A 57,671-nucleotide genomic window follows, 5' to 3' on the forward strand; every position below is an offset into this window, starting at 1 on the left:
GAGAATCCGACGCATGGTTGGTCTGCCCTATTGCCCGCCGTTCCAGCGGCTATCGGTGAGCCGGTTGAGCGCGTTGAGAATGCCGCGATTCAACTCGACCAGCTGGTCTAGGTCACGGACGATGTCGAACGAATTGCCGTCGAGATGGCCGAGCTGCTTGTAGGCCTCCCAGCGCCAGCGCTTCTCCTGGTCGCTCATCTCGATGGGCACAGTGCGCGCGCCCTCGCCTTCGTCGCGCGTGCGCTGGTTGTCCTGCAGGTCCTTGCGGATTGCCCAGAAGCGCTGGCAGCCACCACCAGGCCGATGACGATGCCCTGCACCAATGGCCAGGGCCCCAGTGCCTTAAGAAGCTCTTCCACCACCCGATAAGCCGCGTCGAGCTCGCCCACCACCAACATCGTCCAGAACGGCACCCCGGGCGACATGAAGCCCTGCTCGATCGACATCTTGACCCCCGCCAGCTCGAACTGCACCCACATCACCGCGCAGGCCGCGGCCGTCACGGCGCGGATCATCGGGCCGACGCGGCGGCCGCGAACTTGGCGGCCGTTCAGCAGCAGCCCGGCCAGGCGCGCCCAGCCGATCGCGAACAGGCAGCACGCCGTGAACCAGGTCGTCATCACCAGCGTGATCCACTCGAACGCCCGAGGCGCGCAGGATCTGCGGCGAGACGAACATCGCCACCGCCAGCCACAGCATGGCGATGGTGATGAGCCATTCGAAACGGCGGCCCTCGAGGTAGTAGTTGAGCAGACGCATGGTCGCGCCCTCACGGCCGATAGATGCGGAAGTCGACGTCCCATAGCGGCGACGACACGCCGAAATTACCATGTCCGCCGCGATGGTGGCCCTGGTGCAGGCGCCGCATCATCGCGCCATAACGATCGAAGCGGCGGGCGGCGAAGTGGTGCATGCTAGATGGATCGTGCAGTAGACGAGATAGCCGAGCATCAGCCCGGCCGTCGTCGCACAGGCGATCGCGATGCCGGCCGTCGCGGCGCATGCGAGCCACGCGGCAGCGAACCGCCCGGCCGTGCCCCAGCTCGCCACTCCGATGAACGGCCTCGGCCGGCGATGATGCTCGTCATGCAGCGCGGTGGCGGACCGTGAAACAGGCCGCGGGTGAGTCCAGTATTCGGCGAAGGTCCAGGCGCCGGCGCCGGCCAGCAGCGTGCCCCGATCGCCACCCCGTCGAGCTCGAGCTGCAGCGCCAGCCAGATCTGTTTCGGGTAGCTTGATCCGCACATGGGTCATTCACGGCGGGCTCCGCCGGGCTAAGGACGTTAGCGGCCTCAGCGTCAACTGGCGTGTCCAGCAGATCAGCGCTTCGCCGCGTTACCAGCCAATTCCATCGCTAGGTCCAGAGCTGCAACTCCAATTTGATCTGAAGAATTAGATTTGCAGCGCCGGTCCATCCAAGCAACGATCGCGGAGAAATCGCCGCCCCCGACAATGTCCCTCTCGGCACTCACGTTTAGTCCGCTGACGAAGCCCACGACCGAGGATTGAAAGGCTGCCTTCACGACCAAGTTCTTCTTCCTATTCAGCCAAGCGGTACAAGATTGCGGGCCAGCACCCACGATCGTTGATCCGGCGTTCAGCGGCGTGGGCAAGAGTAGCATCATCACAATGGCAAGCGCTCGTTTCATCTCTCCCTCGATCAAACTTCCATGGAGGCTTTATCTGTTCAGTTTCTTAGGCCAGCTTATCCGTTCCGTTTGCGCACTTTCCAGGACGAGAACTCACCGCAACGTCGCGAGAAACGCCGGAGTGGTCGCTCAGTTGCACCCTTTTGGTTTCCGGGGCTGCGAGAGTGCGGCACAGTCATGCGCCCTAAGCCGCAATTGCTCTCCGGCTGGTCAACTGCAGCTGATAGCGACACGCCCCGCTTCCCAGCCACGCCAGCGCCGCGGAGCAAACGGCTGAAAGCAACGCGCTCCAGAACAAGGACCGTCCACGGGCGGCGCTGATCGAACGCAGATGCAAGAAAGCTCCGAGAAGCTTCCCGTAGTTCCTTCGGAATTCTCCATTAAGCTTGGCTATTTCCGGCAGATCGGACAAAGCATTGCATTCTTCGGACATTTGGCTGCACTCCATTTGCGATTGGACCAGCACCCCAAAAACCACTGTTTTGCCCGACGACGCAAGCTCTGATTCGGTTTTTCGATGTACCTGCGTATGGCGATGGGCACTTCTACGCCGATCGACTATCTCAGGCTTGAATCCGGCCAGTGAGGAACCTCATCGGCTGGACGAGATCGACGCAAGCTCTGCCGCACCATTGCGTAGATTACAAACAGACAGATAGTGACCGCGACAGCCAGCAGCGGGAAAATGTAGTTCATGCAGCCTCCAACACTTTGAAATACTAGCAGCCCGTCCAATCGGCGCGACGTTCTCCGGCCTGAGACCCCCGCCGTTGCCGCGAGAGGGCAGCCTTCTCATACCGTTCCAAGCTCGACAAATATCTCATTTGCTTTGGTTCCGCGCCCTCAATCACCGCCAAGATCAGAACTAACCTAAGAGCTCGCAGGCGATCCTGGCAACTCCTAGCTTGAGCCAGATCTTGAATTCGATTTCCATGCCCGTACCTTTGAAGTCTTCCGCAAGGACTGCATCGAAGCCAGAACCGGCGGGTTCGTCCCAACGAGATAAGCCATGCCTATAGGCGTTGCGGCTCGATGCTGCTTTGCCAGCGCTTGTTTGCGGCCCGGTGCTCCTCGCTGCGTTTGCGCGATTGGCTTCGATTTGTCGCTTTGACGCCAACTTGCCTCCTTGATTTCTCTACTTAGCAATCGAGCAATGCGTTTGTCGCGAAGACCACGGCCTCAATCCTCGGTTCCGGCTCCTCCGCGATGCGACGGATCCGGAGGATACGAGCGATCCGTCAACAACGGGGCAATGAACGTATGGAGGTTTGATCCATCAAACAGATAGGCTGCTATTCCGGCCGCTTGAGCCGCAGCAAGATCGCTCTGCTTGTCGCCGATCATGAAGCTAGCATCGATATCCGCCGAGTACCGCTCAAGGAGGGCTCTGATCATCCCCGGCTGCGGCTTACGACAGTAGCAGAGGACACGAAAACGCTCAACCAGACCATCGGGGTGCTGTGGGCAATTCGAACGCATCGATACGGGCACCAGCGATGGCAAGTTCACGCGACATCCATTCGTGCAGATTGCGCACATGCCGCTCCTCATAAAGCCCGCTCGCAATTCCTGATTGGTTGGTCGCTACAAATGCAAAACATCCTTGCGTCATTCACTGCTTTGACGGCCTCTTGGGCTCCTTCTACCACCGGATCTCCCGGGATCGAAAGCATAGCCGTCGTCCTCGTTGAGGACGCCATCACGATCGAGAGGCGAGACGCCTCTGCTCTTCAACATCGAAACGCCGCGACCAAGGCTGGAGGCCGTTAAGGTCGTCGATATGTCATCGTCGAATGCTTGGGGCGAGTTCGCTGCAACCTATCTCCGCACCAAGGATGCCCACGGGAAGCACGAGCTCTCTAAGGCTAAGTTGAAGAAGCTCGTGCCCGAGGATGCCAAGGAGGCAAGCGGGCACGGGATCAACGCCAAGGCTGGCTTTGGCCCAGGCCACAAGGTCGTCGCTATCCCCTAGGGTCGCCAGTTGGGCCAGGAGCCGCTCCGCGGAGATCGACGTCAGCGCTGTCACCGAATTGCACTGGGCGTCTGCGCAATCCATAAGCCCGGTACGGCTGAGACCCACCATAGTACCGCGGCCCACCGTATTGAGCCGGATAGTATCGCTGCCCGCCTCCTGGTCCTGGGGAGGCAGGTAGCCGTTCGGATAGCAAAAACCGTCTCGAGCACTCAGGTCCCAACCGTTTGCGCAAGGCGGCGGATGCCTCGGCACGCGGTACTGTACTTCGAGAGCGCGGCGGAGCCCACGGCTGGCGACGTCTGGCCTCCATAAAGAGCAAGTACTGCCGCAATCGTAGTAACCAACATCGTATTTTCTCCTGCGCAGCCAAACGACAGCTGGGGGCGCTGAATGCAACATGAAAGTGGAAGACGTCGGCGGGCGGACTCCGTCAAATTCGTCGGAATTGGCGCCACCGGAACCTTGCATCGCCCGATCGGCTCCCGTATTAGCAGACGATCAGCGAACCGGGCATGCGCCTTTGTGGCCGAGAAAATTCGGCCCTCCCTGGACCCAAACGTGCTTGAACGATCCCTCGTCACCATCGCCGAGACCGAAACCATTGAGGAAGCCTTCCGGCGCCTCAATGCGAACATGCTCGGGATCCTGTTCGCGCAGGACGCGGGCGGACGGATCGTCGGCGCGGTGACTGACGGCGACATCCGCAGGCGCATGCTGACCGGCACTACGATTCAGGACAGGGTGGCTACCTGCATCAATCGCAACTTCGTCTGGGCGCGCAGCGGCGGGCCGCGCGAGCAAATCCTCAAGCTGCTCGACCAGCGCGTGCACGTGGTGCCCATCCTCGATAGCGAAGGACGGCTGGTCGACGTGTTCAGCCGCGAGCTGTTCAACTTGTCGGAAGAGAGCGAAGTCTTCGCGCGCGCGCGCTCGCCCGTGCGGATCAGCTTCTCCGGCGGCGGCACCGACCTGACGCATTATTTCGTGGCAAATGACGGCGGCGCGGTTATCAATGCCACGATCAAGATGTACGCTCACGCGACGCTGCGGCGGCGAAACGATCCCAGCATCCGGATCTATTCGCACGATTTCCGCCGCACGATCGAGGCCGACGATCTTGCAGACCTTGGCTCGGGCGGCGATCTCGCCCTGATTAAATCGGTCGTGCGCCTGATCAAGCCGACTTACGGTTTCGAGCTCGAAGTCTCCGCCGACTTCCCGGTCGGCTCCGGCCTCGGCGGCTCGGCAGTTGTCTCGTCTGCCATCATCGGCTGCTTCAACGAATTTCGCAGCGACCAGTGGGACCGCCACGAGATCGCGGAGATGGCGTTCCAGGCCGAGCGGCTGATGTTGAACATCCCCGGCGGCTGGCAGGATCAATACGCCACCGTGTTCGGCGGCTTCAATCACATGGAGTTCTTTTCCGACCAGAACACCATCGTGCCGCTTCGTCTGGATCCTAACATCATCGCCGAGCTCGAGGAGAGCTTGGTGCTCTGCTACACCGGCTCGGGCCGCGATTCCGGCGCCATCCACCGCGATCAGAAAGCCCAGCACGAGACCAGCGACGCCGTCGCTGCGGCCGCCAAGCAGAAGGAAGTGACGCGCGACATCCGGCGACATCTGCTGCGCGGCCAATTGCTGGAGTGCGGCCGGCTGATCGACGAAGCCTGGCACGCCAAGCGGAAGCTGAGCTCGAAGATCTCGTCGGACTCGATCGATGCGATCTACGATTTCGCGAAGCAGCACGGTGCGGTCGGCGGCAAGCTGCTGGGCGCCGGTGGCGGCGGCTATTTCATGTTCTTTGTGCGTCCGTTCGAACGCTACCAGCTCATTGCTGCACTGGAACAGCAGGGGCACAGCTGTTCGCGCATCATGTTCGAAGAAAACGGGCTGCGGACGTGGAAGTCGCGCTTTCCCGCGCGATTCGCCTGACGATATGAGATGAGAATGTTGATGACATCGCCCCAACAGCCCGCCCCGGTCCGCATCGGCGACCGTCTTCTGGGAGACGGCCAACCCTGCTACGTCATCGCCGAGATCGGCAACAACCACAATGGCGACTTCGATCGCGCCATCGCGCTGGTCGATGCCGCGGTCGCGGCCGGTGCCGATTGCGCCAAATTCCAGATGCGCAAGCTCGACGAGGTCTATCGCGCTTCGAGCCTGTCCGGGAAGGACGACGACCTCGCCGTCGAATATACGCTCGATCTACTGCGCCGCTTCGAACTCCCGACCGAGCAGCAGAAGAAGATCGCCGAGTACTGCGCGGCAAAGGGTATCCAGTATCTCTGCACGCCCTGGGACGTGAAGAGCGTCGCCGTGCTCGAAGGGTTCGGCGTCAAGGCCTACAAAGTCGCTTCCGCCGATCTCACCAATCTGCCGCTGCTCGCGTGCCTTGCCGCCACCGGCAAGACGCTGATCGTCTCGACCGGCATGAGCACGACGGACGAAATCAAGACCGCGGCGAAATTCCTCGACGACCGCGATGCGAGCTACGTGCTACTGCACTGCCAGAGCACGTATCCGGCCGCGCTCCACAACATCCATCTGCGTTTCATGGAAACGCTGCGCGAGATCCATCCGATCGTCGGCTATTCGGGCCACGAGCGCGGCGTTGCCGTTTCTACGGCCGCGGTGGCGCTTGGCGCCGTCGTGATCGAACGCCACATCACGCTCGACCGCGGGATGGAAGGCCCGGACCACGCCGCGAGCCTCGAGCCGGAGGAATTCAAGACGCTGGTCTCGGGCATCCGCGAGGTGGAGGCGGCGCGCGGCGAGAAGCTGGCTGAGCGCGCGCTGAGCCAGGGTGAGCTGATCAACCGTGAAAATCTTGCCAAGAGCCTGGTGGCCGCGCGCGACCTTCCGGCAGGCACCGTGATCTCCGACAGCGACATCGCCGTGAAGAGTCCGGGTCAAGGGCTGTCGCCGCTGAAGATGCCGGCCCTGCTCGGCCGCAAGCTGACGCGGACGATGGCGGCCGATGACTATTTCTTCCAGAGCGACCTCGATGAAGGCATCGCAAAAGCGCGGCGTTACCGCTTCGACCGGCCCTGGGGCGTGCCGGTGCGCTATCATGACACCGAGCGCTTCCTGGAGATCTGCGAGCCCGATATCATCGAGTTCCATCTCAGCTACAGCGACATGGAACGCGATCCCGCGACGTATCTCTCCGGCACCTATGATCTCGGCTTCGTCGTGCATGCGCCGGAGCTGTTTGCCGGCTCCAAGCTGATGGACCTCGCAACTCCCGACGAGTCGCTGCGGCGATATTCGCTGGAGCAGACCCAGGCCGTGATCGACATCACCCGCGGCCTGAAGAAATTCTTTCCCAAGACGAAGCGCCCGCCCATCGTCGCCAATATCGGCGGTTTCACCATGGACGAGCCATTGCCGCCGGAGGCGAAGGCCGAGCGCTACCGCATCTTCGCCAAGAGCCTCAAGGAGCTCGACATGGACGGCGTCGAGCTGACGCCGCAGACCATGGCGCCGTTCCCATGGCATTTCGGCGGCCAGCGCCACCAGAACATCTTTATCTTCCCAGAGGAATCCGCCGCGTTTTGCGCCAAGCATGATCTGCGGATGTGCGTCGACATCTCCCACACCAAGCTCGCCGCCAATCATTTCGGCTTCGACTTCGCACAAGGCTTGGCGCAGCTCGGGCCGCACACCGCGCATCTGCATTTCGGGGACGCCAAGGGGCTCGACGGCGAAGGGCTCCAGGTCGGCGAAGGCGAGATCGATTTCGACGAGATCGGACGGGTGCTGCGCAAGCATGCGCCGACCGCGTCCTTCATTCCCGAAATCTGGCAGGGCCACAAGAACATGGGTGAAGGCTTCTGGGTCGCGCTCGAGCGTCTCGAGGGGCATATCTGATGGCGCGCAAGACGCTGGCCGTGATCGCCGCGCGCGGCGGCTCCAAGGGCATTCCGCACAAGAACCTGCTCGATCTCTGCGGCAAGCCGTTGATCGCGTGGACGGTCGAGCAGGCACGCGCGGCGCGCGGCGTCGACGTCGTGGCAGTCTCTTCCGACAGCGACAATATCCTTGCCGCGGCCGAAGCCGCCGGCGCCATCGGCGTGCGGCGCCCCGCAGACATTTCGGGTGACCTCGCCTCCTCCGAATCCGCCTGGCTACACGCACTCAATGCGATCGACGAGCGAATGGGACGGTGCGAGCGGATCGTCGCCCTCCAGGCGACGTCACCGATCCGCGAGTCCAGCGACATCGAGGACGCGCTTGCGACCTTCGATCGCGACCATCTCGACAGCCTGCTCTCGGTTTGCGAGGTCGAGGATTATTTCAACTGGCGTATCGGCGCGAGCGGGCCGGAGCCGATCAACTACGACTATCACAATCGGCGCATGCGGCAGCAGATCGAGAAGCGCTACCTGGAGAACGGCTCGTTCTACGTCCTGATCCCATCACTCCTGCGCGAGCAGAACAATCGTCTCGGCGGCAAGATCGGCTTTCACGTGATGGATCGTCACAAGATGTTCCAGATCGATCGTCCCGAGGACGTCAAGCTTTGCGCCGCCATCATGCATAGTTACGGCTATGCCTGACCTCAGCCCCTTCTCTCTCGCCGGCAAGATCGCGGTCGTCACCGGCGCCTCCCGCGGCATTGGCGCTGCGATCGCGACCGGCCTGCAGGATGCGGGCGCTACGGTGTTCGGCCTCAGCCGTTCCGGGACTGCACCACAGGGCGTGAGCCCGATTGCCTGCGACCTCTCCGATGACGAGGCCATCGAGAGCGCATTCCGCATCGTGGCCGCACAAGGCGGACGCATCGACGCGCTGGTCAACGCCGCCGGTATCAGCCTGCCGGCCCAAAGCGCCGGGAGCGAGCTCGCGCGCTTCCGTGCCACGATCGCAACCGACCTCACCGGCGTCTACGCCACCATCCTTGCCGCCCATCCACTTTTGAAGAACGCGGGTTCCGCTGCGATCATCAACGTCACCAGCATCAATTCGGTCCGCGGCTTTCCCGGAAATCCCGGCTACGTGGCGGCGAAGGCCGGTCTTGCCGGACTGACGCGTGCGCTCGCCGCCGACTATGCGCCCGACGGCATCCGCGTCAACGCACTCGCGCCCGGCTATGTCGCGACCGAGATGACCGCGAAGAGTTTTGTCGATCCCGACATGCACGAGGCGCGGCGTCGCCACACGATGCTCGGCCGTTGGGGACAGCCCGCCGACATGGTGGGAGCCGCAATCTTCCTGGCGTCGGAAGCCTCCGCCTATGTGACCGGACAGGAGCTCTTCATCGACGGCGGTTGGACCACAAAGGGCCTCGCCATCAACTCGGACAAGCAACCGTGACCGCAACGCTCGAACGCATCGGCTTCATGCAAGGCAGGCTTTCGGCTCTCGTCGACGGGAAGATCCAGGCATTCCCCTGGGACGAGTGGGGCGAGGAATTCTCGCGTGCGAAAGAGCTCGGCCTGACGCGGATGGAATGGACCATCGATCAGGAACGGCTGCGCGAGAACCCGCTGACGACCGAGCCGGGCCAACAGGACATTCTGGCGCTGTCACGCGAGAACGGCGTGCGGATTCCGAGCCTGACCGGCGACTGCTTCATGCAGGCGCCGTTCTGGAAGGTCGATGCCGTCGTGCGCGACGCGCTCGTCGCCGACCTCGATCTGCTGATCGCCTCCTGTAGCCGCATCGGCATCGAATTCATCGTGATCCCGCTGGTCGACAACGGCAAGATCGAGCGCGAGAGCGATAGCGATACGTTGAAGCGCGTGCTGCTCGCTCGCTCCGAGCAGCTTGCAAGACGGAGCGTCAAGATCGTCTTCGAATCCGATCTGCCGCCGCGCGAGCTCGCCCGGTTCATGGAGGCCTATCCAGCCGACGTCTTCGGCATCAACTACGACAGCGGCAACAGCGCCTCGCTCGGTTATGACAGCGACGACGAGATCGGCGCCTACGCGCCGCGCATCCTCAATGTGCACGTGAAAGACCGCGTCCGCGGCGGCACGACCGTGCCGCTCGGCACCGGCAACGCAGACCTTGCCAAGACGATCCGGCTGATCGAGCGATCCGGCTACAAGGGCCAATACATCCTGCAAACCGCGCGTGCCGCCGACGGCGACCACGCCGGCGCGCTGGCAAAATACCGCGACATGACGGTTCGCTGGATCGAGGACGCGGCGCGATGAAGCTCGAGCTGGACGATCGCGTCGCACTCGTCACCGGCGCCAGTCGCGGGATCGGGCTTGCAATCGCGACAACGCTCGCGGCAGAAGGCGCCAAGGTGGCAGTTGCGGCGCGCGGCGCCGATGCGCTGAACACCGCGCGCCCGACGGTCGGCGGACGGAGCTCGATTCACATCGCCGACGTCACCGATCCCGCCGCCGCGGCGAACCTTGTTCAGGAGGTCGAAAAGCAGTGGGGCCGGCTTGACATCCTCGTCTGCAATGTCGGCAGCGGCGCGTCCGTGCCCCCGGGGCAGGAAACTGCGGCGGAGTGGTCGCGGGTGATGGACCTCAATCTGTTCGCCACCACCAACATGATCGAGGCCGCCAGACCGCTAATGGGCCGTGGCAGCGGCGACCGCGCCATCGTCTGCATCTCCTCGATCGCTGGCATGGCCGCACTCGGCGCGCCGGTCACGTACTACGCCGCCAAAGCGGCGCTGAATGCGACCGTGCGCGGTCTGGCGCGGCCGCTGGCGCTGGAAGGCATCCGCATCAATGCAGTCGCGCCCGGAAACATCTTGAGCCCGGACGGTACCTGGGCGCGCAAGATCGCCGAAAACAAGCAAGCGGTCGACGACATGCTCCAGCGCGAAGTGGCGCTACGCCGGCTCGGCACTCCCGAGGAGATCGCCGACGTCGTCGCCTTCCTTGCTTCGCCCCGCGCCGCCTTCATCACCGGCAGCGTGCTGGTGGCCGACGGCGGCCAGCTCAGAAGTTGAACAGGAGCCATCGATGGCAAATCCCTCCTCCCGCTACGACCTGACCGGACGGACCGCGCTCGTGACCGGCGCCGGCGGCCTGTTGGGCAAGCAGCATGTTGCGGCGCTCAGCGAAGCCGGCGCGCGCGTAGTCGTCACCGATGTCGGCTTGGCGCAGGCCGAAGCCGCCGTCGCCGCGTTGAAGCAGATCGCCGCTTCAGCCGATCTGATCGCGCTTGCGATCGACGTCACCTCGCTCGACTCGGTGCGTGCTGCGAACGAGCAACTCGCAGGCCGCGGCATCACCGTCGACATCCTCGTCAACAACGCCGCCATCGACCCCAAGGTGACGTCGAGTCCGGGCGTCATGCACTCCTCGCGCTTCGAGGCGTTCCCGGTGCCGCAATGGCAGACCGAGATCGCCGTCGGCCTGACTGGCGCGATGTTGTGCGCGCAGGTGTTCGGCGGCGACATGGCCAAACACGGGCGCGGCGTGATCCTCAACATCGCCTCCGATCTCGGCGTGATCGCGCCGGATCAGCGGCTTTACCGTCAGCCGCATGTGACACGCGAAGAGGAACAGCCGGTGAAGCCGGTGACCTACTCGGTGATCAAGCACGGCTTGATCGGGCTGACGAAATATCTGGCGACCTACTGGGCCGATCACGGCGTGCGCGTCAACGCGATCTCGCCGGGCGGTGTCTTCAACAACCAGGATCCCGCCTTCGTCGAGCGGCTGACGCGCCTGATCCCGATGGGCCGGATGGCCGAAGTCGAGGAGTACCGCGCCGCCGTGCAATTTCTCTGCTCCAACGCATCGAGCTACATGACGGGACAGAACCTGGTCATGGATGGCGGGCGGAGCGTGTGGTGACAACGATGACAAAATTGGCTCCGGCTGCAACGCCCGAGGCGGCTGGTAGGCGGCGATGTTCGACCTGAGCCGCTCGAAGAATGCCACGTCACCTGCGCTCGACCTGCTGCGCGCACTGGCCGCGCAAATGGTCTGCGTTGGCCACGCCGTAGCCTTCTTCGTGGCGGATTGGCGGCCTACGCATTTTGCTCTGATTCAGAACGTCGGCGTATTGATTTTTTTTCTAATTTCCGGGTTCTTGATAACGCATACGCTCGTGCAAAGATCAAAGGACCCGGCATACGGATTCCTGCAATTCTGCATCGAGCGATTTGCGCGCATTTACACCGGCTTGATCCCCGCACTGGTGTTCGTCATCGTTGTCGACGGCATTGCGGTCTATTACACGGGCGATCCGAGCATCCTGCGCTACTATACGTTTGGAACGCTGATCGCCAATCTCTTCATGCTTGAAGGATATCGAGGCGTCCTTCCGGATTACTTGCAATGGTCGGCGTTCGGATCGGCAGCCCCGCTCTGGACGCTGGGGATTGAGTGGCACATCTACATTTTCGTTGGCGCCCTCTTCTTCATTGCCCATCGACCGCGATCGGGGTTGCCCCTCATTCCGATCGCGATCTTCTTTGGTCAGACCCCCATGCATTTTCTGTTCGGGTCTTTCCAGGCCCATGGTCTGGGCTTCGCGCTGTTCACTCTCTGGCTCCTTGGTGGCCTGATCTACTTTACCGACCGTCTTTCAATTGCTAAACTTATACCCTCAGCCATGATCGGCATCGTGAGCATTGGCGCGTTCGTCGCGGTGACGCGCACGGGAGCGGAATACAATCTTCTTTCATATGTCCTGCTTGCCGCAGCCTTCTTCGGACTGGTGGCAGCGACGCAATCGATGCACGCCGTCACCTCGCCCGCTGTTTCCACATCGATCTCCTTTGCGGCCGACTACTCCTTCTCGCTCTACCTCGTCCATCATACCATCATGTACGCGACGTGGATGAGCTTCCCGGCAAGGGGCATCGGCATGTTCGTCATAACCGTCGCGGCCTCCAATCTGGTCGCGATAGGGGTCGCTGCGATCGGGGAGAAGCACCACCGCGCATTCGCGCGTTGGCTGACTCGCCTATTGAGCCGCGGCGCGAAGCAAGATCGTATCACGGCAAGCTAGATCTGCTCCGAACAGCCTCGGCCCGCGCCCACAGCGCGATAACGGCTTGCTGGTGCCGTAGGTGATCGTGGTCCTCGTCCCGGAGCGCACGGCATAGACGGCGCAACACATCGACCCGCGGATCGCGAACGTTCGCGCCGGCTTGCTTCGTCGTCGAGAACGGGTCCAACTGGTCCACGACGACACGTCCGCCCTCGCCTTGCCGGCCAAAAACGCGGAAGTAGGTTTCGGCTGACCGGCTGTCGACCCGCAGGACAACCGGCGGCAAATTTTTGCCGACCAGAGTTGCCTCCCATGCAGCCGTCTCGTTCTCCGCAGGTCCTACGACCGTCGATCTCGACACATCTTCATAGCCGCACTCGGCCAGCAACGCGATCAGGTGGATGCCGTAGAAGCGGAGCGCGCCGCCTCCGCTCTCATCGAACCTCTTCCAGTTCACCAGATCGGCACGGTAGTGATGCGCTAGAAAACTCCACTGCACAGAGATAACGTCGAAACCTTCGCTGAGAGCTGTGCGGAGCTGCTCTGCCCACGGCAGGAAGCGGAAAGAGTAACCGACTCGGTACCGCTTGCCGGCCCGATCAAGCTGCTGGAGGAGTTGCGCCGCAAGCTGCGGGGTCGGCGCGAGCGGCTTTTCCAGGCCAAGATCGTGGATGCCGGGCATCTGGGTGAGCCGCGGAATCCAAGCGGCCTGGTCGGCCGGACGAAGCGCAACCACCGCGCCATTCGATCGCGCCAGCGCTTCGTCGGTGCCGGCGCACCAGATCACCTCGGGCACGTATTGTGCGAGCTCGCTCCGTCCGCCGACGACCGCCCGGTAGCGCTCCGGTAGCGCCACCTTGATCCCGCACTCGATCAGCGCGGGCAAATATCCGTACATCCCGAAACCCGATCCAAGGATCGTGAAGAGGGGTGCCTCAGGCATGGAAATCGTCGGCGCCGAGCACGTCGACCACCGGGCCCTTGTAGCCGTTGTCGGAGAGATATTGGCGGATCTCGCGCGAAATGTGCCAGGCCAAATTGAGCACCGGCTTGCTCTGGTCGCCATGCGCGAACAATTCGTCGTCAGACGCGATCGGAATGCGAGTGCCCGGCACGTAATGTCCGATCTTGATCGAGCCCGGCTTTTCGTGAACCGCGACGATCTCCTTTTCCGTCAGGCCGAGCAGCTTGACCAGAATGGCGGCGCGGCCGGGAAAGGCCTTGGCGCGAATGGGTCCGTGGGCCGCGATGATCTTCTTGAGCTCTTCGCCCTTACGCGCCCTCCAGAGCAGGACGTCGCGCGCGAGTTGGGCAAACTCGACCTGGAAATTGTTCTCGCGGGCAACGACATCGGCCGCGACGGCATCGCTCTTCGCCGCGCGCCCGAGGACGACGCGGATGTTGCCGCCATAACGCGCCGGAAATTCGACATTGACGATGTCGAGCCCGAGCGACTTCGCGATGAAGCTGAACGACTTGTACGAATAGGTGCGAGGATGTTCGTGATAGAAAGTATCGAATTGGTGTCGGTCCAGCACCGCGCCGAGATAGTGGTTCTCGATCACGATCACCGTGTCCGGCCCAAGCAGCACCTTCAGCGCCGCGAGCACGCCCTTGAGATCCTCGATGTGGGCGAACACGTTGGTGAAAGTGATTATGTCGGGCGTACCGACGTCGCGACGAATTTCGGACGCGGTCTCGGCGCTGAGATAGTTCTGCACCACGAAATGGCCCTTGGCCGCGGCATCCTGGGCCGCGCCGGTTGGCTCGATGCCGGCCGTCCTGGCGCCGGCCTCGCGAAAGAAGTCGAGCAGGCTGCCGTCATTGCAGCCGATGTCGAGCGCGATCTTGCCGGTCAAGGGCCCCATCCGCTCCGCGCACGTCGCGACGAGACTCTTCATCCCGGAGAGCACGTCGGCCGTGAAGCGCGAGCGATAGTGATAATCCCCGGGAAACAAATCCTCCTTCGGGACCTGGAAACGCTGATGGCCGGTGGCGCACGTCGGACAAAAATCGATCTTGATCGGGTATTCACGGCACTGACGCGAATCGCCGACCGTCACCAGATCGTCGCACAGCGGGTGCAGGCCGAGATCGAGCACCGGCACGAGCTTGTCGCTGCCGCAGACTTCGCAGCTCTTGATCTCGGTGAGCGATCGCGTCGACGTGGTGGTCATCAGATTGAATCCAGTTGGCGGCCCAACAGGCCGAGGAGAGCCTAGTCCCGCTTGGTGTTCATGAAAGCGTCGATCTGGTCAACCATTACCGGCCTGATCGCAACGCCCTGCTCGAACGCCCTGTACCATTCCACCACGGCGGATGCGGCACGATCGAGGCCCCAGCGCGGCGCCCACCCCAGATGAGCCCGGGCCTTGGAACTGTCCAGCGACAGCAGTCGTGCTTCATGCGGATGCTGTCCTTGCTGCGGCATCTGCTGCGGCGGAACACCCCAGAGCACGGCCAGGCGGTCGACCAGCCAGCGAACGGTGCGGACGCTGTCGGGATCGGGACCAAAATTCCATTCGCTGGAGAACGCAGCAGGGTCCCGCCACAGGTGCTCGGCGAGCAAAAGATAGCCCGACAGCGGCTCGAGCACATGCTGCCACGGCCGCACCGCTTCGGGATTCCTGACCGGCACCGGCTGGCGGCTACGGATCGCCGCGATCACGTCGGGGATCAGACGGTCCTGCGCCCAGTCGCCGCCTCCGATCACGTTGCCGGCGCGCGCGCTCGCAAACCCGATCCGGCTGGTTCCACTGAAGAATGACGATCGATACGCCTGTGTCACCAGTTCCGCGCAGGCCTTGCTGTTTGAATAGGGATCCTTGCCGCCGAGCGGATCGATCTCGCGGTAGCCCCACACCCATTCCTTATTGTCGTAGCATTTGTCGCTGGTGACGTTGACCAGTACACGCACGCCCGAATTCCGCACCGCCTCAAACACGTGCACGGTGCCCATCACGTTGGTGGCGTAGGTGCCGACCGGGTCCTCATAAGACGCTCGCACGATCGCCTGCGCCGCCATGTGGAAGACGATCTCGGGCTGGAACCGGTCGAACGCCGCCTTGACGGCGGCGGGATCGCGGATGTCGGCAAAGACCGACACGATGTCCCGCCCGGTCTGCGCTAGATCGAACAGATTCGGCGTCGTCGCGGGCGGCAGCGCGAGACCTGCGACCTCGGCGCCGAGATGGCGCAGCCACGCAACCAGCCACCCCCCCTTGAAACCGGTATGCCCGGTGACGAGAACGCGCTTGCCCGTCCAGAAACCGGCATTCATGGCCAGCTCTTCCAAGGCGCCTGCCCGCTGTCCCAGAGCTGTTCGAGGTGCAGCTTGTCCCGCAGCGTGTCCATCGCCTCCCAGAAGCCGGCGTGACGGTAGGCAGCAAGCTGCCCGTCCTGCGACAGGCGCTTGAGCGGCTCCTGCTCCCAGATGGTGGCATCGTCGCCGAGGTAGTCGAAGATCGCGGGCTCCAGCACGAAGAAGCCGCCATTGATCCAGCGCCCATCGCCCCGCGGCTTTTCCTCGAAATGCCGGACCACGTCGTCGCCGATATCGAGCGCACCAAACCGGGCTGGCGGCTGGATCGCGGTAACCGTCGCGTGCCGGCCATGGGCACGATGAAAATCGCGCAATGCACCGATATCGACGTCCGCGAGGCCGTCGCCATAGGTCATGCAAAACGTTTCGTTGCCGACGTAGTCCTTGACGCGCCTGAGCCGTCCGCCGGTCATGGTGTTGAGGCCGGTGTCGACCAGCGTCACCTTCCAGTGCTCGGCGAACTTGTTGTGCACTTCCATCGAATTGTTGGCGAGATCGAACGTCACATCGGCCATGTGCAGGAAGTAGTTCGCAAAGTACTCCTTGATGACGTAGGATTTGTAGCCGCAGCAGATGATGAACTCGTCGATGCCGTGCGACGAGAACATCTTCATGATGTGCCACAGGATCGGCTTGCCGCCGATCTCGATCATGGGTTTCGGCTTGACGTGGCTCTCTTCGGTGATGCGTGTCCCGAATCCGCCCGCCAGAATCACGGCCTTCATGCTCATACCCGTCCAGCAGAAAAGATCACATCAGACCGGTTAAGCCAGTCCTGTCAACAAGATCCGGGCTCCGTCGCCCCCCATCGGGAACGGTTGAAGTTGCCAGCTTACCTGCTAAAGAAACGATAGAAAGATGGCAACCCCACCACCGGCGCGCCAACCGCCTCGGGCGGCCGCCATCCGCCTGATTCAAACCCACGGGTGACTGGTCTCCCTCGATGGAGGTCCTGGAGGATTGATGCCGAAGAAGATCACCCTTGTGACCCCATGCTACAACGAGGAGATGGGGATCCGTGAGTGCTACGCAGCGGTCAAGGACATCTTCGATCGGGAGCTTCCAGGCTACGAGCGCGAGCACATCTTCTGCGACAACGCCTCGACCGACCGGACGGTGGAGATTCTGAAGGAAATCGCCGCCCAGGACCCCTCGGTCAAGGTCATCGTGAACGCCCGGAATTTCGGCGTGCTCAGGAACACCTACAACGGGGTGCTGGCCTCCACCGGCGACGCCACGGTGCTGTTCATGCCGGCCGATTTGCAGGACCCGCCAGCACTGATCCCGACCTTCGTGAAGCATTGGGAGGACGGCTACGAGATCGTGTTCGGCATCCGGGCGCGACGCGAGGAGCCGTTCCTGAGCCGCACGGCGCGGCACCTGTACTACAAGATGATCAGCCGCATGTCCTATGTCGACTATCCTGCCGACGTCGGCGACTACCAGCTGGTCGACCGCAAGGTGCTCGACGCCATGAAGCAGTTCGAGGACGTCCAGCCTTTCATGCGGATGATGCCGTTCGAATGCGGCTTCCGCTCGATCGGCGTTCCCTACACCTGGCTCGCACGAAAACACGGCATATCCCGCAACCGGCTGTCGAGCCTGATCGACCAAGGGCTGCTCGGCGCGATCAGCTTTTCCACCGTGCCGCTACGCTCGGCATTCTTCTTCGGGCTGATCATCTCGTCGCTGAGCTTCGCTTACGCGTTCGTCGTGTTCCTGCTCAAGGTCGCAGGCTTCGACATCGGCCCGCGCGGCATTCCCACAATCGTCATCGGCCTGTTCTTCTTCGGCGGCGTGCAGCTCTTCTTCCTTGGCGTGCTCGGCGAGTACATCGTCGCGATCTTCAACCAGGTCCGGCGACGGCCGATCGTCGTCGAGCGCGAACGGGTCAATTTCTGATCCTGCCTCGGATCTCGGTCGATCGACGATCGACCGAGTCGCAAGGAGCCGCCTGGCCTTAGGAGGCTTCCTAAGCAGACCCCTCGCTCCGCTGGGTATCGCCCGTTTCCAGCAGCTTTCCAAGTGCTTCGCTGGCCACGAAGGCAAGCGCACCCATCGCAGGCACGATCAGTCGCGTCTCGGAAAAGTCGGCAATCACAAAGACGATCCCGACATGAACCAGCGCGGCCGGAACAACGACGGCGATCGTCCGGGTCAGCGCAAATGTCCGTACGATCGCGATTGCGAGGACGGGACTGGCAATCGCCACCGCGAGCTTCATCGTGAGAAGATTGACGACGAGCTTGGAGAAGTACTCGCCATGCGTGATCAGGAATGATCTGAAGTCCGCCTGCGGATGCATCAAGATCAGCAACTTGGGAATCAGCACGGACATGCCCACCAACGCGGCGAACACTCCCCACTCCTTCACGCTGGGCCAACGCCTCGCGAACGCCGCCAGGCTCAACAGCGCGAAGGCAGATGCGAACACGACATCGGTGCGCGCGAAACAGATGATCAGCCCGGAGAGGATCGCGGCCGGATAGCGCCGAGACGCGATCAGAAACAGCTGCCAGAACAACCCGCCCGCGATGAACACCGGGCCCATGCGGCCCGGGTAGATCGCCGTCTGCGTATAGAAGGCGAACAGGAGCAGGCAGATCCACGCCGAAGTCCGCGACAGCAGCAGGGTTGCAAGGGCGAACACCGCGAGAAACGACAGCGAATCGAACATGTAGTTGATCGCGATATGCGTACGGACCGTGGACCCTCGCATGTGGTCGTCACCAAGGACCTGAACGTAGACTTCAACGATCTTCGAGATCAGGGGCCGGATGATGCCCTCGACCAATTCCATGTGAGCGAACTCGCGTTCGTGATCGAGACTGAACTGCATCTGTTCGCGCAGCAGATTGGCCTCATGCGCGGTGATCGACAGCGCGAGACAGCAGCAGACGAGCAATCCCAGGACGACCGGATTGAAGAAGCTCTGCCGGATGAGGAAGAGAAGCGCGAGCGGAGCCAGCGCAACGAGCACGTAAACTGCAATTCCGAAATAGCGCCAGGCGCCGGGGAGCCACCTGTCGGAAATCTCGACGCGCCACCATACCATCACCAGGATGTTGGTGACGATCCAGAATCCAAGCACGAGCCCGAGCGACGGCGTGGTCATGTCGGCGTCGAGCTTGATGAAACGACTCGACAGGCTGGGTGGCGACGTCTGGGGTTCGCTCTGTGACAATTGGTATGCCCGATCTAGTGCTGCAAAATGCCGGCGAGATTCATGTGCGCCGGGCGCGAGTGCTCGATACCCAGCAGCGTCCGCCGGTTGTCGTTCGTGCGCTGCAAATGCAGGCTCGCGAGCGTGACCCCGGTGCAGATGGTGACCGTCGTCCCGCGGCCGCCGAACGGCTTGAGGAAATCGAACACGCCGCTGCCGAACATGTCGACAACCGACATCTCGCGGGCACCCAGCGGCGGAATGTCGCCGAACTCGCCGGTGAGCTCCTCGCCGTCCTCGCGGATCAGCCTCGATGTGGGCCGCGCCGTATGGGCATATTCGGGATCGGAGGAGTGATTGACCAGCATCAGGCTGCTGACGATGTCGCTGGTCGCAATGATCTTCGGATTGATCCCGGTGAAGCCGACATGCGCCTTGAGCCTGCCCTCGTTCAAGGGCCGGGCAAACGCGCCGGTGCGGTAGATCGCCACATTGTCCTGATCGACATACGTCATCGAGTAGCTGGCAGGCGAGGAACGAAAGCCGTCCATACGGCCGCGCGACATCACGGCGATGACGACATAGTCGTCCTGCGGCAGCTTGAGCGTCGCGAAGAGACGCGACAGCTCAATCTCGACGGTGGCGCCCGGAGCATAGTTTTCCGGAAACTCGTAGGTCGCCCGATAGTCCCCCTGACGCGACAGGATGTGCAGCTTGAACCTGAGCCTCTTGCTGAACCCCGAGGCGACCAGGCTGGCAAGCTCGGGCACGAGATCCTTGACCGTCTCGCGAAAGTTCTTGCGCAGGCTGCCGGCGATGAGGCTGCGCAGATACCTGATGTCTACCGGACGATACCAGGCAGGAATCGAGAAACCCATGCGCGACTCGACACCCGCAAAAGTCGGAAACATGAACCTGGGCTCGTAAGGCTTCCAAGGACTGGACGAGAAACGTGTCACGGATGCGGCCCTTAAAAATGGTGCAAGCTGAACTTGCCGTTGGCAAATTCATAATAGCTGAACGGACTTGCGATGTTCGTGCCCTTGAACTCCAGGGCAAAACCTTCGCTCGCGCCGACCAGTTGTTCGGCCTCGGGGAAAAGGTCCAGCGTGCTGATGCGGACCGCGCCCATGGGCGCGATTTCCGGAAGCGCGCGCTCGCCCAATGCGGTGCCATCCAGAGCCATGAGTCTGGCCGTCCCCACCGAGGCGCCTTCGGACGCCATGCAGGAGTTCACGAGCACCACGCCAGACTCCTTCAGGAAGCGCGTGAGATAGGACTGCATCCAGGCAGAGGTCGGGAACGGCCCCGCCGCGACGGGCTCGCGCTCATGCGACAATGTTACCGCACCATGCTGCGAAAAATATTGTGCGTAATAGCCGGTGGTCACCTTCCGTCCGGGACGGAGCTTGGTCTCGTGTTTCGGTACCAGCGACATCGCCACCGTTCCCGACACGCGCGGGCATAGCTCCGACGTCTGCAATTGCAACTGTCCGTTGACGCCGAGTTCCCTGTGGAAATATCCAGCCGGCTTTCCCGCCCCATCGAAGAACCAGACATGGGCATCCACCTCCGGATTAGCCTTCAGGAAAACCGAAAAATAATTGAATGCGCAGACTTCCGTCGTGACGGTCTCGTCGTTACGCAAGTAGAGCACCGCGGGCGGATAGCCCCTTGCGACGGCCTCGCTAATCTGCAATTCACCGGGCATGCGGCGAAACTCGGCGGGAGGGCAAGGGATCGGCACGGAGCGAACCGGCCGGCGGCATTCTACAAACCATACGCAATGTTCTTGCCCGCATGCTGAAACGTCGACGGAGTTTGAGTATCTGTTTACGCGCAGCAGACAGGGGAATCAACCGGGAACGGCGCCGCCACGAGCCGTTGCTGAGATCGGATTTGCCGCGGACAAGGTCCTCAAGCCTGAAGCGCCCGTCGCGCTCCGCTCTCTCCCAGACCGCCCTCAAATCCTTGCATTGCCCGTGCGGCTCCCTTATGACCGAAAACGGCTACGTGACCTGGTATCCGCCGAAATGGCCGGAACGTCAGCCTATTCTGGACCTACATCGTGCTTCAAGCACCGCTCGTCAGCATGACTACAAACGTACCGTCGGTTTCGCCGAGGAACCGCTGACGTGCGCTGGCAAACGAAAGCGCGGGCGTTCTCGATGCTGTCGAATATCCCCTTAGGCGATTACGCCCTGCAGCGCTACGTCACGCGACGGCTGCCGCGACCCGAAAAGCAGGTCAAATCCATCTACACTCTTGCGCAACGTCTGCTGCGCACTCATCAGAAGCACAGCCTCCGTCCGCTGCAGGATTCGATTTGCTTCGAATTCGGAGCCGGGCGCGATCTGATTGTTCCGCTGGCCTTCAGCGCGCATGGAGCCCGGCGCTACATCACCGTGGACATCGAGCGCCTTGCCAAGCTGGAGTTGGTCCGCTCCAACGCGGCCATCGTTTCGCGATTGAGCGGCACCGACCAGCCCGTCATGAATTCCATGGAGGACCTCGAGCGTTTTTGGAGGATCGAATATCGTGCACCGGCCGATGCCCGAACGACGGGCCTGTCCGCCGGTTCGATCGACTGCGCGGTCTCCGTCGAAACGCTTGAGCACATTCCCAAAAACGACATCGTGGGAATCCTGAGAGAGCTGCGACGCATCATGCGTCCTGACGGACTGGTCCTTATGCAAATCGACTACGGCGACCACTTCAAGGGCTTCGATCCGTCCATCAGCTCATTCAATTTCCTGACTTATTCGGAGCAGGAATGGGCGCCTTTCCAGTCGCGCTTCCAATACGTCAATCGCCTACGACACAGCGAATATCTGCAGCTCTTCAGAGAGGCCGGGTTTGAGCTGCTGAGCGATCAACCAGACCGCCGAGCACCGGAGCAGGACATCCTGCAACGACTGGCCCCATGCTTCAGAGGCTTCTCCGAAGAAGACCTGTTTACGCTAGGGTCCCTGATCGTCGTCCGCCCGGCCGAGCGGTCAGAAGGCAACTGAAAACAGCCGATCCCGGTTGTTTGGCCGGCGCCCACCATAGAGATTTCGTGATGTGGACGACCACATTTGTCCTGACGCTTTTATTCTTCCTGATACAGCTCGGTACCGGGTTTTCGATTCTGGCCATTGCGCCGACGAAGCTCGTCGAGGCGTGCCGGCTCACGAAGGCTCAGCTCGTCGTTTTTGCGTTCACCGTCGGCGCCTCTGCAACGGGTATCTTGCTCGGACCAATATCGCTGTTCGTGGGGGATATGTGGCTTCAGTTCGCGGCTATGGTCGCCGTGGCCTGTTTCGGATTGGCATGGTGGTGGCCGCATTGGCGCCCGGACAGAGGCGAGACGCGCGCGGCGGCCGCTTGGTGCATTCTGTCGCTTCCCATTGCACTCATGACCTGGTGGTGGTTCTTCGGCGCATTTTCCAACTTTCCCTACGCGGACATCGGCGCGGATGTTCACTGGATGAAGACGGCGCAGGAATACGCCGACAAAGGCGTCATCAACCCTTACGCGGCCCAATCTTACATCGACCTCCGCTCGGCAGTTGCAGGTGCGCTCGCTGGAACGCTCGGCCTGGATCTCCTGAAGTTCAACTGGACCTATCGATTCTTCTCAGCCCTCTTCTTCTTGTTGGCGTCCTATGCCTTCGTCCAGGGCATCTATTCCACTTCGCGACGAAAATGGATCGCCTTCTTCTTTGCCGCCACCGGCAGCATTGTCGTCTTGATCACAAACGGCAGCCTGGCCGTCGCCAGCAGTGTTGTGTTTCTCGGCGTGCTGATGCGCAATGCGAACCGGAAAGCGGGCGGCCTGTCGATGCGATCTGCTGTGTTTCTGGCCGTCAGCGTCGGCGCGACGCTGCTGCTCGCTTTCGTGGTCAACAACAACACGCTTATGTTTGTGCTACTTGTGGCCGGGCTGCTCCTGTTCAGGATTCCGATCGATACCGGCGCATATACGGGGCTGCTCTTTCTTGGTTGCATCTGGCCGGCGACGCTGCTGCTTGCACACCGCGGTTCCTATCTCTTCGTTCCAACCGTCCTGGTCAGCTGGCTTCTGTATCTTGCCATGGCGCGAATGATCTCCGCACGGCCGTCACCTTGGATCGCATTCCTGCGCTCATTATCCTTCATACTACCCCTGATCATTGTCGGAATCGTCGTGTGCGTTGCCGGAATGCGCTTCGGCTACATTCCCCCAATGAGCGCCAATGAGACATTCTCCTCGATTACAGGACTGATCCTGGGCAAGAGGATCGAAGGCGGCGAAGAGCTCGCCCTGGGCGCCGGGCCGCAGGTCGCCACGATCGAACTCGGGCGGGCGATCGGACCGCTTTTCTCCATATGCATCGCGCTGGGCATTGCATGGTGGTTGATGATCCGGCCAGCCCCTCGTGATTCCTCGGGTGCGACAGCGCCTCCAACCGGAGACTTCCTAACACTCGCGTGGTCCTGGATTGCTGGTTGCGGCCTGAGCCTTGCCGTACTCTCGGGATTCCCGTTCCTGTACCGAACCAACGCAATTATTCTGTCGCTTTTCACGATCTCAGCCACTGAGATTTTCTGTCAGTTGCTGGCTGCCCCCCTTCTTTCCTCTCGATATCGACGGGCGTTGGTTGCGGCGGTGGTCACCCTGCTTGCAACCGTTCTTGTGGCTGGGGTCTACGCGTATGACTGGCGGACCAACTTGCCTCTTGCCGGCTACCCATCGTTCCTGCGCGCGACAGAAATCGCACTGGTCCTGCTGCTTATCGCGCTGGCGCCATTATCGTTGGCCCGATCGCGAGTCATCTATACTTGCAGTCTTGCGGGTATCGTGGGGCTGGGCGTGGCTGTCGATAGGGCCGGTCTGTCCGGTCTCATCAAGAGCTACAGTTACGGCGCGCTTCCGCACCGGACCCCTGTTGTTTCCCACTACAACGCGGAAGATCTTGAAGTCGCTCATTGGCTCCGCAACAACTTGCGAAAGGGGATCGTTCTCTCCGACCCGTACACGTTGGGCATAATCCAGGCACTCACGGGCGCTCCGGGCGCCTATCTGTTCTCCAATCTGGACACTGTGAACGAAGCGATCGCGAAGCAGGCAAAATTGGTGGTGCGCGCAATCCTGACGCCTGCTGAAGCAGACCGTCGGCTCAATGAGGTTTGCAGCTTGATCGCGCCTCTGGTCCTTAACAATTCGGAGACCTTCTTCCAGATGGGACGGATCGATGGCTTGGGCGGAATCATGCGTGCCGTCCGCGGGGGACAGCCACCGCTTCAGGAATCAGCCCAACCGGCTTCCGATGTCCCCGCATCTCCAAGCCCTGAAGCGATCAAAGAGGAAGCCAAATCCACGTTGGTCGGCATTCTGAAGACGGGCGAGAATGCCTGGAATCTTGTCGCGATCATCACGCCCCGCACGATACGGTGGACACACCTAGCGGCCGACCAGCGTCTGAGCTATTTTCCTCCCGCCGCCCCCATGGACCCGACGGTCGCAGATGAGCTTCGTGCGAGCCCGTTCACGGTTCTGTTTGCCAACAGGCAGACGGTCGTCATTCGCATTCCCTGTTCGCGCTGATATGGAATTGGACAGAAACTGACACTCCCATCGGTTCGGATTGGCAGTACACTTCGCCATCTATGCTGTCGGAAGGGCACCGTATGTTGAGACAGGCTGTCATCCTCGTCGGCGGGCTGGGCACACGGCTCGGCGATCGCACCAAACTGGTGCCGAAGCCGATGCTCGATATCGGTGGACGCCCGTTTCTCGATACGCTGATCGACGAGATCGCACGCTATGGCGTGTTCGATGAAATTCTCCTGCTTGCGGGCCACAAGGCGGAGATCGTCGAAACGCACTACGCTGCGGCTTCGAGGCGACAGGCGCGAATCGTCGTGTCGCGCGAGACCGAGCCGCTCGGCACCGGCGGCGCGCTCGTGCATGCGCGCGATCTGCTGCACGAACGGTTCCTGCTGCTCAACGGCGACTCGCTGTTCGACTTCAATTTGCTCGATCTGATCGCGCGCTCGCAGCGTGGGCGCGTTCACATGGCGCTGCGCGACGGCGTCGTCGGAGATCGCTACGGGCGCGTCGTGCTCGACGGTGACGTGGTGCGTGACTTCATCGCCCCGGGTGCGGGCGCGACGGGGCCGGTCAACGCCGGGATCTACGTCGTGGACAAGTCCATTCTCGCCGACATCGCGACGCTTCCCGCCTCGCTCGAGCAGGACGTATTCCCCGGCCTCGTCAAGTCCGGCGCACTGCGCGGCACGGCCTATCGCGGCTACTTCATCGACATCGGCGTTCCCGATGATTTCGCACGCGCCAATCGGGAATTGAGGGAGAAGCTGCGCCGGCCAGCAGTGTTCTTCGACCGCGACGGCGTGCTCAACCACGATTCAGGATACACTTTCGAGACGCACAAACTCGAATGGACCGAGGGCGCACGCGAGGCCGTGAAGGCCGTCAACGACGCCGGCTACTTCGCCTTCGTCATCACCAATCAATCCGGCGTCGCACGCGGCTACTACGAGGAGCATCACGTCTTCGCCCTGCACCGCTGGATGGCGGACCAGATGGCGCTGGTCGGCGCACACATCGATGCGTTCGAATATTGCCCCGATCACCCCGACGGCACCGTCGCAAACTATTGCCGCACGAGCGACCGGCGCAAGCCGGCGCCCGGCATGATCAATGACCTCGCACAGCGTTTCCCAATCGACATGACGCGCAGCATGGTCATCGGAGACAAGGACAGCGACATGGGGGCGGCGCAGGCCGCGGGCCTTGCCGGTCATCTGTTCGAGGGCGGAAATCTGGAGGCGTTCGTGAAGCAACGCCTGATCCCCACTGGGAACGCCTAGACGGGCGCCCAAAAGCGCTGCATCCCCGGGCATTTGACCGATATCGAACGGTGCTCTGTTGCACGCGACGGCCAGTGTGCTATAGCGCCATCTTGTTGCGAACACTGGCTTAATCGCCCTTTGGGGTCCGGCATGGCAGATCTGAGGGACGCCCGCGTCCTCGTTACCGGCAGCGACGGCTTCATCGGTTCGCATGTCGTCGAGGAACTGGTGAAAGCCGGTGCCCGCGTCAAGGCGATCGTCTACTACAACTCCTTCAATTCCTGGGGCTGGCTCGACACGGTGCCGGCCGACATCATGACGTCGGTGGAGGTCGTTGCAGGCGACATCCGCGATCCGCACTTCATGATCGCGGCCGCGAGCGGCTGCACCGACGTGTTGCATCTGGCGGCGCTGATCGCGATCCCGTTCTCCTATGTCGCGCCCGACTCCTATGTCGAAACCAACGTGCGTGGCACCGTAAATGTGCTCCAGGCCGCGCGCATGGCCGGCGTGCGCCGCTTCGTGCAGACCTCGACCAGCGAGGTCTACGGCACGGCGCAGATCGTTCCGATCAAGGAGAGCCATCCGCTGGTCGGACAGTCGCCCTACTCCGCCTCGAAGATCGCCTCCGACCAGATGGCGTTGTCGTTCCAGGCCTCGTTCGATATGCCCGTCGTGGTAATCCGCCCGTTCAACACCTTTGGCCCGCGACAGTCGGCGCGCGCGGTGATCCCGACGATCATCAGCCAGATTGCGACCGGCAAGCGGAACATCCGCCTCGGTGCCGTCAGCCCGACGCGCGATTTCTCGTTCGTCACCGACACCGCGCGCGGCCTGATCGCGGGCCTTACGGCGCCTGCGGAGCAGGTCGTCGGCCAGACCATCAATCTCGGCAGCGGTTTTGAGATAGCGGTCGGCGCGACCGCGCAGATGATCGCCGATGTCATGGGGACGACTATCGAAATCGAGACGGACGAGGCGCGCCTGCGTCCCGCCAACAGCGAGGTCGAACGGCTCTGGGCCGACAATTCCAAGGCGCGCCAGCAGCTTGGCTGGAGCCCTGAATTCGGCGGTGTCGACGGCATGCGCCGCGGCATGATTAAGACTGTCGAGTGGTTCACCAATCCTGCAAACCTCAGCCGCTACAAGGCTGACGTCTACAACGTCTGAGGCGATGGTGGACAGTCCCGTGACCAGATCAGGTTTCGAACCCAAGACCATCGTCGATGCCGTACGGCGCGCTGTGGGAACACCCAACGGAATTCTCGGCCTGCACGAGCCGGTGTTCGCCGGCAACGAGATCGCGTATCTCCAAGAGTGCATCAAGAGCACCTTCGTCTCCTCGGTCGGGCCGTTCGTCGATCGGTTCGAGCGCATGCTGGAGGAGGTCACCGGCGCCAAGCGCGCGGTGGCCGTCGTCAACGGCACGGCCGCGCTGCATGCGTGCTTCCGCCTCGCCGGCGTCGAGCCCGGCGACGAGGTCATTTCGCCGGCGCTGACTTTCATCGCGACGACCAATGCGATCGCCTATTGCGGCGCGACGCCGCATTTCGTCGATAGCTCGCTCGTCACGCTCGGCATGGATACTCGCGCACTCGCAACGCGACTCGACGAGATCGCCGAGCGGACGGCCAAGGGCGCCGTCAATCGCGAGACCGGGCGCCGCATCGCCGCGATCACGCCGATGCATACGTTCGGGCATCCGGTCGAGCTCGACGAGATTGCCGCGACCGCCCGCGAGTGGGGCATCGCGCTGGTGGAGGATGCCGCAGAATCGCTGGGCTCGACCTACAAGGGTCACGCCGTCGGATCTCAGACGCGGCTCGCGGCGCTGAGCTTCAACGGCAACAAGATCGTCACCACCGGCGGCGGCGGCGCCATCCTGACCAATGACGAGGAACTGGGGCGCCGCGCCAAGCACCTGACGACCACCGCGAAGCTGCCGCACAAATGGGCCTTCATCCATGACGAGATCGGCTTCAACTACCGTTTACCCAATCTGAACGCCGCGCTCGGCTGCGCGCAGCTCGAGCAGCTCGACGGCTTCCTCGCAAGCAAGCGCAAGTTAGCTGCAGCCTATCAGCGCGCCTTCGCGGATATTCCGGGGGTCTGCTTCTCGCGCGAGCCGAAGGACGCAACGAGCAATTACTGGCTGAACGCGATCCTGCTCGACGAAGCCCATGCCGATCGGCGCGACGATCTGCTCGCCGCGCTCAACGACGCCGGCTTCGGCGCCCGTCCGGCCTGGACCTTGATGCACAAGCTGCCGATGTTCGCGCAAAGCCCGCGCGGCGGTCTGTCGACCGCGGAATCGATCGAACGTCGGCTGATCAACCTCCCCAGCAGCGCCAGCATCAGGGTTCGCGATGAGTAGCGTCGCGCGAAAAATCTGCTTCGTTACCGGTAGCCGCGCTGATTTCGGGCTGCTGGTCTGGCCGATGCGTGCAATCCGCGAGACGCCTGGGTTGACACTTCAGCTCGTCGCCACCGGCATGCATCTCGCACCGGAGTTTGGCTACACCTTTGCCGCCATCCGCGACGAGGGGTTCGAAGTCGACGAGCGTGTCGAGACGCTGCTCAGCAGCGACACCGGGGCCGGCGTCGCGAAATCGGTCGGGCTCGGCGTCATCGGCTTTGCCGATGCTTTCACGCGGCTAGGACCGGATCTCGTCGTCGTCCTCGGCGACCGCTTCGAGATGTTCGCGGCCGCGCAGGCGGCGATGTTCATGCGGCTGCCGATGGCGCATCTGTTCGGCGGCGACGTCACCGAGGGCGCGGTCGATGAGTCCACTCGTCACGCCATCAGCAAAATGGCGCATCTACATTTCACGAGCAATCCGGGCTCGACGCGGCGGCTGATACAGCTCGGCGAGCACCCCTCGCGCATTCACACCATCGGCTCGGTCGGCATCGATGCCATCAAGCATCTCGCCCTGATGGACCGCGACGGCATCGGTCGCGCGGTCGGAATGCCGCTCGGTGAGCGCAACGCGCTCGTCACGTTCCACCCCGTCACGGTCGAGGCCGGGCGCTCGGTGGCCGAGCTGGAGGAGTTGTTCGCAGCACTGGCGGCGTTCGATCCATCCTGTCGTTTCGTGTTCACCCTCGCCAACGCCGATGCCGAGGGCCGTGCGTTGAACGCACGGATCGAAGCTTTTGCGGCAGGCCGGCCGAACACGATCGCGGTCGCCTCGCTTGGGCAGCTCCGCTATCTCAGCCTGATGAACCAGGTGGACCTGGTGATCGGCAATTCCTCGAGCGGCCTGCTCGAAGCGCCCTCCTTCGGAGTTCCCACGGTCGATATTGGCGACCGCCAGAAGGGACGTGAACGCGCCGCCTCGGTATTTCACGCAGCGGCCGAGCGCGATTCGATAGAAGCCGCCATCTCGGCGGCGCTCCAGCGCGGCCGTCAAGCCACCGTCAATCCTTACGGCGAAGGCGAGTCCAGCCGGCGATTTGCCGACATTGTCGCCGGCGTCCCCGATTTCAGGCAGCTTCTGGCGAAGGGCTTTTACGACCTTCCGGCAAGTGGAGCGCGGCCATGACGACCCACACGCTGATTATCGCGGAGGCCGGTGTCAATCATGACGGCAGCCTGGAGAAGGCGCTGGCGCTGGTGGACGCGGCCGCCGACGCCGGTGCCGACATCGTCAAGTTCCAGACCTTCGATGCGAAGGCATTGGCGGGCGGTGCGGCGAAGAAGGCTGAGTATCAGCAGCGCACGACGAACGCCACCGAGAGCCAGCTTGTCATGCTGCAACGGCTCGAACTGCCGCAAGCCGCGCACCACACGCTGATCGCGCGCGCCAAGGAGCGTGCCATCGAGTTCCTGTCGACGCCGTTCGACGACGCGTCGCTCGCCTTCCTGCTGTCGCTGAACCTGCCGCGCATCAAGATCGGATCAGGCGATCTCACCAATGCGCCGCTGCTGCATGCGGCGGCGAAGGCCGGCGCGATGCTGATCCTGTCGACGGGCATGGCGACACTCGGCGAGATCGAGGAAGCGCTCGGCGTGCTGGCTCATGGCTACGGCCAGCGCAACCATCCGCCCGGCATTGCCTCCTTCCGCGCGGCGTGGCGCGATCCGGCGGCACGCACAATGCTCGCGCGGCACGTCAACCTGCTCCATTGCACCACCGAATATCCCTGCCCCATCGCGGATGTGAACCTCGCCGCAATGGCCACAATGCGCTCCGCATTCCAGCTCCCGGTCGGATATTCCGATCACACCGACGGCTTCGAAGTTTCAGTGGCCGCCGTCGCGCTCGGCGCCACAACGATCGAAAAGCACCTGACGCTGGACCGCGGCGCCACGGGCCCCGACCACGCGGCCTCGCTGGAGCCGGACGATTTCAAGCAAATGGTTGCGGCCATCCGCAACGTGGAGCGTGCACTGGGCGACGGCGTGAAGGCGCCGAAAGAGTCCGAGATCAGGAACGTTCCAGTCGCGCGCAAGAGCATCGTGGCGGCGCGTGCGCTGAAGGCCGGCGAGACCATCGGCCCGGCCGATATCACCGCCAAGCGCCCCGGCGCCGGCCGTCCGCCGATCGAATATTGGTCACTGGTTGGGACGGCAGTGCCGCGCGCGCTCGAGCCGGACGATCCGGTCTAGCCTTGCGGCTTTGCCGGAATGCCGCGAAGGACAGACCCTGGCGGGCATGGCGCCGTGACCACCGATCCCATCGCCACCAGCGTGTCGTCGCCGATCGCGATGTGGTCCCTGACCCGGCTGCCGAGACCGACGAAGCAGTTCTCGCCGATCTTTGCGCCGCCGCCGACTATGGTTCCCGGCGACAAATGCGTGCAGTCACCGATCTGTACGTCATGCTCGACGACGACACCGGAATTGATGATGCAGTGATCACCGATCCGGCTTCGCGCATTGACGATTGCGCCGGGCATGATGACGGTGCCTGCACCGATCCCGGCCGAGGGCGAGACGATAGCGCGCGGATGAATCACGGTCGCCCAGCGCTCGACCCGCATGCAGCCGATCATCTGCCGGCGAGCGGGCCCCGCCTGCATCGTTCCGATTCCCATGACGAAGGCCGCGTCCGGATAGTTCGGCGCAGCGTCGTCAGTTCCGAGATAGCTGACGTCGCCCAGTGTTGCGGGCTGGCGATCGAGGAAGCCGATAACCTTGAACTGGCCGGACAACAGCGCCGCCTCGTAGACCATGAAGGCGTGTTCGCCGCCGCCTATGATGATGAGATCGTCCATGCCGATTCCCCTGCGCTGCACAACCTTAGCGGCGGGACGGCGGGTGTTCAAACCGTTGATTCGGACCGCGAAAAGCGGAGGTTAACGGGGCTGCCTTAGGAAATGCGGTTGGGGTTGACGTCGCGTCTCGCAGCCGCGATATAGCAGACTTAAGCCGCGGGCGGCCCCGATATCCGGCGTATACGAGGCAGATTGCCATGAAATCCTGGCGTAAGGCCGTCGTTGGAACGCAGGCCACCGTGGGCGAGGCCATTGCCGCCATCGAGAGTGGAAGCATCCAGATTGCGCTCGTGCTCGACGACCAGAGTCGCCTTTTGGGCGTGGTCACCGACGGCGATGTGAGGCGCGGCCTGCTCCGCGGCATCCCGCTCGCAGGACTTGCGACCGACATCATGAGCCGTGCGCCGGTGTCGGCTCCTGCGGCACTGCCGCGCGAGGATCGCCTGCAGCTGATGCGGCAGAAGTCGATCAAGCAACTCCCGCTCGTCGACGAGGGCGGGCATCTTGTCTTGGTCGAGACCCTCGATGAGTTGCTCGAACCGCGCCACTATCCCAATCCGGTCCTGATCATGGCGGGCGGCCTCGGCGAACGCCTGGGCGCGCTCACGCGCGAGGTGCCGAAGCCGATGCTCAACGTCGGCGGCCGGCCGCTGCTCGAGACGATCGTTCGCAACGTCGTGCAGCAGGGTTTTGGCAACATTTTCATCTCGGTCAACTACAAGGCCGAGACAATCAAAGACTACTTCGCCGACGGCACCGCCTTCGGCGCCAATATCCAGTACGTACACGAAACGGAACGCCTGGGGACCGCAGGCGCGCTCGGCCTCTTGCCGACGCCACCGGCTCTGCCGATGATCGTCACCAACGGCGATATTCTCACCACGATTGACTACCGGGCTCTTATCGACTTCCACAACGGAACGCCGGCGGAAGCGACGATGACGGTCCGCGAGCACAAGGTGCATGTACCGTACGGCGTGGTTTCCACGTCGGAGGGCTTTCTCGATGCCATCCGCGAGAAGCCGACCGAGAGCTGGTTCGTCAGTGCTGGCATCTATGTGATCGGCAACTCCGTCTTTCGCCATGTCGCGCCGGGAGTCAGCGTCGATATGCCGACCGTGCTGGAGCGCGTGATAGCGGGCAACGGACGCGTCGCGGTCTATCCGATCCGCGAATACTGGCTCGACATCGGTCGCCTGGAGGATTTCGAGCAGGCGCATGCGGAATTTCACGAGGTCTTCCCGTGACATCGACAACCGCCGTCGTGGTCGGCCTCGGCTCGATTGGCACAAGGCATGCGCGCGTCCTACGAGAGCTGGGGCTTCGTGTCGTGACCGTCAGCCGTCGCGAAGGCGGCGAGTACGGCTCGATTGTGCAGGCCATCGCCGGCGCACATCCGGACTATGCGGTGATCGCAACCGAGACCGCGCGCCATGCCGACGATCTGCAAGAACTCGCGCAGGCCGGCTTCCACGGCAAGGTCCTTGTCGAAAAACCGCTATTCGCAACACCGGCATCGCCGCCGAAATATCCGTTTTCCCACGTCAGCGTCGGATACAATCTGCGCTTTCACCCCGTGATGACCGCGCTGGCCGAAAGCTTACGCGGGCGCGAAGTGATCACGGTCGCCGCCTATGTCGGCCAGGACATCAGGGACTGGCGCCCCGGCCGCGATCATCGTGCGACCGCTTCCGCCACGGCTGACGCCGGCGGCGGCGTGCTGCGGGATCTCAGCCACGAGCTGGATTATCTGTTGTGGCTGTTCGGACCGTGGCATCGCGTCGCGGCGCTCGGCGGCGCGTCCGGCGCGCGCGATATCGACGTCGACGACCACCTCGACCTGCTGCTCGATATGCAGCGGGCGCCATCGGTCCACGTCCACATGGACTATCTCGACCGTCAGGGTATCCGCCGCATTCGCGTCAACGTCGACGACGACACCATCGAGGCCGATCTCGTCGGCAGCCGGCTTGCGATCAACGGCAAGATCACCGAGATCCCCAGCGAGCGCGACCAAACCTATCGCGACATGCATGTCGCGGCGATGGATGGCGCGAGCCCGGCCTGCTCTCTGCCCGAGGCGCTCGGCGTCGTACATCTGATCGATGCCAGCGAGCGCGCTCTGCGCACCAAGACCTGGATATCGCCATGAGTCTCCTCTGCACGATCTGCGCGCGAGGCGGCTCGAAAGGGGTCGTCGGCAAGAATGCGCGCGAGCTCCTGGGCAAGCCCGTGCTCGCATGGAGTATCGAGCAGGCGCGCGAGACCGGCCTGTTCGACGCGATCGCCTTCAGCAGTGATTCTGACGCATTGCTCGATGCGGCACTGAAGGCGGGCGCCGACATCGCCGTGAAGCGTCCGGACGAGATGGCGACGGATACCGCGCCAAAGCTGCCGGCGATCCGCCATTGTCTCGAGCAGGCCATCGCGCAAACGGGCAAGACGCCCGAGATTTTCGTCGATCTCGACGTCACCTCGCCGCTCAGGCTCGCCTCCGACATCGCCGGGGCGGTGGCACTGCTGCGCGAGAGCGACGCCCGCAATGTCATCACCGGCGCGCCCGCACGCCGCTCCCCCTATTTCAATCTGGTCGAGCAGCGCACCGATGGCAGCGTTGGCCTTTCCAAATCCGCCAATCCTCCAATCACGCGCCGGCAGGATGCGCCGCGCTGCTTCGACATGAACGCGTCGATCTATGTCTGGCGCGTCGCGCAGTTCCTGGCGCAGCCCGCGGTATTCTATCCGGACACACGCCTGTTCGAGATGCCGGAAGAGCGCTCGATCGATATCGATTCCGATCTCGACTTTGCGTTGGTGGAGCTGTTGCTGCGCCAGCGACTGCCGGCCTGAGGGGGCTTATGCAATGACCACGAGCTTCAAGGCTCTGTTCGATCTCACCGGACGTACCGCCGTCGTCACCGGCGGCTGCGGCATTCTCGGCCGTCGTTTCGCAGAGGGCCTCGCCGAGTTCGGCGCCAATGTCGCGATTGTCGATCTGGACCAGGTCGCGACCGATGCGGCGGCAGCCGACATCACGTCACGCCATGCCGTCCGCACCAGGGGTTATGGCTGCGACATCACCCAGCCCGACGCGGTACGCAACACCGCCGATGCGATCGAAGCGGACCTCGGGCCGGTCTCGATCCTGCTCAACAACGCCGCGAGCAAGACCCGCGACGTCGACGCCTTCTTCGCGCCGGTCGAGCAGTTTTCATTGGCGACCTGGCGTGAGATCATGGCGGTCAATCTCGACGGCATGTTCAACGTCGCCCAGGCCTTCGGCGGTCGAATGGCTGAGCGCGGCTACGGCGCCATCGTGCAGACCGCCTCGATCTACGGCCTGATGGCGCCCGACCAGCGCATCTACGAAGGCTCCGAATATCTGGGCCGCGCCATCAACACGCCTGCGGTCTACACGGCTTCCAAAGCGGGCGTCATCGGACTGACCAAGCATCTGGCGACCTATTGGGCGGCGAAAGGCGTTCGCGTCAATACTCTCACCCCGGGAGGGGTGGAGAGCGGACAGAACGAGACCTTCAAGGCGCGCTATGCTGCCCGCATTCCGCTCGGCCGCATGGCAAAGGCCGACGAGATGGTCGGCACCATGCTGTTCCTCGTCTCCGATGCTGCGTCCTATGTGACCGGGCAGAACATCGCGGTCGACGGCGGGCTGAGCGCATGGTGAGCGGCGGAGCATGCTGAAACAGTTGATCCGAAACACGCTGATCTCGAGCGCCGCCTTCGGGGTCGCGGCCGTGCTCGCCCTGATTGTCATTCCAGTCATCATCCGGACCTGGGGCGTGACCGAGTTCGGCCTCATCGTGCTCGCCCGCATCCTGCTGCCGAGCGGCATGATGAGCCTGCTCGATCTCGGCCTCTCCGAGGTCACCACGCAGGCGGTCGCGCGCGCGCGCGAGCATCGCGATTGGCATCTTGCGGGCCAGCAGCTTGCATTGTTAACCGTGATGGCCTTTGGCCTCGGAACGCTGCTCGCCGTCACGATCTGGATCAGCGCTCCATACCTGACCATCGCGCTGCGCGTAGACCCCGCGCATGTCGACAGGTTCTCGCAGATCCTACGCTATACGGCGCTCGCCAATCTGGTGCTGATCCCGGCGCTGGTCTGGGAAGGCATTGTCAAGGGTTTTGAGCGCTACAACGTGCTGCGGCTGGCGGAGGTGAGCTCCACGATCGCCTATGTCGCCTGCACGATCTGGGCCTCCAACGCCGCGGCCTCCTTCGAGTTCGTGGCCTATATCTATCTCGCCAGCATCTTGATGCGTGCATTTCTGGTGTTCATCGCAGCCTTCGTCGCCGTCGTGCGCAAGGTCAGGCTCGCGATGTGGGACGCGCCGATCCGGCACGAGCTGTTCCACCGTTGCGCGCTGTTCGCCCAGGGCAAACTGACGGGCGGCCTGGCGCTGCCGATCCAGCCCTTCCTCGTCGGCCTTTTGTTCGGGCCCAAGGGCGTCGGCGTGTACGACACCGTGGTCCGGCTGTCCCGGGTCTCCAAGATCGTCGTTGGCCTCCTGACGTCGGCTCTGCTGCCGGTGGCGAGTCGTCTGGAGGAGCGCGGCAACGCCAAGGCGTTCCAGCGGCTCGGCGAATTCGGCCTCATCATCCTGCCGATGTTCACGGTGCCGCCCTTGGTGGCAGTCGCAATGCTGTCGCCCGAGATCATGCAGCTGTGGATCGGGCCGCAGATGCTTCCCTACGCCTTCTGGATGGGCCTGAGCTTCGTGGTGCCTGTCTGCGCCCAGTACCTCGCGTTCGGCAACGTCATGTTCCTGACCCGCACCGACGTGCAGTCGCGCCTGAACCGGCTGATGATCTATCAACTGGGGGTCTGGGCCGCAGTGGCGGTTGCCACGCTGCACATGTTCGATGAACGCGCGCTGATTCTCGGTCAGGTAGTGGGCAACGCCGTCATTCTACCGTTGCAGATCGGCGCCGTGAGCCGCGGGTTGCAGCTTGACTCCCACCGCCTCCTCAGAGCACTTCTCACCCAAGCCGCCGTCCTCGTGGTCGTAAGCCTGCTGTTGCTCAAGCTTGCCGACTACGTCGCAATCGACGGCTTCTGGGGGCTTGGGCTGGCGATCGCTGCGTTCTGCGTCGTGAGCTGGGCCGTGCAGTATTTCTTCGTTCTCGAAAAGCGCCAGCGGGCGATCTTCGTGGAACTTGGCCATCGCTTCGGCTGGGCTTCGACATAGCTCGCAATTCAGCGCCATCATGTTCAAGAGATCAATGACCGACTTGTTTGATTCCACGAGGAGACGCGAACGGTGCGCATAGGCCTGGTGGTCGATCACCCCAAGCGTGACCTGCCGGGCGCAGTCATGCTCGGTTATCAACTCGCACGGCGCGGCGTTTCCGTCGTGCTGGTACCGATGTACGAGCAGGCGGTCGATGTGCCACGGCTCGGGCTGGACGCGCTGGTGGTCAACTACGCACGTCCTGTCAATCTCGACCTGATGCGCAGCTTCGCCAAGGCCGGTCTCGCGCTGTACGTGCTCGACACCGAAGGCGGCGTGCTTGCCGAAAAGGGCGGCAACTCGCCGCCCGCCATGGCCGCGCACATCAAGGACAGCGGCTACGCCGGTCTCCTGGCGGGCTACTTCTTCTGGGGCAGCCGGCTGCACGACGCGTTCCTTACGGCCGGAACCATACCGCCGGAGCAGCTTCACCTCACCGGTTGCCCGCGCTTCGATTTTGCAGCCTCACGCTGGCGTGCGCTGCTCGACGGCGAACCGCGCGGCTATCTGCTCGTCAACGCCAACTTCCCACTGGTCAATTCGCGCTTCAGCGGTGAGCCGGGCGGGGAACGCGAGGCGATGGTGCGGGCCGGTTGGGATGGCGCCTATGTCGATCTCTTCATCGCGGACCTGAAGCAGGTCTTCGCGAACTATCTCGCCGAGATCGGGCGGCTCGCCGCAGCGCGGCCCGACCGCAACATTCTCGTGCGTCCGCATCCCTTCGAGAGCGAAGACGTGTATCGCAACGCGCTCTCGCGCCATACCAACGTCGTGATCGACGGCAGCGGCAGCGTGCTCGACCGTATCCGCAACGCGGCCGCAATCATTCATCTCAACTGCGGCACGGCCGTCGAATCGGTGTTGCTGGAAAAGCTGCCGCTCCAGCTCGAATATTTGAACACACCAATCACCGCGGGCCATGCCGGGCTGCCAGCTCGCGTGAGCCGTCAGGTGTCCTCGTTCGATGAGTTGCTTGGCGCGATCGACCACGTCGAGCGCGAGACCGGGACATTCGATTTCGCCCGAGTTCACGCCGCCGACATCGAGGCTTTCTTCCATCTTAACGACGGACAGGCGGCCGATCGTGTCGCCGATGTCCTGATTCACGCCCAAGGCTCGCGTCGGCCTTACGTGTCTCTGCTTGCGACCGTGAAGGGTACGCGCGCCAAGCCGAGCCTCGGTCAGATCGTCAAGGGGGTCGCGAGCGCCGCGCTCGGCTCGGCCGTCACCGAGCGGCTGCGCAGCCGATTCAATCCAGCCCGGCGTGACAAGCGGATCGAGCTGGCCTTCGTCAAATCCCTGCTTCAGCGGATCGCAGCTCATGATGGCGCGAGCCCGTTGCAATTGAAAGCGCGACGCGCGCATTGCGCAACGACGGGTTTGCCGCTCGCGAGCATTGCGATCGACCAGGTCCTAGAGCAATGACCAGATCTGCAACGACCATACTCATCACGACGCTAGCGGAATACCAGACCCGTTTCTGGATTCCGGTCGCACAACGGTTGCGCGCGGCAGGCCATGACGTCGAATTGCTCGCCTTCGACGATCGCAGCGCGGAGATTTCGAACGCTGCAGGCGTGCCGGTTACGAACATGTACCGCGAGGGTCTCAAGGCTGGCCCTGCCCCAGACGATCGCAAGGCGTTCGACGCGCGCGTCGCTGCCTACGGGCTCGACGGGACCAACTTCCTGTTCAGCCATGAGCGTTTCACTTTCGGCATCCGCGACACGGCCGCGCTGCGCCGGCGATTCATGATCTACGCCAACGCCATGGAGGCGCTGCTCGACCGGCTGGAGGCGCAAGGCACGCGCGCCGAGCTGGTGCAGGAGCTCGGCGGCTTTCTCTCCGTCATCGCGAGCTTCTACGCCGCAAGGCGCCGCAACATCCGCAACTGGTTCATCGAGCCGTCGTTCTTCCGCGGCCGCATGTATTTTACGCCCGACAGCCTCGCAGCTCCCGAGGTGATGGCGACACCCGCAGACACGGTGTCATCGGAGGTGCGCGCCTATCTGGACGACACGCTGACGCAGCGCGCCATCGTCATCCCCAAGAAGGACCAGCACCATTATTCGGCGGCCTTCAAGAAGGTCGTGAACCTGCGCAATGCGCACCGTCTTGCCGAAAAGCTCTGGGATCAGTTTGCGCTCGGCAAGCACCAGGAGTTCGGGCACAATCTGCGCCACGCGCGTGTTCATGCGGCAATGGCGCTCAACGCGACGCGGCTGCGCAAGCTCTATCGCGTGATTCCTGAAACGCCGTTCGTCTACTACCCTTTCCATGTTCCCGCCGACATGGCGTTGACTTTGCGCTCGCCGGATTATCTCGACCAGGTCGCCACCGTCGACTTCCTGCTGCGCACGATTCCGGATTCGCATGTGCTCGTGGTCAAGGAACACCCCGCTCAGATCGGCGCGATCGCAGCTTCGCGCCTGTTCGAGCTCGCCCGCCGGTTCGACAATTTCGTGCTGCTGCCGCCGCAGACCAACAATTACACCGTGCTCAATCGCGCCGACGCCGTCATCTCCGTCAACAGCAAGTCGGGCGCCGAAGCACTGCTGCTCGGCAAACCGGTCGTGGTGATGGGCGATGCCTTCTACCGCTCCTGCCCGCTGGTGTATGCGGTTGACCGCCTGGCCGATGTGCCGGCACGGCTACGCGAAGCGCTCTCCGCCGGGCCATTCGATCCGGCCAGGGGGGCGCCCTATTTCGAGTCTGCCTGGCGCCGGTCTTATCCGGGCGAGCTTTATATCGGCGATCCCAAGCTGCTCGACACGTTTGCGGCCTCCTTGCGTGCGGCAATCGCCGCGCCGGCCCGCGTGAACTGAACGGATCCATGATGCCGCTCGTCTCGATCGTAACACCCTCCTGGAACGTCGAAGGCCTGATCGAGGAAACGATCCGTTCGGTGCAGGACCAGACGTTCGCCGACTGGGAACTCTTGATCGCCGACGACTGCTCGACCGACAGGACGCCGGCGATCATCGCCGCGATCGGCGAGCGCGATCCCCGCGTCAAGCTGATCCGGCAGGCCCGAAATGGCGGCCCGGCGCTCGCCCGCCAGGCCTCGATTGACGCCGCGCAGGGCCGCTATCTCGCATTCCTCGACAGCGACGATCTGTGGCTGCCGGGGAAGCTCGAGCGCCAGCTCGCCTTCGCCCGCGAGAAGCGGGCGGCCCTCAGCTACACCGCCTTCCGCCGCATCGACGAGAGCAACAAGGTCACCGGACGGCTGATCGAGGTGCCGGCCTCGCTCACCTATGACCAGCTCCTTGAGAACACCGCGATCGCGACGCTGACCGCGATGGTCGACCGCGAGATCGCCGGTCCCGTCGTGATGAAGAACGAGGGCTACGATGATTTCTGCTTGTGGCTCTCGATCCTGAAGCGCGGCCATACCGCCTACGGCCTCAACGAGGACCTTGCACGCTACCGCGTCAGGGGCTCTTCGGTCTCGAGCCGCCCGGTGCGCTCCGCCAAATGGGTTTGGCATATCTACCGCAACGTCGAACGCCTCTCCCTGATCAGATCGAGCTGGTGTTTTGCTCATTGGGGTGCGCGGGCCTGGCTGAAGCGGCGCGAATTCTAGCCAGCGCCCTGACGAGCGCTCCCATAAAAATATCGAAAACAACCCCATGCGCAGTATCGGTATTTAGATACCGCGGACCAAGCCATTTGGCTATTGGCGAGTCCGGCCGTTGCCGATACCACTCAGCGCGCGCCGCCGCGGACAATCTGGAACCGATCATGCCGTTTGAAAGCTACAAGAACAGCCGCATCCTCGTGACCGGAGGCGCCGGTTTCATCGGATCCCACCTCTGCGAACGGCTGCTCGATTCGCGGGCCGAGGTGGTGTCCGTCGACAATTACTTCACGGGAAGTCGGCGCAACATCGCCCACTTGATCGCAAATCCCCTGTTCGAGGCGGTCCGGCACGACGTCACCTTTCCGCTCTACATCGAGGTCGACGCGATCTTCAACCTGGCCTGCCCGGCCTCGCCGATCCACTACCAGCGCGATCCCGTACAGACCACCAAGACCTCGGTGCACGGCGCCATCAACATGCTCGGCCTCGCCAAGCGGCTCAAGGCGCGCATCTTCCAGGCCTCCACCAGCGAGGTCTATGGCGATCCCCTCATCCACCCCCAGACCGAGGATTATTGGGGCAACGTCAACCCGATCGGCATCCGCTCCTGCTATGACGAAGGCAAGCGCTGCGCCGAAACGCTGTTCTTCGACTATTGGCGCCAGCACGGCCTGCCGATCAAGGTCGCGCGCATCTTCAACACCTACGGCCCGCGCATGCAGCCCAATGACGGGCGCGTGGTGTCGTCCTTCATCGTCCAGGCACTCAAGGGCGAGCCGATCACTGTGTTCGGCGACGGCGGGCAGACCCGCTCGTTCTGCTATGTCGACGATCTCGTCGAAGCCATCATGCGGCTGATGGCGACCGGCGAGAGCGTCACCGGGCCGATCAACATCGGAAACAATTCGGAGTTCACCATCCGCGAGCTCGCCGAGAAGGTGATCAAGCTCACCGGCTCGCGCTCGCAACTGATCTTCCAGCCGCTGCCGCAGGACGATCCGCGCCAGCGCCAGCCCGACCTCACCAAGGCGAAGGCGGCGCTGGACTGGGAGCCGAAGGTCGCGCTCGAGGACGGGCTGAAGGAGACGATCGCATACTTCAAGCGTACGCTCGAACTGGCCTGATCCAGCTCGCAATCTCCGTCGGCTGCAAGCGAGTTTCCGCACGAGCGCACCGTCAGGCTACCGGGCGTGGACGCGGTTTGCGGCTGGGGGATCAGCTACGGGACCGCGAGCGGGCGCGGTTCACCGCTTGTCTCGTTCCCGTCATCCTGCGGCAGCCCAACGGCCCAGCCCATGAATCCAAACAGCAGCGCTGAGTTCGTCATCGAGCCACTCATCAAAAACTCGATCCCGACGAATACCAGGCCAGCAAACACAAAGGACGCGGCGGCATTAGAGCGCGCACACTTTGCTGCCGACATTGCCGCCAAAATAAACGCAGCAGCCAAAAGCAGCGCCGCGGCAACTCCAACCTCGACTGCGGCTTGCAGTACAACGTTGTGCGGGTCCGCCTTATAGCAAGATTGTTGAGCGAACGTTCCGATACCTTGGCCGAAAAAACCAGCCTTCGGCAACAGGTTCAAGGCTTCCTTTGTGAGGATTATTCGGATCGCGAAGGTATCATGGGTATCGCACGTCACGACTGGCTTTTGCGCATTCTCCAGGACAAGCCCGATGATCTTGCCGGACATCGTGGGACGAGCAGCCAAACCAACGACAATGCTCAGACACACCACGCCGACTACCACCAACTGGCGCCGGCTGCCCATCCTGACCGTCGCGACGAGCGTGACCGCCAAGGCGATGAAAGGGTGTCGTACCATTGCTGCGGCAAACACGAACGCAGGCAAGGCGATCAATCCGCCGACAACACGCCATTGGAGCGACGATAAGTTCATCGAAAGGAAAGCAAAGACCAGGAAGCACCACGTCAGCGAAAACACGGTCGGACCTTCGTGGAAGCCCATGACCAGCGGCTTGTACTCGCCGCTCCGATCGTAAACCACCGCCCAGGCCGTCAGCAGCGTCCCGATCGAAACGAGCGCCGCCGTGAGGTAGGAGAAGCGCAACAGATCAAAACGATGGCCCACGGCCCGGAACGCGGGATAGGCAGCCATCGAAAGGGCGAGCAGCGCATAATCGCGATCAGTCGTCGTTCGACCGTGGACGATTACCGACGCCACCATGAGCGCGGCCAATGCAGCGAACAAATAGTCTGCAGGCAGCGGGCGAAACTTCCCCGATACGACGAGCAGCGGCGCAATCATGACAGCCACTGTTACGGCTGCATGACCCTTCGTGCCACTCAGGCCATACAAGAGGATAAGGACTGAGTTAGTTGAGATCCAAACCGCTACTGCTGCGTTCGTCAACCAAGTCTTCGTCATCGGCCTGATCGCTGAAACCCGATCGCCGAGACGATCAATAACCTTGTCGCTGTGACGCAAGGCGCAAAAAGCCCAATGGCATCGATGTCAATCATGACTCCAACTGGGCGAGCGCCGACACGTTACTGCGCGTACCTGCTAGCATTGGGGCATCAACTTGTAAATGTCGCCGCCGGACCTCAGCTGAGAAGGCTTGGACCGGCGCCAGTCGCCATGCAGCGAGGGTTGGATCGCTCTGGGCAAACCAAGGTCTCGAGACCAAGCCGCTCGCATCCACGCTTCTCGTCAGGCTTGGCCGCGACGCGACGCCATCACATCCCGGGTCAGTCGGATGAAATCGGCAACGAACGCCTCTACGCGATGCTCCAGGTTCGGCAACAAGTTGCGGACGAACACAGGCCCGGCGGTCTGCGCAACCTGCAACATGTGATCGGCCAGCGACTTGGGGTCGCGGATGCCGAAGTATCGCGCGCCGCCCTCGGTCTGTTCGCGATGGACATCGATGTTCGACAGGATCATCGGGACACCAAACGACTTGGCTTCCTCGACAGTGGTGCTCCACCCCTCGCACTCCGAAGGATTGATCAGCGCCGTCGATGCGCGCAGGAGCGCGTAGACATGATCCAGCGGAATCATTCCGAGATGTCGAAAATTCATCTCCAGGCCGCGCGTCTTGACCTCCTTCATCATCGCCTCGAAGAGACCGGGCTCGCGGAAGTCCTGCGTGCTTCCCGACGCCGCGACGACGACATCCAGACCCTGAGATTTCAGCAGATCAAGCGCATCGACCACGATTTGATGATTTTTGTGCCGCCAGAACTGGTTTGGCAGATAAAAATACCGTGACGGAAGACCATAATGCGCAATCACGTCGGACGGCTGCGTGGCGAGCAGACTGGCGGGCGGCTCGGTCGCAAACCGGACGACCGAGACGCCGCTCGAATTGCCCGGATAGAACTTCTTGAGATCGCCGAACGCCGTGGCGCTGCTCAACATGATGTGCCGGCCCGATGCGATCTGAACCCGAAAGCCGAGATCACGCCGCCAAAGTGCACTTCTGGAGAACAGATGCGGGAGTAGTCGATGCTGGAAATCCGGAAACCATGCGACGGCCGGAAATGGCAGGCGCCAACCAAAGAAGCGCGCGGATTCGAACACCATGTCGATCCTGCTGGCCGTGAACGCGGCGGCGGCAGGTGCGTCCAACCCAAAGACGATCGCGCGGCCGAGGTCCGTCGCACGGGCAAGACCGGTCGCGGCGTGATCGAACACCGGCGAGCGCACGACCTCAACGCCAGGAATGCCGGCCAGCACCGCGATCTCCTCGGGATCGTCCGCCGTTCCGGCAAACAGCACGGGTACCACCGCCCCCGGAGAATGCCGGTTGAGCACCTCGAACAGATTGCGTTGATAGTTGTAGCCACCCGCCCATAGTCGACGTGGGATATTGGTGAATGCAATCCGCAGCGGCGCGCTCTCAGGCACGAGCCTGGCTCCTGAACCATTCGACGTAGTCGGCCAGCCCGCGCTCCAGCGGGATACGCCAATCGAAATGCATGTCGAGCACGCGCCTGTTGTCCGCCAGCAAGCTCGTCGGGTCCCCTGGCCGCGCGACGCCGGAAAAGCGTGCGACCGTTTTGCCGCCCCAATGCCTGATCAGGCCCTCGGCAATATCGGCAACGCTCACGCCGCGCCCCGAACCGCCATTGATCACGCCAAAATCGTTCTGCCACTCCGCCTCCGCGACGCGCGCCAGCAAGCGAACGACGTCGCGAACGTCGGTCCAATCCCTGATCTCGGCCCCCGTCCCTCCGAGATTCAACGCTTCCACCTCGCTCCGCAGCCGAGAGCAGATATCCCAGAGCAGTTGCTTGCGAAGATGGGGACCATAGACAGAGAACAGTCGCACGACCATGCAGTGGATGCCGAAGCTCTGGACGTAGCTTTGGCACAACTGCTCCATCACCAGCTTATGGTGTCCGTAGGGTGACATCGGCAGAAGCGCCGCGCTCTCGGGAATCGGACCGGTGTGATCGGCGCCGTAGACCGCGGCGCTCGACACCACGATCAGCCGGCTGCTGGGCGCAAAACTTCGGAGCCACTCGAGCAGACGCGCCGTGCTCGTCACGGTCCGCGAAAAATCCTCGAACGGGCGCGCGATCGACAGCCCGACCGACGATCCGCCAGCCAGATGGAAGACTTGCGACGGCAGCCCGTGCAAGGCTGCGAGCGCGTTCAGATTGGCCGCGTCAACTTCGCCATTGATCCAGGTCTGCAAACCGAGGGCCTGCGCCTGGGCCGGATCGAGCGCACCGTGACCGACGCCATGGACCGCATGCCCGGCGCTCGCCAACTCGCGAACGAGATGACGTCCGATGAATCCGTTCGCACCGGTAACCCAATTGGACATGTCCTAGACCTTGTGACAGACGAACGAATAGAGCCGGCCGGGCCGGTGGTCAAAGCGCTCGGCAAGCGAGAGCAGGGACGCGAAGACATGCTGCGAAGCAAACGCGGCGCGCCACAGCGGACCGACGGGAATCTTCCGCGTCAGTTTTTCGACGACCGCGGATCGCAGCGTCTGCATCGTATACGGGAACAGATTGATCGCGCTCTGCAGCGGAGCCAGTGTCCCGACGTTGGCGAAGCCGGCCGACTTCAGCGCGCCGATATAGCGCTCGAGCAGGTAAGCATGCTCGCCCCCGTAGAGGTGATGCAGCGGATGCTGATCGAGAAATTTCTGAAGATCGCTTTCCATGCTGATCACGTGCTCACGCGCTGCGATCAGCATACCGCCGGGGCGAAGCACGCGAAACATCTCGCGGCAGGCACCATCAAGGTCGCGCGTATGATGGAGCACGGCGCGCGCGAAGACGAGATCGAAAGTGTCGTCGGCGAACGGCAGGCGCTCGGAAAACTCCTCGACCACATTGATGGGCAGCTGCGTGCTCGCCGCAAGAGCCCGGATTGCCGCAGCGCCGACGATGGCGCTGCCATCGGGCTCGAGTGCGGTCACCTCGAAACCGCTTCGGGCCAGCGCGTAGCTGGCAATGCCGCGACCGGCGCCCACATCGAGTGCCAAGCCGGAGCGCCCGGCCAGGAGCGCCGTGACCGCCTGCCATTCGGAGCTCTGAAAATAGCGCTCGGCCGCCGCGATCAGCGGATCATCGTAGAAGGCGTCACGCACGAGCTGACCCTGATCCGGCTGATTGCGCAGCCAGACAACGGCATCCTCCCACGTCGTGAACTTGCCGTCACCGCTCATCGGACCGGAGCTCCCTGACCAGCACCGCCGGATTTCCAGCCACGATCGAGAAGGGCGGCACGTCCTTGGTCACGACTGCGCCGGCCGCCACCACGGCCCCCTGCCCGACCGTCACGCCGCGCAGCACCATGGCTCCCGCGCCAATCCAGGCATCATCGCGGATCCGGACCGGGCTTTCGTCAAGCGAGAGTTCGCGCGGATGACCGCTTGTGAAGATCTGCCGGACCTGCGCGTGCCGCGCGGCCGCCCCGATCGGATGGGTCAGACTGTCGAAGACGTTTGCCGAATGGGAGATCAGAACCCGGTTTCCGATCTCGATGGAGCCGGCCGACCAGATCCGCGTCCCCTCCCCGACATAGCACCATTCGCCGATCTTGATCTCTCCGCCATGGGCGAAAGTCATGAGTTCGCCGAGGATCCGGCTCTGTGGGCCGATGACGATCCTGTCGGCATCGCCGCGGATGTTCCTGATCCTCGCGCTGGCTCCGAGCGCTGCCCCGTCATCGAGACGGCAAGTCGCCCGGCCCATCATGCGCTGGATCAGGTAGTCGGTATTGCGGCCCGTGAGCCGCTGGATCAGGAAGTCGAGGTTCATGCAATCAACTGAAATCGCGTCGTCCCGGACGCTCTAGCACGGCTAAACCCGTCCGACGAGGTCGCCGAACTGCTTCCATTGCACGTCCTTGCTGTAGATGTCCCGGATGCGGGCCCGACCTAGCGCAGCGATCTCCGCCATTCTGGGCCAGTCTTGCAGACTGCGTGAAATGACCTCGACGGCCTGTTCTGGGGTACCGTAGGTCTCGATGGTCACGCCCTCCTGCATGCCGGCCGGATAGCTGCCGGCGTCGGAGACGAGCAGTGCGCCGCATCCCATCGTCTCGAAGCAACGCATGTTGCCGCGATCCGTGCCGGCCATGTCGATCGCGCCGTTGAACACGATCTTCGACGAGCCAATCAGTTCATAGAGGGCTCTGCCGAACACCGGCGGTCTCGCAATGGCCGCGATGGCATCGGGGCGCCGGTGTTGTCGCAGCGGCAGCAATCGCCCGACGGTGCTCTCCGCGAGCCTGGTCAGACGCGATGCATCGAGACAAAGCACGATATTGCGGCTGTCGGCGAGCTGCGCGACCTGCTCCAGCGTCCTGGCCCGCACGCGATGATGTCGCGAATAGCCGCCGGCGAAGGCGACGTCGATGGGGCGCTCGCCGTGACCATATTCCTCCATCACCGGATCATGCGCCGGAAAGAATGTTTCGACCCGGCATCCGTTGCGGCGCCAGATATCGAGGATCGATGGAGCGTTTCCGAGCACGGCGCGATAGGCCGTGAAATCGGCATTTCCCGACGGCGCGGCACGCCAGCACAGCGCCTTCTTCACGCAGCCCGGCAGCTTGGCAACGAATGCGCTCGGATAGCGCACGGGATCGAGGTTGTAGAACACCTCGGTGGCGTGATGCTCGATTTGAGCGAGCAGAATGGCCTCGAGCGTCGGCTCACCCGACATGCCCTGCTCGCGCGCCCAGCGGCGCTGCAAGACCTCGTCGTCCCCATTGGTGAAGAAGGCCTCCGGCGAACCGTCGAGCACCGGTTGAAGGAAATGCGACGCACCGAAACGATCGTGCAGAAATACGCGCCGCCGCTCCGCGAAGCTCTGCGTGTTGGCCGCAAGCTCATTCAACCGCGGCAGATAAGACGGATAGAGGGCGCTATTCTGGAACAAACGCATCGTTTACGCGTACCTCGCCAACATCCATTTCATATTCAGATACGGCCAGATCCGCCCGACCGACTCCCAATCCCAGGACTTCGACGCCGTCAAACGGCTGACCGCCGCGCGCAGACCCGCTTCATCCACCAGTTCCGCAAACGCCGGCACATTCCTGTCCAGCAGGTCAGCCGTCCAGCCGGCCAGCGGTCCGTTCAACCATTCCGGCATCGGCGAGTTGAAGCCGACCTTGCGACGCGCGGTGCGAATGGACTCCGGCATCAAATTGGCCATCGCCCGCCGGGCAACAGCCTTGGTATAGCCGTCCGCCGACTTGCTGCTCTCGGGAAGGGCCATCGTATAGGTCACCAGCCGCCAATCCATAAAGGGCATGCGGACTTCGACGCCGTGCGCCATCGAAAGGCGGTCGAAGTTGCGCAGGATGGTGGGCAGCACCGTGCTGTGAAACATCCGATAGAGGCGCTTGTTCAAGCCACCCCATTCACGCGGCAGCACATCGTCCTCCGCTATCAGCGGAAGCGGGGCGGGAAGATTGCGCAGGCCACCGCGCAGAAAATACACGCCCTTCCGCTTGAGGGCCAACGCACGCAGGACATCCACACAACGCCGGGCCAGTTTCGAACGCGACGCGAGGTCCTCTGCCGCGTTCCGTATCTGAAACGCGCGCGCTTGTCCTTCCTGCAAATAGCCGCCCATCAGCTCGTCCGCCCCGTGGCCGTCGAGTGACACCGTCACGTTGTTTTGGGTCAATTGCCGATAGAGCAGCCATATGGCGCTGGGCAACGCGATGTAGACGTCATCGAGATCGTCGAGAATCTGATCGAGGTCCGTCAGCGCATCGGCCTGTCCGATTTCGAGAAAAGTTGGCGCGACGTTGGCCCAGACGGCGGCCTCCTCGGCCATCGGCCTCTCGTCGTTCAAGGCGCCGGGGAACGTCGCAACAAAGGCGTGACGCCATGCTGCGCTGTCGCGCGGCCCCATGCCTTCCTTCTCGTGCGCCGCCATGGCGCAAATCACGGCCGACGAATCGAAGCCGCCGGACAGGCATGTTCCGATCGGCACATCGCTGCGCATGCGCAGGGCCACGGCATCCTGAAACAGCTCGCGAAAGCGCGCGACACGCTCGGCTTCGGTGGCCGGCACCGGCGGCAGATGATCCACGGTCCGCCACCATCGCTTGACACTGACCTTGCCCTGACGAAGCCACATGCAGTGGCCGCCCTGCAAGCGGCGAACCTGGCGAAACAGGGTCCGCTCGCTTCCTTCGATCCCGAAGGCATCGAGCAGCAGCCGGCGTGCAACCTCCATGTCGACGGAGGTATCGATCAGTCCACTCCGCACCAACGCCCGTTGCTCGGACGCGAAGACGAATCGTTCCGGCGACGCGGCATAGAGCAGCGGCTTGATGCCGAAGCGGTCGCGCGCAAGGAACAGCTCGCGGGTGCTGGTGTCGAAGATCGCCAAGGCCCACATGCCGTTGAAGCGGGGCAGCATGTCTTCCCGCCAGGCCTGCCACGCGGCCAGGATCACTTCGGTATCGGATTGGCTGCGCAACACCGCGCCCTGCGCCTCGAGCTCGCGGCGAAGCTCGAGGAAGTTGTAGATCTCGCCGTTGAACACGATCACATGGCGGCCGTCCGCGGACAGCATGGGCTGATAGCCGCCCTCGCCTGGATCGATGATCGCCAGGCGGCGGTGGCCGAATGCGAGGCTTCGGTCCGCGCTGAACCAGGTCCCCTCGCCGAACGGACCGCGATGCGCGATCAGGCTGGTCAGCCGCGAGATGTCGGCCGGTTCGACCGCATTGCCACCCAGATTTACGATGCCTGCGATTCCGCACATGTCCTAGACAGCCTTGATGGGCAAGAAGCGACTGACGATCGAACGAATATCTTGCCGGCAAGCCCTTCGATACGGACCCAATTGCGACGCCGCAACCGCGATCGCGAAAATCGTCGCGGCCGTCACCGACGAGATAGCTCCCACCGACCACCAGGACGGCGCGGGCTGGAATGGCGCGCGGTCGAGACCGTATCGCACCGCCAGCGCCGTCGCGATCCCGATGCCGAGCGGCATCAGCACGCAATGCACGATGCGCGACCACATGCCGGCGAGATCAAAACTACGGCGCAACAGGAAGACAATGGTCGCCATCTGCGTGATCATTCCGGCGCATGCGCTCCAGCCTGCGGCGTGCCATCCGAAGCGTGGCAATGCGATGGCGCTGGTTACGAGTGTGACGACACCCGTGATCAAGGCGATGAGCGCGTTGGAGCGCGACCGCCCGTGCGCCAGCAAGTAAAAGCCGAAGACGTTCGCGCTCGATCCGAGGATCCCGGCAATCGACAGGACGACGAGAACCTGTGCAGCCTCGGCCGCGACCTCGGCGCCGGTCCAAACATGCAGCAGCGGACGAGCCACGGGGATCAATCCGCCGAGCGCGCTTGCGGCCAGGACATTGAGAATCCACGACGCTCGGAATAGCAGATCGACCTTGCGGTCCTCGCTCTCCCCCTGCAGCGTGCTGAAGAAGGGAAACAGGATCTCGCCGACCTTCAGGATACCGATATAGGTCGCCTCCTGCAGGCGCTGCGCAACGCCGTAGAAGCCGACAAACTGCGGTTGCAGCAGCGCGCCAAGCAGATATCGATCGGCCTGCCCTGCAAGCAGCGCACCGCCCTGTGCGGCAACCTGCCATCCGCCGAAACGAACCAGCCTGCCAAGCGCGTCGCGATGCAATGCTGGAGGTGCCAGCCACTGACGCATTTGGCCGCTAGACAAGGCCAAGGCCAGCAGCAGACCGATCGCCAACCCCAGCGCCTGGCAACCCAGGAATGTCGATGCGTATGGCGCGGCGGGGATCAGGAGGAGCATCGAAAGAGTCGAGACCACGGTGCTGACGATGCCGATCGAGGCGATCCGGCGATAGTCTTGCCGCGCGGTGAACAACGAAATGAAGACGGCCGATACACATTGGCACAACCAGCCGATACCGGCCAGCGCGAACGCCAGCGCGAGATCCGCGGCAGCCGGACCGGCCAGATGAAATCCGAGACGCGCGAGTGGAGCTCCGGCCACCAAAAGGAAAATGGCGATCGGCCCGCCCGCGCCGACCGCGAGCATGACCGCGGTCGCGAACAGGCGTCGCGCGTCGTCGCGGTCGGATGGCTCGAGTCGCTGTGCAAGCTCGCGCGACGTCGACAGTCCGAGCGCGTTGCTGAACACCTGCGCTGGCGCAATGCATGCGGTGACAAGACCCGCGACACCGAATGCCGCGAGCCCGAGATGGGTGATCACGAAAGGCAGGATGGCCAGGTTCAGCACCACGGCCACCAGGAAGGCCGTCGCATTCCACGCGGAATTCCCCAGCAGATCGGGCGGTGTTTTTCTCAACGTCATGCCAGCCACCCGGCCATCACCTCAGCAAGCCTTTGCCCACACCGATCGGGGTCCTTCCCAAGGCATCGCGAATTCGGGCTAGCAGTCAGTTCACGGAATGTCGATAGCCGGCAGGAACCGCAGCCGGCCCGCTTTGGCGGACCCGTTCGGCCTGCGTTTCAGGGCTCCGCCCGAGGCTTGCGGGGCGCCCGGGAAGGCACGCTCAGAGCCCGTCCGACTCGCCGTTCTTCGGCGTGGAGCGCGGCACGGAAGGCGAGAACGCCGGATCGGCCGGGCCCGGCATCGTCGGCCTGCCGCCGGCATCCGCAAGCCGGACCCGCGGGAGCGGCCGCGTCCGGCCGCTGGAACGTCAGCACCTCGCTGCGCTCGCCCTGCTTGGACGTCACCTCGCGCGGCTGCACCGAGGTCAGCGACCAGCCGGCGAGCGATTCGCCCTGCCGCAGGCGCACGACCTTCTGATCGGTGCGGTTGACGAGAATGGCCATGGCGTCGCCCTCGCCCACCACGGCCCCGACCAGCAATAGCGGTGGCGGTGCCTCGACCGGCTGGGTGACGGTGCGGAAATCTCTTCGACCGGCGATGCCGCGACCGCACGCGGCGGCGGCCGTCGCGTGGCCGAGAAGATGGGGCGCTCCTGGGTCGCGGTCGAGCCGAGAACGGCACCGACCACAGCGGATTGCCGCGACGAACGGGCCTGGCGGGAGCCTGCTGCGCGGGCCATGCGACCGGCGCATCGTCGCGACCTCGAAATTTCCGGGCGGGGCTGCCCGCAGCATCGTCAGGCAGCATGTCGATGCGCGACGACGTGGCAGCCATGGTTCCTTGTTGCCATGCACACGTCCTCGCGCCGCAACCTGCGCGTCGCGCAGCCCTACGACATCACCTTCCAGATTCGCTGAAACTGCCGCCGGCCGCTTTGAAGCGCTCGCAAAATAAGGCCTTCGTGTTGAAATTTTCTGGGTATGCGACGCTACTTGGAAAAAGGTTGCAGAATTTTCTGGCATTTCCTCGCCAGCAACTGTTGCGTGACGGACCGCGGATTTTCTAGTGGTCGCACCGGATCAGGCAAGGTGCTTTTTATCTTCCGGAACTTGCCTGGGAGGCCTCGAATATAACCTACTGTGGGCGCCGGGATCAACGGATTGCACAAGCATCGTGTACGTCCCACGGTTGCGACGTCACACGCAGGCTGTAACAGAAATGACCGCGCCATACTGTGTTGGTTCGACGCGACGCGACCTGCGTCGTCAGCCGAGCATGAAACCGGTGCCGTGCAGGTTATGGAGAAGGTCGGCCACACTGTCGATCATCGTGTCCTGGCTTCCCGCCGGTTCGGCCGAAGTCGCCTGTTCCAAGTCAATCAGCACACTCGCTGGCGCGGGCATGGAATCCGGCAGCTCAGACGAATTGGACAATGTGATTCCGCCCTGGCTGAAATTGAAAGCGAAGCCGCCACCGGCGGTCGCGAGCCCCGACGTCGCTGCGGGCGCTGCGCCTACGGCGCCGTCACCATTGAGGTCCTGGTGGAATGCCGGCTCGAGCGCCTTCAGGCGCGCGTCGCTTCCCGCCACTTCGGGCGTGAGGGTGGACAGGTAGTTGCCGTTGCTGTCCGCGCTCCAGACCGAGAAATAGCCGGTCGATGAGTTCTTCCAGGCGACGTCGTAGCCGCCGCCCGAGACCTGCTCGGCGGCAACCGGCGACCATGCGCCGTAATTGCCCGCGACGACTGCCGCGCCGCCATTCTTCAGAACCGGGCCGGTGCCGGTGGAGATGCTGTCCAAATCGTAGTTGCTTCCGCTCTGAACCAGGCTGGTCGAACCGGTATGTTCGATCGTGACGCTCGTCGTCGAACCACTCGGGCTGCCGATCGTGCCGTCGCCATTGAGATCCTGTTGGAAGACCGACTCCAGCGAGATCAGGCCGGCATTGCTCCCGGGCACTTCAGCCGTGAGGGTGGTCAGAAAGTTGCCGTTGCTGTCGGTGCTCCAGATCGAAAAATATCCGGTGCTCGCATTCTTGAAGGCAACATCATAGCCGCCACCCGAGACCTGTTCGGCGGCAACGGGCGACCAGGCTCCGTAACTGCCTACGATGACCGGAGCACCGCCATTCTTCAGGACAGGGCCCGTGCCGGTAGCGATGCTATCCAGCTCGTAATTGCCTGCACTTTGGACCAGGCTGGTCAAACCGGCATGTTCGATCGTCGCGGTCGACCCGCCTGACGTCCCGATCGTGCCGTCACCATTGAGATCCTGATGGAACGCCGTTTCCAGCGATATCAGACCCGCATTGCTCCCCGACACTTCGGGGGTGAGGGTGGACAGGAAGTTACCGTTGCTGTCCGTGCTCCAGATCGAAAAATATCCGGTCGATGCATTCTTGAAGGCGACGTCGTAGCCGCTGCCCGAGACTTGCTCGGCGGCCACGGGCGACCAGGCGCCGTAACTGCCTGCGATAACGGGAGCACCGCCATTCTTCAGGACAGGGCCCGTGCCGGTAGCGATGCTGTTCAGGTTGTAATTGCCGCCGCTCAGGACCAGGCTGGTCGATCCCGCGGCCTCGATGGTGGTCGTCGGAACACCGATCGTGCCGTCGCCGTTGAGGTCCTGATGAAACGCCGCCTCCAGCGAAACCAGGCTGGCGTTGGTTCCCGACACTTCAGGCGTGAGGGTGGACAGGAAGTTACCGTTGCTGTCCGTGCTCCAGATCGAAAAATATCCGGTCGATGAGTTCTTCCAGGCGACATCGTAGCCGCCGCCGGAGACCTGTTCGGCGGCCACCGGCGACCAGAGGCCGTAATTGCCGGCGACCACTGCCGCGCCGCCACTCTTCAGGACGGGGCCGGTGCCGCCGCCGGTCGGATTCAGGTAGTACTTGCCGCTGTCGATGACGAGAACGGTCACGCCCGTTGATTCGAGCACGATGGGCCCGGTGAGCATCGCGCTGGCAACGGTCTGATCGGCGAACTGGAGATACTCGACGCCTGTGACGGTGTCGGTGCCATCGGGCGAACCGCTGCGTTGATCCGTGATCGTGAAGGTCTGGGTCGTGGCATTGTACGTGAACGCGTAATTGGCGCGATTGCCTGAATACGCGGCGGTGTCCGTGCCCGAGCCGCCGGTGATGGTGTCGTTGCCGCCGCCGCCGGTCAGCGTATCGTTGCCGGACCCGCCGTTCAGTGCGTTGGCGATCGCATTGCCGATGATCGTGTCGTTGCCGGAGCCGCCGACGGCGTTGTCGATGTAGGAACGCGCGTCGTTGTTGTAGAGATAGGAATTGTAGACGTTGCCCCATGCGTAATGGCCGTTTCCGAGATTGGCGAGTTGAACCGACGAGAACACGGACGACGCACCCGGATTGAGATTGATGCTCAGGTTCGTCGTGTAGTTCGACAGGTCGTAGGTATCGACGCCGCCACCATCCCAGATCGTCTCGTAGATGCGATTGGCCGAGCCACCGGCACCGCCATTGTCCGCCGGCTGGCCAGCGCCGTTGATGAACTCCTGCCCGGTGGTCGGGCTCCATGTATAGACGGTGGTCCCGCCCTGAGTGGTGTAGTCCGCGCCGTACATCGTCTGCAGCGCGAGGATATCGTTGGCCATATAGGTCTGCGAATATCCATAGGCTTCGTTGGTGTAGCCGCTCGTCGTCGAAGCACCGACATAGCTGCGATAACTCATGACGGTGTATTCGCTGTCGTCGTGCGCGCTCGGCACGGCGACGTTGGCGGGACCGCCCGCTTCCTGACTGTGCTTCAGGCCAAGGGCGTGTCCGAGTTCGTGCAACGCAGTCGTGAAATAGTAGTTGCCGAGCGCAGCCAGCGAATAGTTGTAGGCGGTTCCGAACCACACGTCGCCGCCGGACGCGTAGTTGCCGGGATAATAGGCGTAGGATGTCGGATTGGCCGCTGGCGACTGCGCGACCATGATGTCGGCGCCGTTCGTCCCGGCGTACTGGATGTTGGCGTTGGTGTAGCCGAGGATCAGTCCGATCGCGTAATTGATCGCCGCCTGCATCTGACTCGGCGCCGAGCCAAAACCCGACGTCGTCGGCTCACTGCTGCCGCCGCTGTAGGGACTGGCGTAGTCGCTTGCAGCGTCCGGAAAGCTGTAGGTGATCGTGCCGGACCATTTGTAGCCCGACAGAAGGCCGTCGATCTCGGCGTTGTTGGTGGCACTGACGTTGACGGCGGTGGCCAAGAGAATCTCCGAAGCAGCAACCCCCGTTCGATTCGGGGCGCGACAGGTGATTCTAGCTTGAGAGTTAAACGTTTGGTTTAATTTTGGCGAGCCGGTCCGGACTCCTTCCGTAAGGCCGTGTTAGCCATCAAATCCCGTAGTCATACGGGCCAAGACAAGGATGCCAGTTCCGGCTCCCTGCGTGTTGCGAGCGAAATCATGAAACGACGTCTACTCTCGGCCGGTCTGTTCGGCGCCCTGATCGCGCTCGCCGGGCCGGACCATCTACCTTTCGGAGGACTGCCTGTCATGGTCGGAAAAGCCAATGCGGATGAGAGCGGCAAACAAGGCGACACAGCGAGACGCGCGCCCTCCGTTCCAATGGCCCGCGACCCCTCGGCTGCGGTCGCGGAGGAGTACGAATCCGCCCGTCGCAAGGGAACGCGGGAGGCATTCGAGCTGTTCATTGCGCGCCACGGCGATGACCCGCTGGCCGAGCAGGCGCGCGCCGAGCTGAAGCAGCTGGCGCGCTGATCCTTCGCGGGCGCCGCTCAGGCATTGCATTTCGCCAAGCGGCATCCGCGCGGCCCTGACCTGCCGCGTGATGTCTTGCCGCATGGTCATTCGGCACTATGGTGGGCCCGCAATTTGTCCCGGAGCCCATCAAGATGCCCTTTCCGCATGCCTCGGAAGCCCTGTCACGCTTCACCGTGCTCGATCTGACCCGCGTCCGGTCCGGGCCCACCTGCGTGCGGCAGCTCGCGGACTGGGGTGCGAACGTGATCAAGATCGACGCGCTCACCGCGGATGCCGGCGGCGAGCAGCCGGGCGGGCCGCGGCAGGGCTCCGACTTCCAGAATTTGCATCGCAACAAGCGGGCGATGACGCTTAACCTGAAGGACGAGCGCGGGCTCGCCGTGTTCAAGCGCCTCGCCGCCAAGGCCGACGTCGTCGTGGAGAATTTCCGCCCCGACGTGAAGAAGAAGCTCGGTATCGATTATGAGGGCCTCGCCAGGATCAATCCGCGCATCGTCTACGGGAGCATCTCGGGCTTCGGCCAGGACGGGCCCTACCACAAGCGGCCGGGTTTCGATCAGATCGCGCAAGGCATGGGTGGGCTGATGTCGATCACCGGCGCGCCCGGCGAAGGCCCGATGCGGGTCGGCATTCCGGTCGCCGACCTCACCGCCGGCCTGTTCTGTGCCATGGGTATCCTTACCGCACTGCTGGAGCGCGAGGTCTCGGGCAAGGGCCAGTGGGTGCAGACCTCGCTGCTGCAGGCCCAGATCTTCATGCTCGACTTCCAGGCCGCGCGCTGGCTGATGGAGAAGGAAGTGGCCAAGCAGGCCGGCAACAACCACCCGACCAGCATTCCGACGGGCGTGTTCAAGACCTCGGACGGCTACATCAACATCGCCACCACGGGCGGCCGGATCTGGGAGCGTTGCGCGCAGGCGATCGGCGCGCCGGAGCTCTACAGCCATCCCGACTATCTGACCGCGCCAGCCCGCTCCAAGAACCGCGACGCGCTCAATGTCGAGATCGAGAAGCGTACCTTGACGAAGTCCACCGAGACCTGGGTCCGTGAACTCAACGAGGCCGGCGTGCCCTGCGGGCCGATCTACGCCATCGACCAGATGTTCGAAGACGAGCAGGTCAAGCATCTCGGCATCGCGCAGGAGGTGCCGAATGACGAGGATCGCGACATCCGTCTGGTCGGCCAGCCCGTGACGCTGTCGCGCACGCCGAGCAGGATGGTGGCGCGGCCGCCGGAATTCGGCGAGCAGACCGACGAAGTGCTGAAGGAGTTCGGCTTCGGCGCCGACGAGATCGCCAAGCTCCGGGACGCCAAAGTGGTGTGAGTGCTTCGTTGGAGATCGGCCAGCGAAAAAGCCCGGCGCTCGCCGGGCTTTTTGACTCGCGGAGCCACGTCGCCGCTCAGGTGCCGCTGAAGCGATAGTTGACGCCGACGCGCAGGATGTTGTCGGTGATGTGCGAGCGATAGCCGACGACCAGGGGCGCGCCGCTGAGCGCGATCACTGGCGTTGCGAGCGAACCCGAGACGGTTCCGAGATCGACATGGAGATATTCGAGCCTGGCGCTCCAATTGTCGGCGAAGGCGCCTTCGATGCCGGCACCTGCGGTCCAGCCGATCTTCGTCGCACTGCTGCTGAAATTTGCCGCGACGGGCGTGAACGCCAGGTTGTCGTCGCTCCCAGGGCTGCCGCTGACATTGGTCGCGGCGATGGTGCCCGAGGTGGAGACGCGGCCATAAGCAAGACCACCGGTACCGTAGAACAGCACGCGCGGCGTCACCGCCGCGCCAAGCCGGCCGCGGACAGTGCCGAACCAGTCGAGCTTCTGGACGAGATTGAAGGTCACGGGCAGCGCGGGATCGAACGTGTTGTCGCCGCGATGACCCGGCGTGCAGACGCCGTCCTGCAAACCCGCCGGCGCGCCGGCGCACAGCGCGTCGAAACGGCCCTTCCGGCCGCTGCCCTGGAAATCAGCCTCGAAGCCGATCACGAACATCTCGCGCTGCCAGTTGTAGCCGATCTGTCCGCCGCCGCTGACGCCGTTGAGATCGAACTTGCCGGCGCTCGAATTCAGCAGCGCGCCAGCTCCGCTGTCGATGAAATCAGCAGTCGTGGCCGAGCGTCCCCAGCCATGGCCGACATTGATGCCGGCGTAGAAGCCGCTCCAATTGTGGCCGGGATCCACGGCCACCGGCGACGCCTTGGTATAAATGTGCGGTACCGCGAGATCAGCGGCGAAGGCAGGCGGTGCTAGC

General features: G+C 63.1%; 52 protein-coding genes and 1 pseudogene (1 of these 53 cut by a window edge). 29 read left to right on the plus strand and 24 right to left on the minus strand.

The genetic code is table 11. From position 1 onward, the window contains the following. Nucleotides 1-27: 27 nt before the first annotated feature. From AC0L27_RS18415 to AC0L27_RS18435, 5 genes are all read right to left on the minus strand, one after another. Nucleotides 28-210 (minus strand): hypothetical protein, encoded by a 183-nt coding sequence (locus AC0L27_RS18415; protein WP_473308615.1) that lies wholly within the window; start codon nucleotides 208-210, stop codon nucleotides 28-30. Next, nucleotides 195-620: a hypothetical protein gene (locus tag AC0L27_RS18420; RefSeq protein WP_473308614.1), complete on the minus strand. Its 426-nt coding sequence runs from the start codon at nucleotides 618-620 to the stop codon at nucleotides 195-197. Before AC0L27_RS18420 ends, AC0L27_RS18415 begins: the two co-directional genes overlap by 16 nt. A 247-nt stretch (nucleotides 621-867) precedes the next feature. Then, entirely contained in the window at nucleotides 868-1,254 is a 387-nt protein-coding gene (locus AC0L27_RS18425) for a hypothetical protein (RefSeq protein ID WP_473319916.1), read from the minus strand. 65 nt (nucleotides 1,255-1,319) lie between these two features. Beyond that, on the minus strand, nucleotides 1,320-1,649 hold the full coding sequence (locus tag AC0L27_RS18430; RefSeq protein WP_473308612.1) for a hypothetical protein: 330 nt from the start codon (nucleotides 1,647-1,649) through the stop codon (nucleotides 1,320-1,322). 1,179 nt (nucleotides 1,650-2,828) lie between these two features. Continuing rightward, nucleotides 2,829-3,158, minus strand: coding sequence for an HAD hydrolase-like protein (locus AC0L27_RS18435; RefSeq protein ID WP_473308611.1), 330 nt, complete (start codon nucleotides 3,156-3,158; stop codon nucleotides 2,829-2,831). A 202-nt stretch (nucleotides 3,159-3,360) separates the two neighbouring features. Here AC0L27_RS18435 and AC0L27_RS18440 point away from each other — a divergent pair. From AC0L27_RS18440 to AC0L27_RS18480, 9 genes and pseudogenes are all read left to right on the plus strand, one after another. Further along, nucleotides 3,361-3,621: pseudogene (locus tag AC0L27_RS18440) on the plus strand (hypothetical protein); the annotation flags it as partial. 561 nt (nucleotides 3,622-4,182) lie between these two features. After that, nucleotides 4,183-5,559: a GHMP family kinase ATP-binding protein gene (locus AC0L27_RS18445; protein ID WP_473319918.1), complete on the plus strand. Its 1,377-nt coding sequence runs from the start codon at nucleotides 4,183-4,185 to the stop codon at nucleotides 5,557-5,559. Between the two features lie 21 nt (nucleotides 5,560-5,580). Next, nucleotides 5,581-7,500: an N-acetylneuraminate synthase family protein gene (locus tag AC0L27_RS18450; RefSeq protein ID WP_473319920.1), complete on the plus strand. Its 1,920-nt coding sequence runs from the start codon at nucleotides 5,581-5,583 to the stop codon at nucleotides 7,498-7,500. Further along, entirely contained in the window at nucleotides 7,500-8,189 is a 690-nt protein-coding gene (locus AC0L27_RS18455; RefSeq protein WP_473308608.1) for an acylneuraminate cytidylyltransferase family protein, read from the plus strand. Before AC0L27_RS18450 ends, AC0L27_RS18455 begins: the two co-directional genes overlap by 1 nt. Continuing rightward, nucleotides 8,182-8,946 carry an SDR family oxidoreductase gene (locus AC0L27_RS18460; RefSeq protein WP_473308607.1) on the plus strand — a complete coding sequence of 255 codons (765 nt, stop codon included), beginning with the start codon at nucleotides 8,182-8,184 and terminating at the stop codon, nucleotides 8,944-8,946. The genes AC0L27_RS18455 and AC0L27_RS18460 overlap by 8 nt, the downstream gene beginning before the upstream one ends. After that, on the plus strand, nucleotides 8,943-9,791 hold the full coding sequence (locus tag AC0L27_RS18465; RefSeq protein WP_473308606.1) for a sugar phosphate isomerase/epimerase family protein: 849 nt from the start codon (nucleotides 8,943-8,945) through the stop codon (nucleotides 9,789-9,791). The genes AC0L27_RS18460 and AC0L27_RS18465 overlap by 4 nt, the downstream gene beginning before the upstream one ends. Continuing rightward, on the plus strand, nucleotides 9,788-10,549 hold the full coding sequence (locus AC0L27_RS18470) for an SDR family NAD(P)-dependent oxidoreductase (RefSeq protein WP_473308605.1): 762 nt from the start codon (nucleotides 9,788-9,790) through the stop codon (nucleotides 10,547-10,549). The genes AC0L27_RS18465 and AC0L27_RS18470 overlap by 4 nt, the downstream gene beginning before the upstream one ends. A gap of 13 nt (nucleotides 10,550-10,562) precedes the next feature. Continuing rightward, a complete protein-coding gene (locus tag AC0L27_RS18475; protein ID WP_473308604.1) occupies nucleotides 10,563-11,402 on the plus strand; it encodes an SDR family oxidoreductase in 840 nt (279 codons plus the stop codon). Between the two features lie 55 nt (nucleotides 11,403-11,457). Then, a complete protein-coding gene (locus tag AC0L27_RS18480) occupies nucleotides 11,458-12,564 on the plus strand; it encodes an acyltransferase family protein (protein WP_473319922.1) in 1,107 nt (368 codons plus the stop codon). Here the strand turns inward: AC0L27_RS18480 and AC0L27_RS18485 are convergent. Genes AC0L27_RS18485 through rfbF form a run of 4 tightly spaced genes read right to left on the minus strand, consistent with a single transcriptional unit; the run spans nucleotide 12,551 to nucleotide 16,593 of the window. Continuing rightward, on the minus strand, nucleotides 12,551-13,489 hold the full coding sequence (locus tag AC0L27_RS18485; RefSeq protein WP_473319925.1) for a Gfo/Idh/MocA family oxidoreductase: 939 nt from the start codon (nucleotides 13,487-13,489) through the stop codon (nucleotides 12,551-12,553). The two genes, AC0L27_RS18480 and AC0L27_RS18485, sit on opposite strands and share 14 nt — an antisense overlap. Beyond that, on the minus strand, nucleotides 13,482-14,723 hold the full coding sequence (locus AC0L27_RS18490; protein WP_473319927.1) for a class I SAM-dependent methyltransferase: 1,242 nt from the start codon (nucleotides 14,721-14,723) through the stop codon (nucleotides 13,482-13,484). Before AC0L27_RS18490 ends, AC0L27_RS18485 begins: the two co-directional genes overlap by 8 nt. Nucleotides 14,724-14,764: 41 nt before the next feature. Beyond that, complete coding sequence (gene rfbG, locus AC0L27_RS18495) at nucleotides 14,765-15,826, minus strand: CDP-glucose 4,6-dehydratase (protein ID WP_473308600.1); 1,062 nt, start codon at nucleotides 15,824-15,826, stop codon at nucleotides 14,765-14,767. Then, nucleotides 15,823-16,593: a glucose-1-phosphate cytidylyltransferase gene (gene rfbF, locus AC0L27_RS18500; protein WP_473308599.1), complete on the minus strand. Its 771-nt coding sequence runs from the start codon at nucleotides 16,591-16,593 to the stop codon at nucleotides 15,823-15,825. Before rfbF ends, rfbG begins: the two co-directional genes overlap by 4 nt. Before the next feature lie 238 nt (nucleotides 16,594-16,831). On the opposite strand from rfbF, the gene AC0L27_RS18505 reads away from it, so the two are divergent. After that, entirely contained in the window at nucleotides 16,832-17,770 is a 939-nt protein-coding gene (locus tag AC0L27_RS18505; protein ID WP_473308598.1) for a glycosyltransferase family 2 protein, read from the plus strand. 70 nt (nucleotides 17,771-17,840) lie between these two features. Here the strand turns inward: AC0L27_RS18505 and AC0L27_RS18510 are convergent, their stop codons facing one another. The 3 genes from AC0L27_RS18510 to AC0L27_RS18520 form a co-directional block, all read right to left on the minus strand. Further along, nucleotides 17,841-18,983, minus strand: a complete 1,143-nt coding sequence (locus AC0L27_RS18510) for a hypothetical protein (protein ID WP_473308597.1) — start codon at nucleotides 18,981-18,983, stop codon at nucleotides 17,841-17,843. A gap of 83 nt (nucleotides 18,984-19,066) precedes the next feature. Then, nucleotides 19,067-19,909 (minus strand): hypothetical protein, encoded by an 843-nt coding sequence (locus tag AC0L27_RS18515; RefSeq protein WP_473319929.1) that lies wholly within the window; start codon nucleotides 19,907-19,909, stop codon nucleotides 19,067-19,069. 92 nt (nucleotides 19,910-20,001) lie between these two features. Beyond that, nucleotides 20,002-20,742: a hypothetical protein gene (locus AC0L27_RS18520; protein ID WP_473308595.1), complete on the minus strand. Its 741-nt coding sequence runs from the start codon at nucleotides 20,740-20,742 to the stop codon at nucleotides 20,002-20,004. 424 nt (nucleotides 20,743-21,166) lie between these two features. Between AC0L27_RS18520 and AC0L27_RS18525 the strand changes: the two genes are divergently transcribed. From AC0L27_RS18525 to neuB, 7 genes are all read left to right on the plus strand, one after another. After that, nucleotides 21,167-22,042: a class I SAM-dependent methyltransferase gene (locus tag AC0L27_RS18525; RefSeq protein ID WP_473308594.1), complete on the plus strand. Its 876-nt coding sequence runs from the start codon at nucleotides 21,167-21,169 to the stop codon at nucleotides 22,040-22,042. 50 nt (nucleotides 22,043-22,092) lie between these two features. Beyond that, entirely contained in the window at nucleotides 22,093-24,600 is a 2,508-nt protein-coding gene (locus AC0L27_RS18530) for a hypothetical protein (RefSeq protein ID WP_473319930.1), read from the plus strand. A gap of 83 nt (nucleotides 24,601-24,683) precedes the next feature. Further along, nucleotides 24,684-25,886, plus strand: a complete 1,203-nt coding sequence (locus tag AC0L27_RS18535) for an HAD-IIIA family hydrolase (protein ID WP_473308592.1) — start codon at nucleotides 24,684-24,686, stop codon at nucleotides 25,884-25,886. Between the two features lie 132 nt (nucleotides 25,887-26,018). Beyond that, a complete protein-coding gene (locus AC0L27_RS18540) occupies nucleotides 26,019-27,038 on the plus strand; it encodes an NAD-dependent 4,6-dehydratase LegB (protein WP_473319931.1) in 1,020 nt (339 codons plus the stop codon). Between the two features lie 19 nt (nucleotides 27,039-27,057). Then, nucleotides 27,058-28,242, plus strand: coding sequence for a LegC family aminotransferase (locus tag AC0L27_RS18545; RefSeq protein ID WP_473305444.1), 1,185 nt, complete (start codon nucleotides 27,058-27,060; stop codon nucleotides 28,240-28,242). Beyond that, on the plus strand, nucleotides 28,235-29,413 hold the full coding sequence (neuC, locus tag AC0L27_RS18550) for a UDP-N-acetylglucosamine 2-epimerase (RefSeq protein WP_473305442.1): 1,179 nt from the start codon (nucleotides 28,235-28,237) through the stop codon (nucleotides 29,411-29,413). Before AC0L27_RS18545 ends, neuC begins: the two co-directional genes overlap by 8 nt. Further along, nucleotides 29,410-30,480 (plus strand): N-acetylneuraminate synthase, encoded by a 1,071-nt coding sequence (gene neuB / locus AC0L27_RS18555; protein WP_473319933.1) that lies wholly within the window; start codon nucleotides 29,410-29,412, stop codon nucleotides 30,478-30,480. Before neuC ends, neuB begins: the two co-directional genes overlap by 4 nt. On the opposite strand, the gene AC0L27_RS18560 is transcribed toward neuB, so the two are convergent. After that, complete coding sequence (locus AC0L27_RS18560) at nucleotides 30,477-31,088, minus strand: acetyltransferase (RefSeq protein ID WP_473305438.1); 612 nt, start codon at nucleotides 31,086-31,088, stop codon at nucleotides 30,477-30,479. The genes neuB and AC0L27_RS18560 overlap by 4 nt on opposite strands. Before the next feature lie 197 nt (nucleotides 31,089-31,285). Between AC0L27_RS18560 and AC0L27_RS18565 the strand changes: the two genes are divergently transcribed. From AC0L27_RS18565 to AC0L27_RS18605, 9 genes are all read left to right on the plus strand, one after another. Next, a complete protein-coding gene (locus tag AC0L27_RS18565) occupies nucleotides 31,286-32,335 on the plus strand; it encodes a nucleotidyltransferase family protein (RefSeq protein WP_473319934.1) in 1,050 nt (349 codons plus the stop codon). Next, nucleotides 32,332-33,240, plus strand: coding sequence for a Gfo/Idh/MocA family protein (locus AC0L27_RS18570; RefSeq protein WP_473305434.1), 909 nt, complete (start codon nucleotides 32,332-32,334; stop codon nucleotides 33,238-33,240). Before AC0L27_RS18565 ends, AC0L27_RS18570 begins: the two co-directional genes overlap by 4 nt. Continuing rightward, nucleotides 33,237-33,938 (plus strand): acylneuraminate cytidylyltransferase family protein, encoded by a 702-nt coding sequence (locus AC0L27_RS18575; protein ID WP_473305432.1) that lies wholly within the window; start codon nucleotides 33,237-33,239, stop codon nucleotides 33,936-33,938. The genes AC0L27_RS18570 and AC0L27_RS18575 overlap by 4 nt, the downstream gene beginning before the upstream one ends. A gap of 13 nt (nucleotides 33,939-33,951) precedes the next feature. Next, nucleotides 33,952-34,773, plus strand: coding sequence for an SDR family oxidoreductase (locus AC0L27_RS18580; RefSeq protein WP_473305430.1), 822 nt, complete (start codon nucleotides 33,952-33,954; stop codon nucleotides 34,771-34,773). 10 nt (nucleotides 34,774-34,783) lie between these two features. Continuing rightward, nucleotides 34,784-36,298 carry an MATE family efflux transporter gene (locus AC0L27_RS18585; protein WP_473305426.1) on the plus strand — a complete coding sequence of 505 codons (1,515 nt, stop codon included), beginning with the start codon at nucleotides 34,784-34,786 and terminating at the stop codon, nucleotides 36,296-36,298. Between the two features lie 72 nt (nucleotides 36,299-36,370). Continuing rightward, nucleotides 36,371-37,765, plus strand: coding sequence for a surface carbohydrate biosynthesis protein (locus AC0L27_RS18590; protein WP_473319935.1), 1,395 nt, complete (start codon nucleotides 36,371-36,373; stop codon nucleotides 37,763-37,765). Then, the gene (locus AC0L27_RS18595) at nucleotides 37,762-39,165 is read left to right on the plus strand and encodes a capsular polysaccharide export protein, LipB/KpsS family (RefSeq protein ID WP_473319937.1); all 1,404 of its coding nucleotides are present in this window, start codon (nucleotides 37,762-37,764) and stop codon (nucleotides 39,163-39,165) included. Before AC0L27_RS18590 ends, AC0L27_RS18595 begins: the two co-directional genes overlap by 4 nt. Nucleotides 39,166-39,173: 8 nt before the next feature. Next, nucleotides 39,174-39,926: a glycosyltransferase family 2 protein gene (locus AC0L27_RS18600; protein WP_473305418.1), complete on the plus strand. Its 753-nt coding sequence runs from the start codon at nucleotides 39,174-39,176 to the stop codon at nucleotides 39,924-39,926. 158 nt (nucleotides 39,927-40,084) lie between these two features. Then, a complete protein-coding gene (locus AC0L27_RS18605; protein WP_473305416.1) occupies nucleotides 40,085-41,047 on the plus strand; it encodes a UDP-glucuronic acid decarboxylase family protein in 963 nt (320 codons plus the stop codon). A 95-nt stretch (nucleotides 41,048-41,142) separates the two neighbouring features. On the opposite strand, the gene AC0L27_RS18610 is transcribed toward AC0L27_RS18605, so the two are convergent. The 9 genes from AC0L27_RS18610 to AC0L27_RS18650 all read right to left on the minus strand — a co-directional run bounded on the left by AC0L27_RS18610 (nucleotide 41,143) and on the right by AC0L27_RS18650 (nucleotide 51,187). After that, nucleotides 41,143-42,192, minus strand: a complete 1,050-nt coding sequence (locus tag AC0L27_RS18610; protein WP_473305413.1) for an O-antigen ligase family protein — start codon at nucleotides 42,190-42,192, stop codon at nucleotides 41,143-41,145. Between the two features lie 405 nt (nucleotides 42,193-42,597). Then, the gene (locus tag AC0L27_RS18615; RefSeq protein ID WP_473305410.1) at nucleotides 42,598-43,797 is read right to left on the minus strand and encodes a glycosyltransferase family 4 protein; all 1,200 of its coding nucleotides are present in this window, start codon (nucleotides 43,795-43,797) and stop codon (nucleotides 42,598-42,600) included. Further along, entirely contained in the window at nucleotides 43,790-44,722 is a 933-nt protein-coding gene (locus AC0L27_RS18620; protein WP_473319938.1) for an NAD-dependent epimerase/dehydratase family protein, read from the minus strand. The genes AC0L27_RS18615 and AC0L27_RS18620 overlap by 8 nt, the downstream gene beginning before the upstream one ends. A gap of 3 nt (nucleotides 44,723-44,725) precedes the next feature. Then, nucleotides 44,726-45,577, minus strand: coding sequence for a class I SAM-dependent methyltransferase (locus tag AC0L27_RS18625; protein WP_473305405.1), 852 nt, complete (start codon nucleotides 45,575-45,577; stop codon nucleotides 44,726-44,728). Further along, nucleotides 45,567-46,172 carry an acyltransferase gene (locus tag AC0L27_RS18630; RefSeq protein ID WP_473319939.1) on the minus strand — a complete coding sequence of 202 codons (606 nt, stop codon included), beginning with the start codon at nucleotides 46,170-46,172 and terminating at the stop codon, nucleotides 45,567-45,569. The genes AC0L27_RS18625 and AC0L27_RS18630 overlap by 11 nt, the downstream gene beginning before the upstream one ends. 42 nt (nucleotides 46,173-46,214) lie before the next feature. Beyond that, entirely contained in the window at nucleotides 46,215-47,303 is a 1,089-nt protein-coding gene (locus tag AC0L27_RS18635; RefSeq protein ID WP_473319941.1) for a glycosyltransferase family protein, read from the minus strand. 3 nt (nucleotides 47,304-47,306) lie between these two features. Then, nucleotides 47,307-49,145, minus strand: coding sequence for an asparagine synthase (glutamine-hydrolyzing) (asnB, locus tag AC0L27_RS18640; protein WP_473305399.1), 1,839 nt, complete (start codon nucleotides 49,143-49,145; stop codon nucleotides 47,307-47,309). 3 nt (nucleotides 49,146-49,148) lie between these two features. Continuing rightward, nucleotides 49,149-50,702 (minus strand): oligosaccharide flippase family protein, encoded by a 1,554-nt coding sequence (locus tag AC0L27_RS18645; RefSeq protein WP_473319942.1) that lies wholly within the window; start codon nucleotides 50,700-50,702, stop codon nucleotides 49,149-49,151. 158 nt (nucleotides 50,703-50,860) lie between these two features. After that, the gene (locus AC0L27_RS18650) at nucleotides 50,861-51,187 is read right to left on the minus strand and encodes a hypothetical protein (protein WP_473305396.1); all 327 of its coding nucleotides are present in this window, start codon (nucleotides 51,185-51,187) and stop codon (nucleotides 50,861-50,863) included. Between the two features lie 126 nt (nucleotides 51,188-51,313). On the opposite strand from AC0L27_RS18650, the gene AC0L27_RS18655 reads away from it, so the two are divergent. Beyond that, nucleotides 51,314-51,601: a hypothetical protein gene (locus tag AC0L27_RS18655; protein WP_473305394.1), complete on the plus strand. Its 288-nt coding sequence runs from the start codon at nucleotides 51,314-51,316 to the stop codon at nucleotides 51,599-51,601. 348 nt (nucleotides 51,602-51,949) lie between these two features. Here the strand turns inward: AC0L27_RS18655 and AC0L27_RS18660 are convergent, their stop codons facing one another. Continuing rightward, nucleotides 51,950-54,901, minus strand: a complete 2,952-nt coding sequence (locus tag AC0L27_RS18660; protein WP_473319944.1) for a M10 family metallopeptidase C-terminal domain-containing protein — start codon at nucleotides 54,899-54,901, stop codon at nucleotides 51,950-51,952. Between the two features lie 198 nt (nucleotides 54,902-55,099). Between AC0L27_RS18660 and AC0L27_RS18665 the strand changes: the two genes are divergently transcribed. Then, entirely contained in the window at nucleotides 55,100-55,414 is a 315-nt protein-coding gene (locus AC0L27_RS18665) for a hypothetical protein (RefSeq protein ID WP_473319945.1), read from the plus strand. Nucleotides 55,415-55,548: 134 nt separating this feature from the next. Next, complete coding sequence (locus tag AC0L27_RS18670; RefSeq protein WP_473319948.1) at nucleotides 55,549-56,742, plus strand: CaiB/BaiF CoA transferase family protein; 1,194 nt, start codon at nucleotides 55,549-55,551, stop codon at nucleotides 56,740-56,742. A gap of 76 nt (nucleotides 56,743-56,818) precedes the next feature. On the opposite strand, the gene AC0L27_RS18675 is transcribed toward AC0L27_RS18670, so the two are convergent. Further along, on the minus strand, nucleotides 56,819-57,671 hold the 3' portion of the coding sequence (locus AC0L27_RS18675; protein WP_473319949.1) for an outer membrane protein. 41 nt of this gene lie beyond the right edge of the window; only the last 853 of its 894 coding nucleotides appear in the window; its start codon lies off the right edge, out of view; the stop codon is at nucleotides 56,819-56,821.

The organism is Bradyrhizobium sp. Ken51 (genome assembly GCF_055807435.1).

Excerpts from the sequence above, each read along its gene's own strand:
- AC0L27_RS18625 (WP_473305405.1), bottom strand. The coding sequence starts at position 45,577 with ATGAGCGGTGACGGCAAGTTCACGACGTGGGAGGATGCCGTTGTCTGG.
- AC0L27_RS18670 (WP_473319948.1), top strand. The coding sequence starts at position 55,549 with ATGCCCTTTCCGCATGCCTCGGAAGCCCTGTCACGCTTCACCGTGCTC.
- AC0L27_RS18560 (WP_473305438.1), bottom strand. The coding sequence starts at position 31,088 with ATGGACGATCTCATCATCATAGGCGGCGGCGAACACGCCTTCATGGTC.
- AC0L27_RS18455 (WP_473308608.1), top strand. The coding sequence starts at position 7,500 with ATGGCGCGCAAGACGCTGGCCGTGATCGCCGCGCGCGGCGGCTCCAAG.
- AC0L27_RS18430 (WP_473308612.1), bottom strand. The coding sequence starts at position 1,649 with ATGAAACGAGCGCTTGCCATTGTGATGATGCTACTCTTGCCCACGCCG.
- AC0L27_RS18580 (WP_473305430.1), top strand. The coding sequence starts at position 33,952 with ATGACCACGAGCTTCAAGGCTCTGTTCGATCTCACCGGACGTACCGCC.
- AC0L27_RS18510 (WP_473308597.1), bottom strand. The coding sequence starts at position 18,983 with ATGACCACGCCGTCGCTCGGGCTCGTGCTTGGATTCTGGATCGTCACC.
- AC0L27_RS18635 (WP_473319941.1), bottom strand. The coding sequence starts at position 47,303 with ATGCGTTTGTTCCAGAATAGCGCCCTCTATCCGTCTTATCTGCCGCGG.
- AC0L27_RS18520 (WP_473308595.1), bottom strand. The coding sequence starts at position 20,742 with ATGCCCGGTGAATTGCAGATTAGCGAGGCCGTCGCAAGGGGCTATCCG.
- AC0L27_RS18610 (WP_473305413.1), bottom strand. The coding sequence starts at position 42,192 with ATGATTGCGCCGCTGCTCGTCGTATCGGGGAAGTTTCGCCCGCTGCCT.
- AC0L27_RS18605 (WP_473305416.1), top strand. The coding sequence starts at position 40,085 with ATGCCGTTTGAAAGCTACAAGAACAGCCGCATCCTCGTGACCGGAGGC.
- AC0L27_RS18485 (WP_473319925.1), bottom strand. The coding sequence starts at position 13,489 with ATGCCTGAGGCACCCCTCTTCACGATCCTTGGATCGGGTTTCGGGATG.
- AC0L27_RS18565 (WP_473319934.1), top strand. The coding sequence starts at position 31,286 with ATGAAATCCTGGCGTAAGGCCGTCGTTGGAACGCAGGCCACCGTGGGC.
- AC0L27_RS18540 (WP_473319931.1), top strand. The coding sequence starts at position 26,019 with ATGGCAGATCTGAGGGACGCCCGCGTCCTCGTTACCGGCAGCGACGGC.
- neuC (WP_473305442.1), top strand. The coding sequence starts at position 28,235 with ATGAGTAGCGTCGCGCGAAAAATCTGCTTCGTTACCGGTAGCCGCGCT.
- AC0L27_RS18480 (WP_473319922.1), top strand. The coding sequence starts at position 11,458 with ATGTTCGACCTGAGCCGCTCGAAGAATGCCACGTCACCTGCGCTCGAC.
- AC0L27_RS18535 (WP_473308592.1), top strand. The coding sequence starts at position 24,684 with ATGTTGAGACAGGCTGTCATCCTCGTCGGCGGGCTGGGCACACGGCTC.
- AC0L27_RS18650 (WP_473305396.1), bottom strand. The coding sequence starts at position 51,187 with ATGGCCATTCTCGTCAACCGCACCGATCAGAAGGTCGTGCGCCTGCGG.
- AC0L27_RS18470 (WP_473308605.1), top strand. The coding sequence starts at position 9,788 with ATGAAGCTCGAGCTGGACGATCGCGTCGCACTCGTCACCGGCGCCAGT.
- AC0L27_RS18630 (WP_473319939.1), bottom strand. The coding sequence starts at position 46,172 with ATGAACCTCGACTTCCTGATCCAGCGGCTCACGGGCCGCAATACCGAC.
- AC0L27_RS18575 (WP_473305432.1), top strand. The coding sequence starts at position 33,237 with ATGAGTCTCCTCTGCACGATCTGCGCGCGAGGCGGCTCGAAAGGGGTC.
- AC0L27_RS18420 (WP_473308614.1), bottom strand. The coding sequence starts at position 620 with ATGACGACCTGGTTCACGGCGTGCTGCCTGTTCGCGATCGGCTGGGCG.
- asnB (WP_473305399.1), bottom strand. The coding sequence starts at position 49,145 with ATGTGCGGAATCGCAGGCATCGTAAATCTGGGTGGCAATGCGGTCGAA.
- AC0L27_RS18460 (WP_473308607.1), top strand. The coding sequence starts at position 8,182 with ATGCCTGACCTCAGCCCCTTCTCTCTCGCCGGCAAGATCGCGGTCGTC.
- AC0L27_RS18585 (WP_473305426.1), top strand. The coding sequence starts at position 34,784 with ATGCTGAAACAGTTGATCCGAAACACGCTGATCTCGAGCGCCGCCTTC.
- AC0L27_RS18505 (WP_473308598.1), top strand. The coding sequence starts at position 16,832 with ATGCCGAAGAAGATCACCCTTGTGACCCCATGCTACAACGAGGAGATG.
- AC0L27_RS18600 (WP_473305418.1), top strand. The coding sequence starts at position 39,174 with ATGATGCCGCTCGTCTCGATCGTAACACCCTCCTGGAACGTCGAAGGC.
- rfbG (WP_473308600.1), bottom strand. The coding sequence starts at position 15,826 with ATGAATGCCGGTTTCTGGACGGGCAAGCGCGTTCTCGTCACCGGGCAT.
- neuB (WP_473319933.1), top strand. The coding sequence starts at position 29,410 with ATGACGACCCACACGCTGATTATCGCGGAGGCCGGTGTCAATCATGAC.
- AC0L27_RS18475 (WP_473308604.1), top strand. The coding sequence starts at position 10,563 with ATGGCAAATCCCTCCTCCCGCTACGACCTGACCGGACGGACCGCGCTC.
- AC0L27_RS18450 (WP_473319920.1), top strand. The coding sequence starts at position 5,581 with ATGACATCGCCCCAACAGCCCGCCCCGGTCCGCATCGGCGACCGTCTT.
- AC0L27_RS18620 (WP_473319938.1), bottom strand. The coding sequence starts at position 44,722 with ATGTCCAATTGGGTTACCGGTGCGAACGGATTCATCGGACGTCATCTC.
- AC0L27_RS18425 (WP_473319916.1), bottom strand. The coding sequence starts at position 1,254 with ATGACCCATGTGCGGATCAAGCTACCCGAAACAGATCTGGCTGGCGCT.
- AC0L27_RS18595 (WP_473319937.1), top strand. The coding sequence starts at position 37,762 with ATGACCAGATCTGCAACGACCATACTCATCACGACGCTAGCGGAATAC.
- AC0L27_RS18665 (WP_473319945.1), top strand. The coding sequence starts at position 55,100 with ATGAAACGACGTCTACTCTCGGCCGGTCTGTTCGGCGCCCTGATCGCG.
- AC0L27_RS18515 (WP_473319929.1), bottom strand. The coding sequence starts at position 19,909 with ATGGGTTTCTCGATTCCTGCCTGGTATCGTCCGGTAGACATCAGGTAT.
- AC0L27_RS18645 (WP_473319942.1), bottom strand. The coding sequence starts at position 50,702 with ATGACGTTGAGAAAAACACCGCCCGATCTGCTGGGGAATTCCGCGTGG.
- AC0L27_RS18530 (WP_473319930.1), top strand. The coding sequence starts at position 22,093 with ATGTGGACGACCACATTTGTCCTGACGCTTTTATTCTTCCTGATACAG.
- rfbF (WP_473308599.1), bottom strand. The coding sequence starts at position 16,593 with ATGAAGGCCGTGATTCTGGCGGGCGGATTCGGGACACGCATCACCGAA.
- AC0L27_RS18490 (WP_473319927.1), bottom strand. The coding sequence starts at position 14,723 with ATGACCACCACGTCGACGCGATCGCTCACCGAGATCAAGAGCTGCGAA.